Annotated in this window: 46 protein-coding genes and 7 pseudogenes (2 of these 53 only partly in view); 33 read left to right on the top strand and 20 right to left on the bottom strand. The window is 69.4% G+C overall.

Annotated elements, in window-relative coordinates:
- The 3 genes and pseudogenes from SRB17_RS40095 to SRB17_RS40085 all read right to left on the bottom strand — a co-directional run.
- Window positions 1-948: pseudogene (locus tag SRB17_RS40095) on the bottom strand (thiolase family protein); it reaches 294 nt to the left of the window's first position.
- Window positions 945-1,589 (bottom strand): CoA transferase subunit B, encoded by a 645-nt coding sequence (locus SRB17_RS40090; RefSeq protein WP_153546349.1) that lies wholly within the window; start codon window positions 1,587-1,589, stop codon window positions 945-947. Before SRB17_RS40090 ends, SRB17_RS40095 begins: the two are co-directional and overlap by 4 nt.
- Window positions 1,589-2,372: pseudogene (locus SRB17_RS40085) on the bottom strand (CoA transferase subunit A). The gene SRB17_RS40090 and the pseudogene SRB17_RS40085 overlap by 1 nt, the downstream one beginning before the upstream one ends.
- A gap of 210 nt (window positions 2,373-2,582) precedes the next feature.
- Here SRB17_RS40085 and SRB17_RS40080 point away from each other — a divergent pair.
- Both SRB17_RS40080 and SRB17_RS40075 read left to right on the top strand, forming a co-directional pair.
- The gene (locus SRB17_RS40080) at window positions 2,583-3,464 is read left to right on the top strand and encodes an iron-containing alcohol dehydrogenase (RefSeq protein WP_153546347.1); all 882 of its coding nucleotides are present in this window, start codon (window positions 2,583-2,585) and stop codon (window positions 3,462-3,464) included.
- Window positions 3,465-3,686: 222 nt separating this feature from the next.
- Window positions 3,687-3,950, top strand: coding sequence for a hypothetical protein (locus SRB17_RS40075; protein ID WP_153546345.1), 264 nt, complete (start codon window positions 3,687-3,689; stop codon window positions 3,948-3,950).
- A gap of 90 nt (window positions 3,951-4,040) precedes the next feature.
- On the opposite strand, the gene SRB17_RS40070 is transcribed toward SRB17_RS40075, so the two are convergent.
- Window positions 4,041-4,652, bottom strand: a complete 612-nt coding sequence (locus tag SRB17_RS40070) for a TetR/AcrR family transcriptional regulator (RefSeq protein ID WP_153546343.1) — start codon at window positions 4,650-4,652, stop codon at window positions 4,041-4,043.
- A gap of 161 nt (window positions 4,653-4,813) precedes the next feature.
- Here SRB17_RS40070 and SRB17_RS40065 point away from each other — a divergent pair, with 161 nt between their 5' ends.
- The 5 genes from SRB17_RS40065 to SRB17_RS40045 all read left to right on the top strand — a co-directional run bounded on the left by SRB17_RS40065 (window position 4,814) and on the right by SRB17_RS40045 (window position 9,642).
- Complete coding sequence (locus SRB17_RS40065) at window positions 4,814-5,395, top strand: ester cyclase (RefSeq protein ID WP_228396544.1); 582 nt, start codon at window positions 4,814-4,816, stop codon at window positions 5,393-5,395.
- 326 nt (window positions 5,396-5,721) lie between these two features.
- Window positions 5,722-6,315, top strand: a complete 594-nt coding sequence (locus SRB17_RS40060) for a TetR/AcrR family transcriptional regulator (protein WP_153546455.1) — start codon at window positions 5,722-5,724, stop codon at window positions 6,313-6,315.
- 863 nt (window positions 6,316-7,178) lie between these two features.
- The gene (locus SRB17_RS40055; RefSeq protein ID WP_228396543.1) at window positions 7,179-7,868 is read left to right on the top strand and encodes a TetR/AcrR family transcriptional regulator; all 690 of its coding nucleotides are present in this window, start codon (window positions 7,179-7,181) and stop codon (window positions 7,866-7,868) included.
- Entirely contained in the window at window positions 7,865-8,623 is a 759-nt protein-coding gene (locus SRB17_RS40050) for an SDR family NAD(P)-dependent oxidoreductase (protein WP_153546339.1), read from the top strand. Before SRB17_RS40055 ends, SRB17_RS40050 begins: the two co-directional genes overlap by 4 nt.
- A 122-nt stretch (window positions 8,624-8,745) precedes the next feature.
- Window positions 8,746-9,642: an ABC transporter substrate-binding protein gene (locus SRB17_RS40045; protein ID WP_153546337.1), complete on the top strand. Its 897-nt coding sequence runs from the start codon at window positions 8,746-8,748 to the stop codon at window positions 9,640-9,642.
- A 425-nt stretch (window positions 9,643-10,067) separates the two neighbouring features.
- On the opposite strand, the gene SRB17_RS48295 is transcribed toward SRB17_RS40045, so the two are convergent.
- From SRB17_RS48295 to SRB17_RS40030, 4 genes are all read right to left on the bottom strand, one after another.
- Entirely contained in the window at window positions 10,068-10,262 is a 195-nt protein-coding gene (locus SRB17_RS48295) for a helix-turn-helix domain-containing protein (RefSeq protein ID WP_323377365.1), read from the bottom strand.
- A gap of 154 nt (window positions 10,263-10,416) precedes the next feature.
- A complete protein-coding gene (locus SRB17_RS40040) occupies window positions 10,417-13,071 on the bottom strand; it encodes a fibronectin type III domain-containing protein (protein ID WP_153546336.1) in 2,655 nt (884 codons plus the stop codon).
- 101 nt (window positions 13,072-13,172) lie between these two features.
- Complete coding sequence (locus SRB17_RS48690; RefSeq protein WP_416237125.1) at window positions 13,173-13,421, bottom strand: 2OG-Fe(II) oxygenase; 249 nt, start codon at window positions 13,419-13,421, stop codon at window positions 13,173-13,175.
- A gap of 189 nt (window positions 13,422-13,610) precedes the next feature.
- Complete coding sequence (locus SRB17_RS40030; RefSeq protein WP_153546334.1) at window positions 13,611-15,917, bottom strand: NEW3 domain-containing protein; 2,307 nt, start codon at window positions 15,915-15,917, stop codon at window positions 13,611-13,613.
- A 336-nt stretch (window positions 15,918-16,253) separates the two neighbouring features.
- On the opposite strand from SRB17_RS40030, the pseudogene SRB17_RS48685 reads away from it, so the two are divergent.
- The 5 genes and pseudogenes from SRB17_RS48685 to SRB17_RS48290 form a co-directional block, all read left to right on the top strand.
- Window positions 16,254-17,894 (top strand): annotated as a pseudogene (locus SRB17_RS48685) (glycosyl hydrolase family 95 catalytic domain-containing protein); the annotation flags it as partial.
- A 622-nt stretch (window positions 17,895-18,516) separates the two neighbouring features.
- Window positions 18,517-19,383, top strand: a pseudogene (locus SRB17_RS40025) (IS256 family transposase); the annotation flags it as partial.
- A gap of 291 nt (window positions 19,384-19,674) precedes the next feature.
- Window positions 19,675-19,866, top strand: a complete 192-nt coding sequence (locus SRB17_RS40020) for a ferredoxin (protein WP_153546330.1) — start codon at window positions 19,675-19,677, stop codon at window positions 19,864-19,866.
- On the top strand, window positions 19,863-20,987 hold the full coding sequence (locus SRB17_RS40015; RefSeq protein ID WP_153546328.1) for an NAD(P)/FAD-dependent oxidoreductase: 1,125 nt from the start codon (window positions 19,863-19,865) through the stop codon (window positions 20,985-20,987). The genes SRB17_RS40020 and SRB17_RS40015 overlap by 4 nt, the downstream gene beginning before the upstream one ends.
- Window positions 20,988-21,062: 75 nt before the next feature.
- Window positions 21,063-22,259 carry a cytochrome P450 gene (locus SRB17_RS48290; protein ID WP_323377361.1) on the top strand — a complete coding sequence of 399 codons (1,197 nt, stop codon included), beginning with the start codon at window positions 21,063-21,065 and terminating at the stop codon, window positions 22,257-22,259.
- A 471-nt stretch (window positions 22,260-22,730) separates the two neighbouring features.
- Here SRB17_RS48290 and SRB17_RS40005 read toward each other — a convergent pair whose 3' ends face one another.
- A complete protein-coding gene (locus SRB17_RS40005; protein WP_153546324.1) occupies window positions 22,731-23,699 on the bottom strand; it encodes a LysR family transcriptional regulator in 969 nt (322 codons plus the stop codon).
- 169 nt (window positions 23,700-23,868) lie between these two features.
- Window positions 23,869-24,097: pseudogene (locus SRB17_RS47045) on the bottom strand (IS5/IS1182 family transposase); the annotation flags it as partial.
- A gap of 14 nt (window positions 24,098-24,111) precedes the next feature.
- Here SRB17_RS47045 and SRB17_RS39995 point away from each other — a divergent pair.
- On the top strand, window positions 24,112-24,591 hold the full coding sequence (locus SRB17_RS39995) for an iron-containing alcohol dehydrogenase (RefSeq protein WP_228396561.1): 480 nt from the start codon (window positions 24,112-24,114) through the stop codon (window positions 24,589-24,591).
- Here the strand turns inward: SRB17_RS39995 and SRB17_RS39990 are convergent.
- The gene (locus tag SRB17_RS39990; protein ID WP_323377359.1) at window positions 24,585-25,214 is read right to left on the bottom strand and encodes an MBL fold metallo-hydrolase; all 630 of its coding nucleotides are present in this window, start codon (window positions 25,212-25,214) and stop codon (window positions 24,585-24,587) included. The genes SRB17_RS39995 and SRB17_RS39990 overlap by 7 nt on opposite strands.
- On the bottom strand, window positions 25,211-26,296 hold the full coding sequence (locus tag SRB17_RS39985) for an S-(hydroxymethyl)mycothiol dehydrogenase (protein ID WP_153546320.1): 1,086 nt from the start codon (window positions 26,294-26,296) through the stop codon (window positions 25,211-25,213). Before SRB17_RS39985 ends, SRB17_RS39990 begins: the two co-directional genes overlap by 4 nt.
- Window positions 26,297-26,447: 151 nt before the next feature.
- Between SRB17_RS39985 and SRB17_RS39980 the strand changes: the two genes are divergently transcribed.
- Window positions 26,448-27,698: a helix-turn-helix transcriptional regulator gene (locus SRB17_RS39980; RefSeq protein WP_153546318.1), complete on the top strand. Its 1,251-nt coding sequence runs from the start codon at window positions 26,448-26,450 to the stop codon at window positions 27,696-27,698.
- Between the two features lie 439 nt (window positions 27,699-28,137).
- Here the strand turns inward: SRB17_RS39980 and SRB17_RS39975 are convergent, their stop codons facing one another.
- Both SRB17_RS39975 and SRB17_RS39970 read right to left on the bottom strand, forming a co-directional pair.
- Window positions 28,138-29,073, bottom strand: coding sequence for an NADP-dependent oxidoreductase (locus SRB17_RS39975; protein ID WP_153546316.1), 936 nt, complete (start codon window positions 29,071-29,073; stop codon window positions 28,138-28,140).
- Window positions 29,074-29,163: 90 nt separating this feature from the next.
- Window positions 29,164-29,913 (bottom strand): DODA-type extradiol aromatic ring-opening family dioxygenase, encoded by a 750-nt coding sequence (locus SRB17_RS39970; RefSeq protein ID WP_416237129.1) that lies wholly within the window; start codon window positions 29,911-29,913, stop codon window positions 29,164-29,166.
- 332 nt (window positions 29,914-30,245) lie between these two features.
- Between SRB17_RS39970 and SRB17_RS39965 the strand changes: the two genes are divergently transcribed.
- Together SRB17_RS39965 and SRB17_RS39960 are read left to right on the top strand one after the other, a co-directional pair.
- Window positions 30,246-30,719, top strand: a complete 474-nt coding sequence (locus SRB17_RS39965) for a MarR family winged helix-turn-helix transcriptional regulator (RefSeq protein ID WP_153546314.1) — start codon at window positions 30,246-30,248, stop codon at window positions 30,717-30,719.
- A gap of 203 nt (window positions 30,720-30,922) precedes the next feature.
- A complete protein-coding gene (locus tag SRB17_RS39960; RefSeq protein WP_323377357.1) occupies window positions 30,923-32,101 on the top strand; it encodes an ISAs1 family transposase in 1,179 nt (392 codons plus the stop codon).
- Window positions 32,102-32,372: 271 nt separating this feature from the next.
- Here the strand turns inward: SRB17_RS39960 and SRB17_RS39955 are convergent, their stop codons facing one another.
- On the bottom strand, window positions 32,373-32,756 hold the full coding sequence (locus tag SRB17_RS39955; RefSeq protein ID WP_153546312.1) for a hypothetical protein: 384 nt from the start codon (window positions 32,754-32,756) through the stop codon (window positions 32,373-32,375).
- Window positions 32,757-33,068: 312 nt separating this feature from the next.
- Between SRB17_RS39955 and SRB17_RS39950 the strand changes: the two genes are divergently transcribed.
- Window positions 33,069-34,226, top strand: a complete 1,158-nt coding sequence (locus tag SRB17_RS39950) for an aromatic acid exporter family protein (RefSeq protein ID WP_153546310.1) — start codon at window positions 33,069-33,071, stop codon at window positions 34,224-34,226.
- Window positions 34,227-34,632: 406 nt separating this feature from the next.
- Here the strand turns inward: SRB17_RS39950 and SRB17_RS39945 are convergent, their stop codons facing one another.
- A complete protein-coding gene (locus SRB17_RS39945) occupies window positions 34,633-35,706 on the bottom strand; it encodes an alkene reductase (RefSeq protein ID WP_323377355.1) in 1,074 nt (357 codons plus the stop codon).
- Window positions 35,707-35,822: 116 nt separating this feature from the next.
- Here SRB17_RS39945 and SRB17_RS39940 point away from each other — a divergent pair, with 116 nt between their 5' ends.
- Window positions 35,823-36,191 (top strand): MerR family transcriptional regulator, encoded by a 369-nt coding sequence (locus SRB17_RS39940; RefSeq protein ID WP_323377353.1) that lies wholly within the window; start codon window positions 35,823-35,825, stop codon window positions 36,189-36,191.
- Window positions 36,192-36,206: 15 nt separating this feature from the next.
- On the opposite strand, the gene SRB17_RS47040 is transcribed toward SRB17_RS39940, so the two are convergent.
- Window positions 36,207-36,596, bottom strand: a complete 390-nt coding sequence (locus SRB17_RS47040; protein ID WP_228396541.1) for an AQJ64_40280 family protein — start codon at window positions 36,594-36,596, stop codon at window positions 36,207-36,209.
- Between the two features lie 329 nt (window positions 36,597-36,925).
- Between SRB17_RS47040 and SRB17_RS39935 the strand changes: the two are divergent.
- The 3 genes and pseudogenes from SRB17_RS39935 to SRB17_RS47030 all read left to right on the top strand — a co-directional run.
- Window positions 36,926-37,153: pseudogene (locus SRB17_RS39935) on the top strand (dihydrofolate reductase family protein); the annotation flags it as partial.
- A 203-nt stretch (window positions 37,154-37,356) separates the two neighbouring features.
- Complete coding sequence (locus tag SRB17_RS48680) at window positions 37,357-37,713, top strand: hypothetical protein (protein ID WP_153546308.1); 357 nt, start codon at window positions 37,357-37,359, stop codon at window positions 37,711-37,713.
- Window positions 37,714-37,774: 61 nt separating this feature from the next.
- A pseudogene (locus SRB17_RS47030) lies at window positions 37,775-37,960 on the top strand (acetyl-/propionyl-CoA carboxylase subunit alpha); the annotation flags it as partial.
- Window positions 37,961-38,474: 514 nt separating this feature from the next.
- On the opposite strand, the gene SRB17_RS39920 reads toward SRB17_RS47030, so the two are convergent.
- The 3 genes from SRB17_RS39920 to SRB17_RS39910 all read right to left on the bottom strand — a co-directional run bounded on the left by SRB17_RS39920 (window position 38,475) and on the right by SRB17_RS39910 (window position 41,276).
- Window positions 38,475-39,260, bottom strand: coding sequence for a TIM barrel protein (locus SRB17_RS39920; RefSeq protein ID WP_153546305.1), 786 nt, complete (start codon window positions 39,258-39,260; stop codon window positions 38,475-38,477).
- Window positions 39,261-39,348: 88 nt separating this feature from the next.
- Window positions 39,349-40,341 (bottom strand): sugar phosphate isomerase/epimerase family protein, encoded by a 993-nt coding sequence (locus SRB17_RS39915; RefSeq protein ID WP_153546303.1) that lies wholly within the window; start codon window positions 40,339-40,341, stop codon window positions 39,349-39,351.
- On the bottom strand, window positions 40,338-41,276 hold the full coding sequence (locus tag SRB17_RS39910; protein ID WP_153546301.1) for a sugar phosphate isomerase/epimerase family protein: 939 nt from the start codon (window positions 41,274-41,276) through the stop codon (window positions 40,338-40,340). The genes SRB17_RS39915 and SRB17_RS39910 overlap by 4 nt, the downstream gene beginning before the upstream one ends.
- A 265-nt stretch (window positions 41,277-41,541) precedes the next feature.
- Between SRB17_RS39910 and SRB17_RS39905 the strand changes: the two genes are divergently transcribed.
- From SRB17_RS39905 to SRB17_RS39850, 12 genes are all read left to right on the top strand, one after another.
- Window positions 41,542-42,924, top strand: coding sequence for an MFS transporter (locus SRB17_RS39905; RefSeq protein ID WP_194294279.1), 1,383 nt, complete (start codon window positions 41,542-41,544; stop codon window positions 42,922-42,924).
- A gap of 131 nt (window positions 42,925-43,055) precedes the next feature.
- Window positions 43,056-44,072 (top strand): sugar phosphate isomerase/epimerase family protein, encoded by a 1,017-nt coding sequence (locus SRB17_RS39900; RefSeq protein ID WP_153546298.1) that lies wholly within the window; start codon window positions 43,056-43,058, stop codon window positions 44,070-44,072.
- A 29-nt stretch (window positions 44,073-44,101) separates the two neighbouring features.
- A complete protein-coding gene (locus SRB17_RS39895) occupies window positions 44,102-44,509 on the top strand; it encodes a C-glycoside deglycosidase beta subunit domain-containing protein (protein ID WP_323377351.1) in 408 nt (135 codons plus the stop codon).
- 139 nt (window positions 44,510-44,648) lie between these two features.
- A complete protein-coding gene (locus SRB17_RS39890) occupies window positions 44,649-46,205 on the top strand; it encodes a carboxylesterase/lipase family protein (RefSeq protein WP_194294278.1) in 1,557 nt (518 codons plus the stop codon).
- Window positions 46,206-46,358: 153 nt separating this feature from the next.
- On the top strand, window positions 46,359-47,456 hold the full coding sequence (locus SRB17_RS39885) for an LLM class flavin-dependent oxidoreductase (protein ID WP_323377349.1): 1,098 nt from the start codon (window positions 46,359-46,361) through the stop codon (window positions 47,454-47,456).
- Window positions 47,453-49,999 carry a glycoside hydrolase family 3 protein gene (locus tag SRB17_RS39880; RefSeq protein ID WP_153546292.1) on the top strand — a complete coding sequence of 849 codons (2,547 nt, stop codon included), beginning with the start codon at window positions 47,453-47,455 and terminating at the stop codon, window positions 49,997-49,999. The genes SRB17_RS39885 and SRB17_RS39880 overlap by 4 nt, the downstream gene beginning before the upstream one ends.
- Window positions 49,996-51,486: an MFS transporter gene (locus SRB17_RS39875; RefSeq protein WP_323377348.1), complete on the top strand. Its 1,491-nt coding sequence runs from the start codon at window positions 49,996-49,998 to the stop codon at window positions 51,484-51,486. Before SRB17_RS39880 ends, SRB17_RS39875 begins: the two co-directional genes overlap by 4 nt.
- Window positions 51,487-51,747: 261 nt before the next feature.
- Window positions 51,748-53,052: an ABC transporter substrate-binding protein gene (locus SRB17_RS39870; RefSeq protein ID WP_153546290.1), complete on the top strand. Its 1,305-nt coding sequence runs from the start codon at window positions 51,748-51,750 to the stop codon at window positions 53,050-53,052.
- Window positions 53,053-53,145: 93 nt separating this feature from the next.
- Window positions 53,146-54,084 carry a sugar ABC transporter permease gene (locus tag SRB17_RS39865; protein ID WP_323377346.1) on the top strand — a complete coding sequence of 313 codons (939 nt, stop codon included), beginning with the start codon at window positions 53,146-53,148 and terminating at the stop codon, window positions 54,082-54,084.
- Complete coding sequence (locus tag SRB17_RS39860; RefSeq protein ID WP_153546288.1) at window positions 54,081-54,917, top strand: carbohydrate ABC transporter permease; 837 nt, start codon at window positions 54,081-54,083, stop codon at window positions 54,915-54,917. The genes SRB17_RS39865 and SRB17_RS39860 overlap by 4 nt, the downstream gene beginning before the upstream one ends.
- 299 nt (window positions 54,918-55,216) lie before the next feature.
- A complete protein-coding gene (locus SRB17_RS39855; RefSeq protein WP_153546286.1) occupies window positions 55,217-56,764 on the top strand; it encodes a GMC oxidoreductase in 1,548 nt (515 codons plus the stop codon).
- A 62-nt stretch (window positions 56,765-56,826) separates the two neighbouring features.
- A protein-coding gene (locus tag SRB17_RS39850) for a Gfo/Idh/MocA family protein (RefSeq protein ID WP_153546433.1) crosses the window boundary here: on the top strand, window positions 56,827-57,671 show its 5' portion. The gene runs 328 nt beyond the window's last position; the window shows 845 of its 1,173 coding nt (coding positions 1-845); its start codon is at window positions 56,827-56,829; its stop codon lies beyond the right edge, outside the window.

The raw sequence follows: 57,671 nt of genomic DNA, 5'->3' as shown, positions 1-57,671 counted from the left end.
GGCCTCGACGGGGGCGAGGCCGAAGTAGTCCGGGTCGACCGCGGACACCGCACTAGCGCCGACACGCGCCGGCGGTTCGCGGCCGACGGCCTCCAGACCGTCCTCGTCGGCCAGGTAGCAGGGAGGCGGCGCCGTCGCTGAGCGGGGAGGCGTTGCCCGCGGTCACGGTGCCTCCACCGGACGTCGGCCGGGAGGACCCCCGCCGCGCTTCGCTCGCGGTGCGGAAGGCGGGCTGAGCCCGGCCATCGCGTCCAGCGAGGCGTCCGGGCGTACGGACTCGTCGGTGGCGAACAGGTGGGGCCCGCCCGTGCGCCGAGGGACCGGCACGGGCGCCAGTTCGGCGTCGAACAGGCCCTGCGACTGTGCACGCGCGGCCTTCCGATGGGAGGAGAAGGCGAACTCGTCCTGCTGTTCCCGGCCGATCCCGTGTTTGTCCGCGATGAGTTCGGCCGACTCGCCCAGCTGGATCGTCCACCGCGGTTCCGTCCTCGGGTTGACCAGACGCCGGCCCAGGGTCGTGGAGTACAACTTGGCGTGACCGGCCGGGAAGGGCCGGTCGCTCTTGGGCAGCACGTAAGGGGCCCGGGTCATCGATTCCACGCCGCCGGCGACGGCGACGGAAGCGTCGCCGACGGCGATGGCCCGGGCGGCCTGGACGACGGCCTCCAGGCCTGAGCCGCACAGCCGGTTGACCGTCACACCCGGAACGCTGGTGGGCAGACCGGCCGGCAGCGCCGTCATGCGACCGACGTTGCGGTTCTCCTCGCCGGCGCCGTTCGCATTGCCGAAGTACACGTCCGCGATGCGCGTCGGATCCAACCGGGAGCTGCGGGCGAGGAGTTCGCGAATCGTGTGGGCGGCCAGGTCGTCAGGGCGTACCGCGGCCAGGCCGCCGTTGTGACGCCCGATCGGGGTCCGCACGGCGTCGACGATGTACACGTTCTTCACTTCAGGCCCTCCGCGACACTCAGCTCGGCGCCGGTCCTGGCGATGATCTCCTCGACGCCGACGCCCGGTGCGCACTCGGCCAGCACCAGGCCCTCGTCGGTGATGTCGAGGACGCCGAGGTCGGTGATGATCCGGTGCACACAACGCCTTCCGGTCAGCGGCAGCGTGCACTCGGCGAGAATCCTGGCCGAGCCGTCCCTGGCGGTGTGCGTCATCACGACGACGACCGTACGGGCACCGTGCACCAGGTCCATCGCCCCGCCGATCCCCGTGACCATCTTCCCGGGGATCGCCCAGTTCGCCAGGTCGCCGTGCTCGGACACCTGCATCGCCCCCAGCACGGCGACGTCGATGTGGCCGCCGCGGATCATCGAGAAGGACAACGCCGAGTCGAAGAAGGAGGCACCCGGCAGCACCGTCACGGTTTCCTTGCCCGCGTTGATCAGGTCGGGGTCGACCTGGTCCTCGGTGGGATAGGGACCGGTGCCCAGGATCCCGTTCTCCGACTCCAGCACCACCTCCACCCCCTCGGGCAGGTGGTTGGGTATCAGCGTCGGCAGTCCGATGCCGAGATTGACGTAACTGCCGTCCCTCAACTCCCGTGCGGGCCGGGCGGCCATCTCCTCACGACTCCAGGCCATCAGCCCCTCACCGGCCCTCGTGCGGCAGGCGCGGACACGGTGCGCTGCTCGATCCTCTTGTCCGTCGCCTGGTCCGGGGTGAGCGCCACCACCCGCTGCACGAAGATCCCGGGCACGTGCACCGCGTCCGGATCGAGCGCGCCCGGCTCCACCAGCTCCTCCACCTCGGCGACCGTCACCCGTCCCGCCATCGCGGCCAACGGGTTGAAGTTGCGGGCCGACCTGCTGAACACCAGGTTGCCGTGTCGGTCGCCCTCGGCGGCCCTGACCAGCGCGAAGTCGGTACGGATTCCGCGCTCCAGCACCACCTCGACGCTGTCGAAGGTCCGTACCGCCTTGGGCGGCGAGGCCAGCGCCACCCCGCCCGAGCCGTCGTACCGCCACGGCAGCCCGCCGTCGGCCACCTGCGTACCCACCCCGGCCGGGGCGTAGAAAGCGGGAATCCCCGCGCCTCCGGCCCGCAGCCGCCTCGGCCAGCGTGCCCTGCGGGATCAGCTCCACCTCCAGCTCCCCGGCCAGATACTGCCGCGCGAACTCCTTGTTCGCCCCGACGTACGAGCCCGTCACCCGCCCGATCCGCCCCGCCGCCAGCAGCACCGCCAGACCCGTCTCCAACGCGCCGCAGTTGTTGGAGACGACCGAAAGCCCCGACACCCCTCGGTCGAACAGCGCCTCGATCAACACGTTCGGCACACCGCTCAACCCGAACCCGCCCACCGCCAGCGATGCGCCCTCGGGCACGTCCGACACCGCCTCCAAGGCCGTGGCGACCACTTTGTCCATGTTTATTACTTTGCCTTTCACCAGTGCGGACCCGTCGAACCCGTTTCTGTAAGGCAATGAAAAAGAATTGGCCCGGATGCGTCCACGGTCCAACGCCCCGCTCTGCGCGGGCATCCCGCAGATGAGTGATATCGGAGGCGGCCCGCCGGTAGGTGCGGAGGCGCGCGTCGCGTGAACTGGGTATTCCGGCGCCGGTCCGCGTTATCCCCCATGGATTCCGTTGACCCACCTCGTCCCGGTGAGGCTTCCTTCCCTCATCAAAGGAGCCGCAGGACCGAGGAAATCATCATGAAGACATTCGTGCACCGGGGACAGATCACCAAGGTGGTCTTCGGTAGTGGTACCCGCAGCCGCATTCCCGAAGAGGCCGATGCTCTCGGATGCGGCCGTGTGCTCGTCCTGTGCACGCCCGACCAGGCGGACCAGGCCGCGCAGACCGGCGAACTGCTGGGTGCGGCAGCCGCGGGGACGTTCGCGGAGGCGGCCCCGCACACCCCGGTCGAGGTCACCGGGAAGGCGGTCGCGTACGCCCGGTCCGTGGGAGCCGACGCGGTGCTCGCCATCGGCGGCGGCTCGACCGTCGGCCTGGGCAAGGCGATCGCCGCACGTACCGGGCTTCCGACCGGCCTGCGGGACCGTGTCAAGATCGGCGTCAGCGGCAAGGTGGCCACGGGAGCCGACATCGTCAAGCGCCTCGTGCAGGGGGCGGACTTCACCAATGCGGCCCGCGCCATGATGTTCGCCATCGGATGTATTCAGGCGCAGAGCTGCCACACCAACGCCTGCCCCGTCGGCGTCGCCACACGGGACCCGCGCCGCGCACGAGCGTTGAACGTCGACGACAAGTCGGGCCGGGTCCACCGGTTTCATTCCGCCACGGTGAAGAGCGCCCAGCAGATCATCGCCTCGCTGGGTGTGCGTGAACCCGCCGATCTGCGGCCGTACATGCTGCGCCGACGTGTGGACCCGGTCACTGTCCTGTCCTACGCGGAGCTCTACGACTGGCTGGTCCCGGGGCAGTTGCTGATCGACCTGCCCGAGACATGGGCGGCGGACCGGAAGGCCGCCGACCCCGACCGCTTCGACGCATGACAAGCTCGGGATTCCGGAGTGTCGGCGCGATGAGCGCTACCCCCACGGTTCCGGTCCCCACGCCGGATGAATCCGAGACCTCTCCCAAAAATGAAGCGACCCACGAGAAACCCGAGAACGGACTGGAGCCCTGGCTCTCGGCTTGGCTGGCGACCGGTCATGAGAATCATCGCGCCATGAAGTGAGAACTGACTCTCCATCCTTGAAGCCGAGGAACCGGCAATGAGTGACACCGCCCTTTGGCTGGTCGGATTCCGCTACCACGTTGCGCCCGACCGCACGGTCCACTGCTTCTACGTGGTCGACAACGCACGAGACCGACAACAGGCCCGGCGGATCGCCGCTGATCTGGCCGCGACGTCTGCCGAGCGCGGACGGCGCAACGACATCGTTCTTGACCAGGGGTGGGCCGAACTACGGTGCCTGCACCGTGACTTCCTCGGCAGATGGGACCTTGAGCCCGCGGAGGCTGTCCTGTCGTACTGACCGAGTCGCACCGCTGCCTGCGCGGCAGTGCCGAAGCGGGCGCGGAGTGGTGGCGGGAAGTCGGGCGACGGGGATTCCCTGATACGCGTGTCACCGGAGCGCGGCGAGCGCCGTGCGGTAGAGGACGTCCTCAGCGCGGTCCCAGGACCAGCCGCTCTCGACAACCAGGGTGCGCCAGCTGGTGGGACCGAACCAGTGCCAGAGCAGGTCGCTTGTTTCCTTCACCGGGTAGGGGGGCGAGGTGCCCAGGGCGTGCAGATGGCGCGCTGCCTTGTGCAGTGCCTCGCGGTAGTCCGCGGTGGCGCGCTCCCACAGGGCCTGGCCGTCCTCGTGGACGGGCAGGGCCTTTCGGATCGCCTCGTGCACGGTCGACTGACCCTCGTTGCCCATCCGTGTGCCGTGAGCCAACGTCCTCAGCACCGACTCCGGTGTCCGCTCTGCGAGCAACGCACTCATCGCCTGCTCGTAACCGGAGGAGCTGACGCCCTGGTCGACGATCCGGTTCAGGATGTCGCTCTTGCTCCCGACGCTCGCGAAGACGGTCTTCGACGCCACACCCGCGGCCGTGGCGATGTCGGCGACGGTCACCCGCCCGTAGCCGCGCTCGGCGAACAGTCGGGTGGCCTGCTCGATGATCAGCTCGCGCGTCCGTGCCGCCGCCTGCTCGCGCAGCGGGGAGACGTAGGAACGCTTCGACGACATGATCACATGCTATCGCAATGAATTCATTAGGCGTGCTATAACCTCAATGGCGAGGCGGTCGGCCGCAGCCCGGTGCGGAGCACGTACGTGCCGCCGGCCCATCGGTCCGGCTGGCTCATGACCGCGACACACAGCCGACGAGAGGCGCCCACACCATGGGAATGGACACCACAGAACTGGCTCGCGGACTCTTCCGGGTCCTCGAAACAGGTGATCCGGCACTGGCCGCCGATGTCGTCCACGAGGACTTCCGCAACCGTGAGGCGACGGTGGCCCCCCAGGCCTGTGTCCAGCCGGGCCCGGCCGGGGTCCTCGCCTCGGGCGCGTGGATGCGCTCCGCCTTCAGCGACCTCCGTTTCCCGGTGCTCGGCAGCGCGCTCGACGACGGCGAGATCTGGGTGCGGCTGCGTATGCAAGGCCGTCACACCGGTGCCTTCGTCCGCTTCCGCGACGGCGCACTGGACCAGGCCATACCCCCTACCGGCCGGGACATCGACTTCGAACAAATCCATGTGCTCGGCCTCCGTGACGGCAAGGTGGTGCGACATGAAGCCGTACGCGACGACATCGCCATGCTCGGCCAGCTCGGCGTCTTTCCGCCGACCCCGTCCACGGCACTCCGCATGGTCGCCTGGCGCGTGACCGGACGGGCCGCCCGCGCCGCTGCCAGGGTGACCGCCGAAGCCACCGAGGCGGCCGCACTGCTTCGGCACGGGCAGAGCATGCCGGGACACCGCGGCTGAGCCCACGTACTTCCACGCCGGAGACGCCCGAACTCCGCGGACCGTGATGGTCCGCGGAGGGATCGATCGCTGCCTGAGAGACGGTGGTCCGGGAACCGGCTCCAGGCGCCGGGCGGGGGGCGACGGGCTCAGGACGGCTCCCGGTGGTGGCCGTCAACCCGATCCTGCACGCCCCCGGCCCCGCCTCACTTCGGCACCCGATCGCGAACGGCTTCGGCGCTTGGTCGTCTGTTCCCCCTTGCCCACCCGAGTGATCTTCTCTCCGGTCGTGTGACCGGCATCCGGCCCCGGGTGCCGGAAGTGCCGCCGCTAGTATCTCAACGGTGATGAATTCGTGCGGTTCCCGGGGGCGCAGGCCCGGCAAGCCCGACACCCGGGCGCAGATCCTCGAAGTCGCCTGTCGGCGCTTTTTCGAGGGCGGATATCAGGCCGTCACCCTGCGCTCGATTGCAGCTGAGGCAGGTGTGGACCTTGCTCTGGTCAGCTACTACTTCGGCTCCAAGCGAGGCCTGCTGACCGCGGCACTCGACCTCGGCGTCAACCCGTTCGCTGTCCTCGGGCGCGCAACCGACGGGGATGTGGCCGCATTTCCCGAGCGTGCTCTGCGCGCTCTCCTGTCGCTGTGGGAAGACCCCGAAACCGGTGCGCCCCTGCGTGCGCTGGTGGCCGGCGCCGTACGGGAGCCGGCCGTCGCCGATCTGGTCAAGGAGATGATGGGCAGGGAACTGATCGACAAAATCGCGGCAAGGATCGGCGGCTGGGACGCCAGGGAGCGCGCTGTGGCGTTCTGCGGTCAGCTCATCGGCCTGATCGTGACCCGCTACATCCTCCGCATCGATCCGATCGCTTCCATGGCGGCTGATGACATGGTGCGGACCTACAGTCCTCCCCTGCGTGTCGCTCTCGGCGCAGCCTCCTAGAGTCGGGGCCGCGGCAGGCTCCGTTCGCCCTGGTGGAACGACCGACGCATTCCCCCACTAGAGGCATGGGAGGTCCTGTCATTCGCCGCGCCGGCCGGGAGGCCGAGAGCGCGTTCCGCAGGGGGACTTCCGGTCGGCGCACCAGGAGCACGCATCGGACCCCGCTCCTCGACGGGCGAACGCCACCGGCCGCAGCGCTGGGACTGACCTGACCGGCTGGCTTGGCCTTGGCAGGAAGCGATGCCTCCGGCCGAACGGAATGCCTGTGATTGTCCGTCCTCGCTCAGACGCCGAGGCCGAGGCCGAGGCCGAGGCGGTCTGGGCCCACCCGCTCGGCGCGGCGAAAGCGAGGTCGACCTGGGCTGTATGCCTCCGACCGGATGCCGAGTTCGTGGATGGAGCGCCGGCCCGGACTCCTGGAGGTGCCCGGTCGGATGCGGGAGGCCTGTGCCGACTCCTGGGGGTCGGTCTCTCTGAAATCTGGTCGGACGACTCTGCCTCGCCGGGTGCCGCAGCTTCCTGCGCCCGCACATGCCCCCGCAGGTTGCCGCCCGTTTCCCGAACAGGTCCAGTACGGCCGGCAGGGCTCGGCCGGACGTAACAGCTGCGGGCATCGCCGCACCACCCGACGTCTACCGGAAGTCGGCAGGTCGGTGGCGAGCGACTGCATCGTCGCAGTGGCTACCGCCCCGGCAAGCAGGACATGAGGGCAACAGGTGTGCCGTCACTTTTGGTGTTCACGATTCCATTTTTCCGCGATCAGCCTGGTCTGCGGTCCCGTGCGCGCAGCGCCCGGTCGCGCCGCGCAGGCGTTGACCAGGTGTGACGGTGCGCCTTGACAGCGACTGGGTGAGGAGAACAGCATGGGGCCTATGGAAACTAATGTAGTTTCCCGGGTTTCCTTGCGTGAGGAACAACGTGCCGACGCGATCATTGCGGCGGCCGGCCGGGTGTTCCTCGCGCCAGGTTTCACCGGGGTGAGAATGAGCGATCTCGCTCGTGAGCTCGGGATGAGCAAGAAGACGATCTACCGGCATTTCCCGGACAAGCGCAGCCTGCTGGCCGCGGTCCTGGACCGGCAGCTCACGGCGGTGGAGCAGACGCTGCTGGAGGCGGTCGAGGACGCGGAAGGGCAGCCGTTCGACGTGCGGATCCAGCGGTTCCTGATCGCGGCGGGCAGTGAGCTCGGCCGGATCGGCGCGGCCCAGCTCGCGGCGGGGCAGGGCGATGTGATGCTGCGCGAGTACGTCGAGCAACGCGTGGAAACGGCGGTCTACCGGCGGCTCGACGAGCTGTTCCGGGACGGGCACCGACAGGGACTGGTGCCGGTACCGCCCGAGTTGATCAGTGAGATCACCCGCGGTGCGTTGGAGCGGCTGATCGCTTCGCGGCTGCCGCACGAACTCGGCTGGACCGCGGCTGATCTATTGCGGGCAACCGTCGAGACCGTGCTCTACGGGGCCGTCCGCCCATCACGCGCCGGCACTGACGACGGACAACGACGGGCGGCCTCGTCGACGCCCAACGAGGGCGAACAGGAGAGCCTCGCATGACGGCAGCGACCGGTGGGGTGGCATTGGTGACAGGGTCCAGCAGCGGGATCGGTGCGGCCACCGTGCGCCTGCTGGCCGCTCAGGGCATGCGAGTGGTGGTCAACTACCTGAGCAGTGCTGAGGCGGCCGGGGAGGTCGTGGCCGGCATCGAGGCCGCGGGCGGCCGGGCCATGGCCGTGCAGGCCGACGTGCGCGAGCCGGCGGCGGTCGAGCGGATGGTCGAGCAGGTCCAGGCGGCCTGGGGCGGCATCGACGTGCTCGTGCACAACGCGCTCATCCCGTACGTGGTCAAGCCGTTCGAGGACATCACTTGGGACGAACTGGGCGGCAAGCTCGAAGCCGAGATGCATGCGGCGTTCGCGGTCACCAAGGCCGTGCTGCCCGCCATGACCCGGCAGGGTCGGGGGCGCATCATCTACCTCGGCACCGTTCTCAGCCGCCAGCCCCGGCAGGGCATGATCGCCCTGGGCACGTCCAAGGCCGCACTGGCGCAGTTCGCCCGCTACCTCGCCCAGGAACTGGGCCCGCGGGGCATCACCGTCAACGTCGTCGAGTCCGGCGCGGTGGAGGGCACCCGCGTAGGGGCGAACGTGGTCGACGACGAGATGAAGCAGCGACGGCTGGCCGCGACCCCGATGGGCCGACTCGCGCGCCCTGAAGACGTCGCTCAGGCGGTCGCCTTCTATGCCGGCGAGGACAACACCTTCATGACCGGGACCACGGCCGCCGTCAACGGCGGGCTGCTCATGTACTGACGTCCTGGTCCGGCCGGCTGCCGGACTGCACCTGCCCCGTCACCTCGGTGCCGCGGGGCCGAGGCAACAGGGCCCACCGCCCGCGCGGACGCAAGGACGGTGACACGATCAAGGGAACATCCATGCACACGATCGATCTCGCCTACGTCGGGCGGGGACTGCACGAGGAACTGGTCGCGTACATCGCCGACCAGCAGGACTTCTACGCCGAGGAGGGGGTCCACGTCTCGCTGCGCGACGGCATCCCCTGGGTCGCCCCCGGCGGTGACGCCGAGCGGCTGCGCCGCTGCATCTCCATCGGGGTCGGCGGGACACTGCTGTCCCGGCTGACCCGTGGCATCCCGTGGGTCGCGCTGACTGTCAACACCCAGCGCCCGCTGTTCTGGTTCCTGGCCCGCCCCGGCCTGACCTCCCTGGCCGACCTGGTCGGCCGGCGGCTGGCGGTACACGCGCCCCACACTCCACCGGGGTGCTTCGCCCGGATCGTCCTGCGCAAGGCCGGCCTCGACCCGGACCGCGATGTCCAGTGCGTCGTGCGCCGTCCCGGCGACTACGGCATGGACTTGCGCTGGCTGCAGGAAGGCAAGGTCGATGCCGCCTACGTCGGCAGCACCATGGCGCCCGAGGCGATAGCCGCCGAGTACGGCTGGCAGGTACTGGCCTGGGTCGGCGACCATTTCCAGATCCCCACCGTCGGCCTTGTCGTCGACCCCACCTACATCGATCCGGACGGCCCCGCGGTCCAGGCCGTCGTACGGGCTCACCGGCGCGCCCTGCAGGTGATCCACAACGATCCCGACACCACGGTGCGCCATATGCAGGAGTTCTTCGGCCGGCATACCGAAGACGAGGCCCGGGCTCACTACGAGGCGTTCATCGCGCCGTATTACACCACCGACGGCCAGGCGGATCTCGCTGTCGGCGATGCCGCGATCACCGCGGTCGCCGCTGAGCTCGGCGTCCCCGCCACCGTCACCGCAGCCGAGTTCTACCGCACGGCAGCCGCCCTCCACGGGTAGGACCGTGCCAGTGACCTGGGCCGGAAATCCGGTGGCGGTCGCGCGTATCGCGGCCGACCAGGAGGTCTTCGCCGAGCCCTCACCGTGGCAGGGACCGGCGCCCGACGAGCTGATCACCGCGGCCGTCCACGAACTCACCGGCCTCTTCCGCCGTCACACCGCGTTCCTCAAGCCGGTCCCGCTCCTGTCCCGCGCGCACCCAGAGGCCCAGCGCAGAGGCGGCGTCCACGCGGGAGTCGCCGCAGCCACGCTCTCCGGGGCGCCGCAGCCCGGGCGGCAACCCGTGGCCGCAGACCCGCAGTGCGCGACGTCCTACTCGTGCACGGCGCCTATGCGGACGGCTCTTCCTGGGCGAAGGTCATCCCGTTGCTTCCGCGCCCGCGCGGCGCACAGCAAGCACGGGGTCCCGGTCGGCGCCTGCTGGCTCAACCTCCAAGAAACACCGTCTTCTGACTGCACCTCACCGCGTCAGCGATCTGCGGGACCAGCCAGCCGTCCCAGCTCAGCTCGACCATCCGGCACCGCTCCACCAGAACCTTCGGCGCCTTCCTGGCAGCCGCCGGGCAGGGGACCACCGCTTGCTCGCCCTCGTCAAGTCCCGGCCGTGCCCTTAGCACCATGACCCAGCACCCGCCCTCGAGCACCCGCAACCACCGCAGACGGAATGCTCGCCCCCACCCACGGCCTAATGCTCGATTCCTGAGACGGTGCATTGCAAGGCGGCGCGGGGCACGCGGGACCCGTGTCGCTGCCGGGTCCCGCGTGCCGCGCGGTCTACTCGGCGGGGGTGGTGCCCGTCGCGGTGGCGGCGGGCCCGGTCCCGGTGCCGGTGACCGCGGCGACGGTCACCGTGTAGGACGTGCCGGACCTCAGGCCGCCGACGACCCGGAACATGCCCTTCGCCGAGGGCTGCGTCACCAGGGCGTCCCGCCCGGTGACCTGGACCGTCCGGGCCGTTCCCGCCGGGTCGGTCAGCACGATCCGGTAGCCGGTGACGTGCGAGTCGCCGGTGGCGGTCGGCGGGGTCCACGACACCGTGGCCGCGGTCGCCTGGGCGTGCAGCTTGACCCCGGTGGGTGCCGACGGAAGAACGCTGCCGGCGGCGGGGGCGAGAGGAGCGGAGGGAAGCGATGGTGCGCTGCTGCCAAGGGAGTTGAGCGCGGTGACGGTAACCCGGTACGGAGTGCCGTCGGTCAGCCCGGTGAGCGTGATGAGCGCCGAGGTGCCGAACTCGGCGGCCGGCACCGTGGTGGTCGCCGCGATGTGCCCGGCGGCGTCCACGGCGGTGGCCCGGTACCCGGTGACGGGCGAACCGCCGTCCGTCCAGACCGGATTGAAGGTGATCAGCAGGGTTCCGTCGGCGCCGGTCGAGGTGCCGACGCGGGTCGGCGCCGCGGGCACGGACACCGCGCCGAACTGCTTGCCGAGCAGCCAGCGGTAGGCCGGCTCGAGCCCGGCGTTCGCCACGATGTCGGCCGGGGCGTCGGCCGGCGAGGCGATGATGTGGTTGCCCTGCGTGACCAGGCCTTTGTTGGAGCTGTCGGCGTCGCCCTGCTCCCACCAGTTGCCGGACACCAGCGTCGGGTCGTTGTTGCCGAGGGCGTCCCGGTAGTCGGTGTGGCGGCTTGCGACGTTGGCGTACGACGCCCCGTACAGGACGTTGCCGGAGACCGTCTCGTAGGTGCAGCCGTTGTCGGTGTAGACGCTCTTGCCCAGGCCGAACTGGGTGTGGATGACGTTCCCGGTGACCTTCTCCCCGTCGGCCATCGAGGTGCCCGTCATGCCCTGGGTGTAGATGCCGCCGCCGTCGTCCAGACCCTGCATGTAGTCGGTGATGAGGTTGTCGGAGACCGTGTTGTCGTGGCTGTCGTTCGGGGTGGCCGGAGAGCCGATCTTGTCCGGCCAGCCGCCCCAGCCCATCGAGATGCCGGAGTAGCCGACGTGGTCGATCTGGTTGTGGGAGATGAGGTCGTGCTGGGTGTAGCCGTTGACGATGGGGACGCCTCCGGTGAACTCCCGTGGCAGGGCGTAGAGATGGTTGTCCCTCACCTCCACGTTGCGGGTGACGTCGCCGCCATCGGCGGGCAGCGCGTTGCCGACGCCGCCGATCTCCACGCCGTTGCCGGAGATGTCGGTGAAGACGCTGCCGCGGACCTGGGAGTCCTGGGTGCCGTCGGCCAGCTCCAGTCCGGCCGCGCCGAGATGGACGAAGGCGTCGCTTGAGAAGTCGATGTTGCGCCCGTGGGAGACCCTGACGTTGCCGGGTTCCTTCGTCCATGCGCCGAACGGGCAGGCGCCGCCCTGGACGAAGCCGCACAGGCCCTCGGTGGCGTAGCCGGTGGGGCCGGAGATGGTGTAGCCCGCCTGGATCTCCGAGAAGCCCTCGGGTGAGGACGGCGTGAGCCAGGTCGCGTAGCTGAACTGCAGCCCGCGGAAGGCGATGTCGTGCATCGGTGCGGTCGTGGTGCCGCGGCCGTCGACGAGCTTGTCCAGCAGCGGCGCCTCCACGTCGGCGCGGTGCAGGTTCTCGCCCTTGCGCGGCATGTAGTAGACGGTGTGCGCGCCCCGGTCCAGGTACCACTCGCCTGGAGTGTCCAGCAGTTCGCGGGCGTTCTCGATGTACGTGGCGTGGGCGCCGTTGGTGAGCGAGCCGGGGCCGACCATGCTGACCGTGCGGCCGGGGATGTCAGGGAACTCCACCCGCTTGTTGGAGTTGTTCCAGCACGGCTGCACCATGGTGATCGTCGTGGCGGAGGCCGAGGCGATGTCGCAGCGGGGCTGGGTCCACTGCCCGAGGCCGTCGCGCTGGATGTTCCACAGCGCCTCGCCGCTGGTGTAGACGAACTCGGCGCCAGCGATGTCGGGCCAGCGGGCCAGGGTGTCGCTGGAGGCGGTGTACCCGGTGTCGGTCCTGGTCAGGGTGACCGGGACCTCGCCCGCGGCGCGGTCGGCGCGCACGCCGTCGACGTACAGCTGCCGCGTGTCCGTGAGCCCTCGGGGTGCGGGCGCGGACCACAGGCCGGGATGGCCGGGGACCTCGTGCCAGCCGGTTACCTGGCGGCCGCCGCTGATCACGGACGCGCCGCTGCCCTGCCACACCACCTGGTGGCCGCCGGAACCGGAGTCGCGGGCGTCGAGGGTGAGCGGCGCGGACAGCCGGTAAGTGCCGGAGGCCAGATGCACGGTGAGATCGCCGGAAAGGTGGCCGTCACGCGCCCGTACCAGTTGCTGGGCCTGCTGCAGCGTGCGCACCGGATGCCTGGCGTCACCGCTCGCGTGGTCGTCGCCGTTCGGTGCTACGTAAACGTCGGACGCCGCGCCCGCGTCCGCCCGCGGTGCGGCGTCCGCGGGTGCGGCCGCGACCAGGGCACCCGCGGCGAGGGCGAGCGCCGCCAGGGCCGGTACCAGTGGATGTCGGGACACGGCCATCCTCCTCCAGAGAGTCGGGGAATCGCGGGAAACATACGACCTATGTCATGTACGGTCAACGAAATGCGCAGGAACTGCGCTGCGAAAAAGGGATTTGAGCATCATTCATCGGAGGAGTGGCATCGGGCGACCCACGTCGCGTCGTTGAAGACCCGTCCGAGGGTGCGCCGGCGGCCGGGCCGCACGGTGCTGACGCCATGCTGCATCGGCGCACCCGACCAGCCGCGGCGGGAGAGGACCCGGGCTCGCTGCAGCGACAGATGCGGATGCCGTGGCGATGACTGCCAGCGCCGGCGACCGCAGCCCTGTGTTGGAACTGCACACCCTCGACTCCCAGCAACGAATGCCACGTGGGAGTGCAGTCAGCCGTCACCACTGGGGATGGCGGTGAGCGTGCTCGGCGGGAGCATCTGCAGGTGGCCGACGAGGAGTCGCGAGGGATCAGTATGTGTCGCCGCCGAAGCGACCGGGTGATGTTGCGGGCGGCGCCACCACGCGGGTGGGGTGGCGTCACTCCGCAACATCACGCGCAGGGATGGTCAGTTCGCGCTGGTGGAGAAATCGGCGAAGTCGTCCTGGCTCGGGTAGCCGGGGTTGTGGGCGGTACCGAAGAGGCCAACGTCCTGGGTGGCAGCGGCGGATGGGACGTTCGCGGTGCTCAGCTGGGTCCAGGTGGTGCCGTCGGTGGAGTAGTAGCCGGTGTAGGTGGTGCCGGAGCGGACCAGCCGGATCCAGCTGGGCAGCACGGGCTTGCCAACGCCGGAGCCGTTGGCGGCGATGCCGGTGTCGAGCCGGCCGTCGCCGTCGGCGTCCCACTGCATGAAGTAGCCCTTTTTGGCGCTGACTCCGACGGTTACGTAGCCGGGCGAGGTGGCCGCGCCGGTGATGTCGTTGCGCACCATGATGCCGGTCTTGGCCCCGGAGTTCGCGTACTGCTGCCAGCTGACGCGAACCGTGGTGGTGGAGCCGTCGTGTTCCGCCCCGGGGACGTAGATCGCGCCGTACTCGTTCTTCGATCCGTAGACGTCGGCGCCGGCCGCGCGGATGCTCACAGCGGCGCCGACCTGCGAGAAGTTCGCCGGGTCCGGTGTGGAGTTGAAGGTGCGGAACGGGGCTTGGACCGGGGCGTCGAGCAGGACGGACGTGTGCCCTGCGGCGGATCCGGCGGTCTTGCCGCCCTTGCCGCGGTTCCAGAGGAAGCCGGCGGTGGCGTCGAGCCGAGCCGTCGGGAAGGGCTGATCGATGGACGCGGGTGCGGTGACGCGGTAGGTGGTGCGGACGGTCTCTCCGGGCGCGACGGAGGCGAACGACCTGGGTGACAAGGGGGTGGCGGTCCAGCCCTTCGGGACCGCCAGGGCGACGTGGACGTGGGTCGCGGCCGTGGTGCCCCAGTTGGTGAAGTCCGTGGTGAGGGTCGCCTCCTGACCGGTGGCCAGGCTGTCGGGCGTGGTCACCGTGAGGCCCGTCTGTGGGCGGGCCGCGTCCGTGCCGACCGTCCACGGGCGCACCCGGAAGAGGGCCGCGCCATGGGCGGGGACGGAGGCGGCGAGGGTGTCGCCGGAGGAGTGGGTGACCTCGTGCGTCCACAGGTTGTCGAGGCGGTAGGAGGAGGAAGCCGGCAGCCCGGCGGTGGCCGGGGCGACCGAGACGGTCTGCGCGGCAGACCCGGTGTTGAACAGCCCGACGATCACGTCCCCGCCCGGCTCCGTCTTGGCGAAGACCTGCGCGGTCGCGCTCTTGCTCACCCGGGTTGCGTTGACGGCGTCCTGGTCGACTGCGATGACGTCACGGTTCGCCAGCAGTGCGAGGTCGGCCGGGTCGAGCTTGGTCAGGTCCGTGCCGAGGAGCAGCGGGGAGGCGGCCATCGACCACAGGCTCAGCTGGGTCTGCCGCTCGTCGGGCGTCAGCCCGTCGTCGCTGCCGTTGCCGACCTCGATCGAGTCGTAGTCGTTGAACGCGCCTGCGTCACCGTACGGTTGCCAGGCCGCGACCTGGTCGAACCTGCCCGACACCTTCTGCCAGCTGGTGAGCGGAGTGCTCGATCCGTTGACGCCGCAGTAGCACTCGATGTCGCCGCCGGTGCGCCAGCCGTTGCTGGTGGCCTCCCAGGTGGCGACGTCGGCGATGCTGAGCGAGTTCGACAGTTCCAGGTGCATCGGGCGGCCGGTGGCGACGATGGCCTGGTGCCACGCCTGCATGTCCGGGCGGTTGTCGCCGGGGACGACGCCGCCGCCGGGACCGACGAAGTCCATCTTGATGTAGTCGACGCCCCAGGAGGCGAACATGTCGGCGTAGCTCTGCACGTACTCCTGTGCGCCCGGTTTGCTGAAGTCGATGCGGTAGCCCTCGTTGTTCGTGTTGCCGGGCTGGGTCGGATCCGCGATGTCCTGTATGTGGTAAGGGGTTCCGTAGATCGGGAGGTTCTGCTGGTAGGCCTCGACCGGAACGCCCGGCGTCAGGTAGATGCCCAGCTTGAGGCCCAGGCCGTGCAGATACGTGGCGAGCGCGGGGATGCCGTGGGGGAAGCGGGTGGTGTCCCAGGTGTCCCGCCCGTACGCGTCCAGGTGGTCGGACCATCCGGCGTCGATGTTGACGTACTGGTACCCGTACCGCTGCAGCTTGTCGTGCATGACCCGTGCCTGGGCCTTGATCCCGTCCTCGGTCAAGGTGCTGCCTTCGCGCAGCGCGCTCCAACTGCTCCAGCCCATGGGTGGCGTGGAGGAGGCAGTGGCGGTGGCGTCCGGCGGGGCCTCGGGCGGGGGCGAGGCCACAGCGGGTGACACCCCCGTGCTCAACCCGAGGGTCAGCAGTAGCGGCAGCAGACATCTGGTCAATTTCGCATGCACGAGCGGCTCCTCAGCACGGTCTACGGCAACGCGCCTCGTCTTCGGGGTCTTCAACGTTGGAACGCACACGTTCTACGGGTGAACCACCGTCGCGTCAACAGATTCATCCGATGAATCGGGGGAGCGGGTCGGCCGCTGCGTGCCGCCCGGCGTCGCAGGAGTGCCCGGCGGTGCCCCGGCGGCGGACACCGCAGCCACAATCGTGAAAGCCCCGATCTATCTACGGCGAACCGCCTGATGACTCGGCCCAGTAGGCCCGTCCCTGGTTGACTCATCCGATGTCTGGTGCTTCCCTTTTGCCGTCGCCGTCCTGTGACCAGTGAGCGGAGCCCTCGCATGCCCCACAGTGGCAGAAACCGCCGGTCGTTGTCGGTGGTGTTGCTCGCCTACGGCATGGCCGTGGCGCTGGTCGGGCAGGCCCCGGCAGCGAGCGGGTCCACCTCGGCGACCACCGCGTGGCGAAACGGCTCGTTCCACGTCGATGTTCCCGGCATGGTGCACAGCTCCGATGTGGTCCTCGGCCGGCCCAATACCGCGTCAGCCCAGTCCATGCCCTTGGGCAATGGCGACCTCGGCGTCGGTGTGTGGGACGAGAACGGCCTGACTGTGCAGTTGAACAGGGCGGACACCATGCCCGACCGGCTGTCGCCCGGCCAGGTCGTCGTGCCGGGACTGGCGAAGCTGACGAGCGCCCCGGACTACCAGGGCCGGCTCGACCTGTACGACGGCACGTTCACCCAGAGCGGCGGCGGCATGACGGCCACCACTTACGTGCGCGCCGACACCGACCAGCTCGTCATCGACGTGACCGGAGCTGACCCGGCGGCCGACCAGACGGCGCAGTTGCACCTGTGGCAGCCGCGCACCCCGACCGCGTCGGCCGGCTCCACCATCGGCACCCTCGCGCAGACCTGGCAGGACGACACCCAACCGGGCGCGAGCGGCCGGACGTTCGGGGCACTCGCTGCCATCACCGCCGCCGGCCGTGACGTCAGTGCCGGCGTCGTCGACCCGCTCACGGTGCAGTTGAGCGTCAGACCCAAGCCGAACGGCTCGTTCCGCATCGTCGTGGCGTCGCCGCAGTGGACCGGCGGTGACGCGACGGCCACCGCTCAGCGGCTGCTGGCCGGTAGCGGCGACTCCGACACGTTCGGCCGGACCGCGGCCTGGTGGCACCACTACTGGGACGGCGTCGGGATGATCAAGCTGTCCTCGCCGGATGGTTCGGCACAGTACTTGGCGAACCTGCGGACGATCAGCCTGTTCGCCGAAGCTGCGGAGCGCGGCTCCGTACGCCCGGGCTCGCAGGCGGGCGTTGCCGACCTGTTCGACTCCGCCGGCGACACGCATTCCTGGGATCCGGCGTCGTACTGGGGCTGGAACCTGCGGATGCTGGTCACGGCGAACATGGGTGCCGGCGCGTACGCGAACAACGACGGCTACTTCGTCCTCTACCGTGACACCCTGCCGAACACCGTGGCCTGGACAGCCGGCCAGTTCGCCGGCTCGGCCGGCGCGTGCACGCCGGAGACCATGTGGTTCAACGGTGTCGGCGTCCAGGTGCACCTGGCCAACGGCCAGTGGGGCGCCAACCCGTACCTGAACTGCAGCTCGCAAGGGCCGGCCAACTACAACGCCAGGACGCTGAGTACCGGCGCGGAGGTCGCGCTGTTCGTCTGGCAGACCTACCAGGCAACCGACGACCTGGCATTCCTGCGGCAGAACTACCCGGTCATGGCCGACTGGGCCAGGTTCATGCTGTCGTACGCCAAGACCGGCACGGACGGATTCCTGCACACCAGCCCGTCCAACGCGCATGAGACCCAGTGGGATGTCGGCGATCCGACCACCGACATCACGGCGATGACCGCGATTTTCCCCGACGTGATCCAGGCCGCGCGGCTGTTGCACCGCGACCAGGACCTCGTGGCCGCGCTGACCGCGGCGCTGCCCAAGGTCCTGCCGTATCCGCGCACGGACGCCGCGACCATGACCCAGCAGCTCAGCCCGGCCGACGACAGCACCGGGCAGGATGTGATCGGCCAATCGGGACAGCAGGCCGCGAAGACCCACAACGCGGAGAACCTGGGCCTCGAACCGGTGTGGCCCTACGGGCTGATCGGCGACAGTGGCCAGCTGTCGGATCTGGCCAAGCGCACCTTCACCGACCGCCCCTACGTGGAGCACAACGACTGGAGCTTCGACCCGATCGACGCGGCGCGGCTCGGCCTCGGCGACGACATGGCGAAGGCACTGGTCGACCTCACCGAGACGTACCAGCAGCGCCCGTCCGGCCTCGCGTCCTTCGGCGCCACCTACAAGGAGCCCTATGCCGAGCAGGGCGCCGTCGTGACAACGGCATTGCAGGACGCGCTCGTCCAGGACTACGACGGCCTGCTGCGCATCGCCCCGGCGTTGCCCACCGGCTGGAATGCGGACGCCACGGTGTCCATCCAGCACAAGAGCAAGGTCGACGTGCAGGTCCGCGACGGCGTGCCGGTAACGGTCGCCATCGAGGCTGGCGCGAACACCGCCCAACAGGTCCGCAACCCCTGGCCCGGCCAGAAGGTCAAGGTCGTCGCGAACGGCCACACGGTGGCAGGCTCATCGCGCGGAGATCTACGACGTGGATGTCTCCCGCGATCTGATCTCCCGCGCGACCGACAAGATCACCGAGGAACTCGACGCCTGGCGCAACCGGCCCCTCGACCGTGTCTACGCCGTGGTGATGATCGACGCGATCGTGCTGAAGATCCGCGACGGAGCGGTCGCCAACCGCCCCGTCTACATCGCTGTCGGGATCAACCTGGAAGGCGAGCGTGACGTGCTGGGCATGTGGGTAGGCTCCGGCGGCGAGGGCGCCAAGACCTGGATGGCATGGCTCGCGGAGCTGAAGAACCGCGGCATCGAGGACGTACTGATCGCCTGCTGTGACGGCCTGAAGGGCCTCCCGGACTCCGATTCAGAACATCTGGCCGCTCGCCGACATCCAGCTCTGCGTGGTCCACATGGTCAGAAACAGCCTCAAGTAGGCCTCGACCAAGCACTGGTCGCAGATCGCCAAGGAACTCCGCCAGGTCTACACCGCCGCCACGGTGGACGCCGCCGAGCAGCGGTTCGCCGAGTTCGAGGAGATCTGGGGAGCCCGCTACCCGGCCCTGATCGGCTGATCGGCGTCTGGCGCCGCAGCTGGGAACACTTCGTGATGTTCCTCCGCTTCCCGCCCGAGATCCGCAAGATCGTCTACACCACGAACATGATCGAGTCCCTCAACTCCCGCTTCCGGCAGGCCACCCGCCGCCGCGGACACTTCCCGAACGAGGAAGCCGCCCTGAAAGTCCTCTACCTCGTCATCCGGGACCGCCAGCCCAACCGGCGCAACCCCACCGGCCGCACCTACAACTGGAAGGAAGCGATCAACACCCTCGCCGGCTTCTACGGCGACCGCGTCATCGACAACCAATAACGCCCGAATCAAACCCCAAGAAACGTCAGCATCAGGGCTTACACGAAAAACAAGACACTCCCGAAGCCGGCGACTGAGCAAGATCGTGTTACGACCTCTTAGGGTCCGGGTAGCGGGGGCTTCGACGGCTTATTCATTGGTTTGGCCGATGCCACATATCGCAGCTACCTGTTGGACCTTTTGCCGTAGGTCGCCATAGCGTTCACAACCACCATCTCAATTCGTTCCGACGGCGGGTTACCGCTGTCGATCACAGGCTGCGTTCGCCGAAGAACTATGGAGGTGAAAGCAATGGAGCTGTCACTCCAGCAGGGCCGATGCGAAGGGTACGGGCTCTGCGAGGAAGCTGCGCCCACCGTCTACCGGCTGCCGGACGACTCCGACGTCGAACTGCTCTACACCACGGTGCCCGAGGAGCTCGCCACCGAGGCAGCTGCCGGCGCGCGGGCGTGTCCCGTCGCGGCGATCAAGCTGAGTCGGTGACCGCCACGAACGTGGTTGTGGTCGGCGCCTCCGCCGCGGGTACGGCCGCAGCCGAGGCGATCCGGAACGCCGGCCACGACGGACCGATCACCGTGATCGGGCAGGAGAGTGACCCGCCCTACACCCGCCCCGCCCTATCGAAGGCTTTGCTCCACGGCACGAGCACCGCGGAAGACGTGTCCTTGCCATCGCCTCGGGAGGACATTGCGCTCCACCTGGGCGTGCGCGCGCTCGGGCTGGACCGGTCGAGGCGCGAGGTCCACCTGTCGGGTGGGGAGACTGTGTGCTACGACAAGCTCGTCATTGCCACCGGAGCCCGCGCCCGAACATTCAGGCCCGACGGACGGGGCGAGACCGTGCTGCGGTCGCTGTCCGACGCCCTGGTTCTACGAGAAACGCTCCATCGGATCAACTCCGTGGTGATCGTCGGGGGAGGCTTCATAGGGCTCGAGTTGGCCTCGGCGTGCGTGGCGGCCGGACTTAGTACGACCGTTCTCGCGCGCGGAAACGGTCTCGCGTCGGGCCTGGGCCCCGAGATGTCGGCGTTCCTGACCCGCGCCGCGAGAACGCATGGCGTCGATGTGCGGTGCTGCGTCGGTGAGGTCACGCTCGAGGGAGACCCGGTGCATGCAGTCCGCACGGCGGACGGTATTACGCTCGAGGCGGACCTGGTAGTCACCGCGATCGGGTGCCGCCCGAACACCGACTGGCTCACTGACTCGGGAATCCCTGTCGACGGGGGCGTCCTCGTCGATGGCCGATGCCGGGTGGATGCCGACATCTCGGCTGCCGGTGACGTTGTCCGCATGGGTGGCGGAGCCCGCACACCGTTCTGGACCGCCGCGTTGGACCAGGCCCGAGTTGCTGGCGCCGCGCTGATCCGGGGTGATGAGGTGGCGCCCTACACGTCGTCGGAGTTCGTTTGGACCGAGGCGTTTGGGATGACCGTCAATATCCTTGGCCCCCTCCCGGTGTACGGCACGGCCGAGGCCCTGGCCGGGGAGTTGGGGCAGCGCTCTGCGCTGCTGCGGTGGCGTCGAGGTGACCTGTGCACCGTCGCCGCGATTAATCATCGGATTTCGCGTCGCAAGCTGCGGAGCCTGATCGGCCAGGACGCGTAGCAACGGGCTAACAGCAAGCGTCCAAAGAAACGCATCCACCGAAGAGCAAGACCCATTTCGTTTCTGGAGTCGAGCGTGACAATCAACGACGAGAAGACCAGACCCGTACCCGAGAGCGACGTCGATCTCTTCGCCGACGACGCCCTCGCTGATCCGTATCCCTTGCTGAGGGTTCTGCGTGATATCGGTCCGGTGGTGAAGCTGGCACGGTACGGGTTTGCCGCGCTTACTCGCTACGACGCGGTCCGCGCGGCACTCGAGGACTGGGAGACCTTCTCCTCCGCGTCCGGTGTCGCGCTCAATCCGGCGATCAATGCCGCGATGGCGGGGACCATCATCAACTCCGATCCACCACACCACACCACGTTGCGCTCAGTGCTTAGCTCGCGGCTCGCTCCACGGGCGCTGGCGGAGCTACGGCCTGCGATCGCCGAGAAGGCCGACCGATTCGTCGGTGAGCTTGTCGCTCGGGGTAGGTTCGACGCCGTCACAGACCTGGCGCGAACCTTTCCCGTGTCAATTGTCCTCGATCTGCTTGGCTTCCCCGAGGAGGGACGCGAGCAGCTCCTGCGGTGGGGTTCCTCTACCTTCGACGCGATGGGCCCCGAGAACGCCCGCAGTGCGCGGGCTCTGCCGGTTGCCGGTGAGATGTTCGCCTGGCTTGCTGAGTCGTGTACCCCCGATCGCATGCGTGCCGGCGGTTTTGCCACCGCGATCCATGATGCGGCGGCGCGCGGTGACATCCCTCGGGAGGCTGTGACCCCCTTGATGGCGGGGTACTCCATTCCCGCCTTCGATACCACGATCAGCACGCTCGCGAGCGCAGTCTGGCTCTTTGCCCGCTTTCCCGATCAATGGGAGGCGGTGCGCCGCGACCGTAGCCTGATCCAGTCCGCGATCAACGAGGTCCTGCGCGTGGAGGCGCCCATCCCGTTGTTCGCCCGCGTGCTCACGAGGCCGTATGTCCGTGATGGTTACAGGCTCGAGGAGGGCGAGCGGGTACTGCTGCTGTTTGGGTCAGCCAACCACGACGAACGGCAGTACCCAGATCCAGACCGCTTCGATGTCCGGCGCTACGCGGCTGATCACCTGAGCTTCGGCTACGGCATCCACGCGTGTGCGGGGCAGGGTCTGGCGAAGCTGGAGATTCACGCGGTCCTCGACGCCCTGGCCCGCCGCGTCAAGCACATCGAGCTTCAGGGCCCGCCTCGACGCGACGAGCTCAACAACATGACGCGGTCGCTTTCCTCATTGCCGGTCGCCGTGTCCTGATGCGCGTTCCCTGAGTAGGGCCGGGGGCCGGCGCGCGGTGCCCGTGAGGGCTCCGTCTCCAGCCCCCGACCCTACTCAGGGCCCAGCGGTTCGGTGATGTGCGCTTCCAGCGCGCGGCGTTGCTCATGGACGGCGGCCAGGTCCACAGCGATCAGCCCCGGCTGCTTTCTCGGGGTACTCCGCGACGTATTCAGGGGCAGAAACTGGCTGCCATCCGCAGCCCTGGCCTGACACCCCGTCGGCTGGCGACCGCGCGGTCACCGGACACCCACAACCACTACTCGCTCCAACTACGCTGAATGCTTACGTCGCGATGATCGATCTCATAAGTCGACGCCTCGCACGTGAATCCACCCCGAACTGACGGTGCACCTAACCCTGGAACCAAACACGACCGGCGGGAGAAAACGCTCTTTAGCCGCTCCTTCCGAAAGCGCCGGGACAACCACCGAAGATCACGCAGCGCGGCGATCAGGCCGTGGCCGGCCGTAGGCCAGGACTTCCCACGATTGCTTCGGACGACGTGGCTGAGAGCTCCGCAGCCGCGCTGAGCAGCTTGTCGCGCAACCAGGTATGGCCCGGGTCACCGGTATGCCGCGGGTTCCAGTACATCGCTTCGTTGATGTCGGGGACTGGAACCGGCGGCTCGACGAGCAACAGCCCCTCAAGAGAGTGAAGCCGAGCCGACCGTTCGAGTACCAAGCTGACCAGTTCGGTCCCCCGTATCAGCAGCGGCACCAGCAGGAAGCTCTCGAGCGTGACCTCGACTCGCCGGCTGAGCCCCTGGTTGACGAGGTGCCGGTCGGCGTGGTTGAGCTGCAGGCCCGGTCCGATCGAGTACAAGATGTGTGGTAGCGCAAGGAAGCTTGCGACGTCGATCGGCATATCCGGATCTGGCCGAACCGAGGCGTCCATGATGCACATCCAGCGGTCCTGAAACAGCACAGCGTTCGGGAGCGCGGTCTCCGCCATCAGCTCACGGGGCTCGATGGCAAGGTCGACGCGATCATCGTGCAGCAGCGTGCGGACGTCGTCCGACCGCGGCCGCACGTTGATCGTTATGTGTGGAGCCTCCGTCGACAAAGTGCGCAGCATCGGCGCGAGCAAGACGGCGGTGGCGTAGTCCGAGGCGCTGATCGAGAACGTGCGATGGGCCGTCGCTGGATCAAACGCCTCGGGATCGGTAAGCACGTCCCGCACCTGGCTCAAGATCTCGCGGATCGGTTCGGCGAGGGCTTCCGCCCTCGTTGTGGGGGTGAGCTTCCGACCGTTGCGGACCAGCAACGGGTCGTCGAAGAGCTTGCGGAGTCGGGCGAGCGATCCGCTCATCGCGGACTGGCTCAAGTTCAGCTGACGCGCGGCGCTAGTGACGTTCCGCGTGGTGAGCAACGCATTGAGGTCGACCAGCAGGTTGAGGTCGATGGCGCGAAGGTCAGGCATTGAGACTCCTATCGGCGACGCCGATGGCTCGCGCCGTCGGCAACTGGAGGACCGTATCCCGGAGCCGGCTTCGCTGTGTGGCACCCCGAAAACGACCCGGGCCCACTGGCCGATGGGGGCAGGTAGACGACAGCCGCGGCAAGGTCCGATGGGCCCTGGGCCACTGCCCTTAGACCGTGCCCCATGTGGTGAGGCGGACGAGTCGTCTGTAGTAGCAGATGGCTGGGGCGAGACCGAGAAAGGCCAGGTAGTTGCGGGGATTTCGTTCGTAGCGGGGGCTGAGACGACGGTAGCCCGACAGCCATGACATGGTCCCTTCGATCACCAACTGTGGCGGCCCAGCCGTCGCTGGACTCGATGCCTTTGCGGGCGATGTGCACTCCGATCCGCCGGTAGTGGCTCGGCAGTCGGGCTGGGAAAGGCCCTCGCGCTCGAGCACGGGCTGCCGATCGTCGCCGTGCCGACGACCTACGCCGCCTCGGAGATGACGCCCATGTGTGGACCTGACCGAGGGAGCCGCAAACGTACCGGGCGTGACCCGCCTGTGTTGCCGGTGAGCGTGCTCTACGGCCCGGAGCTCACCACCGGCCTGCCGATCGGCATGTCGGTGACAAGCGGGCTCAACGCCGTCGAATCACGGGAAGGAGCTGCTCGGCACCGGCGATGCGCGCAGCCGCACCCGCACCGCGGTCGAGCGCACCGTCCCCTTCCAACTTGCCTGCCAGAGCGTGTTCGTACTGTGACTCGGAGAAATGATCACCGCGTTCCGGCGGGCCTGGATAACCGAGTGCGCCGTAGCTCACGCCGCACCCCGGCTATTCGTCCCCAACACAACGACCAGCGAAGCCACCGCCGCATAACGGTGAAACTTCAGGTCTGTGGGCGTCAGTAGCCCCGCTCGATCCATTCGGCCAGATGTGGGGCCTCACTGCTGATCATGGTGCCGTCGCCGTGTCCGGTGTAGACACGGGTGTCCTCGGGCAGGGTAAATAGTCTCTCGCGAATGGACTCGATGATCGTCGGGAAGTCGGAGAACGATCGGCCGGTGGCGCCGGGACCGCCCGCGAACAGAGTGTCTCCGGAGAACAGCGCCTTGGCCTCGGGTAGATGCAGGCAGACAGAGCCGGGTGAATGTCCAGGCGTGTGGAACACCTCGAGCACCGTCCCCGCGACGGCGATCCGCTCGGCGTCGGCCACCCGCTGGAACGGCTCGCCGGGGTGGGTCATCTCCCACAGCTCCTGGTCGCCGGGGTGCAGGAGCACCGGCGCGTGCATGTGCTTGCCGAGCTGTGGTGCGAAGGTGACGTGATCGTTGTGCCCGTGGGTGCATACGATGGCCACCACGTTCCGGTCCCCCACCGCCTCGACGATCGGTTTGTCGTCGTGGGCCGCGTCGGTGATCACGACCTCGTTGTCGTCACCAATGAGCCAGACGTTGTTGTCCACGTCCCATGTACCGCCGTCGAGTTCGAAGACACCGCTGGCGACGACGCGCTCGATGCGTAGGCCGCTCACAGGACCACCACCGAGCGCAGTACCTCGCCGGCGTGCATGGTGTGGAAGGCCTTCTCGACCGCGTCGAGCGTGATGCGCTCGGAGACGAACTTCTCCAGCGGCAGCCTGCCCTGCTGGAACAGGTCGATGAGCATGGGGAAGTCACGCTCGGGCAAGCAGTCGCCGTACCAGGAGGATTTCACCGCGCCACCGCGGGAGAAGAAGTCAAGCAACGGCATCTCCAGGCGCATGTCGGGGGTAGGTACGCCGACCAGCACGACAGTCCCTGCGAGATCCCGCGCGTAGAAGGCCTGCTTCCAGGTCTCGGGACGCCCCACCGCGTCAATCACGACATCCGCACCGAATCCGCCGGTCAGGTCGGTGATCGCGGTGACGACATCGGCCTCGGCTGCGTTCACCGTGTGAGTGGCGCCCAGCTCGATAGCCCACGTCAGCTTCCGCTTGTCGCGGTCCACCGCGATGATCGTGGACGCCCCGGCCAGTCGCGCCCCGGCGATCGCGGCATCGCCGACGCCGCCGCAGCCGATGACGGCCACCGAGTCCCCCCGGCTTACCGCGCCGGTGTTCACCGCCGCGCCGAGTCCGGCCATGACACCGCAGCCAAGTAGGCCGGCGACCGCAGGATCCGCGGCCGCGTCGACCTTGGTGCACTGTCCGGCGTGGACCAGCGTCTTGTCTGCGAACGCGCCGATGCCCAGTGCCGGGGTGAGCTCGGTGCCATCCACCAACGTCATCTTCTGGGCGGCGTTGAACGTGTCGAAACAGTACTGCGGACGTCCTCGCTTGCAGGCACGGCACTGCCCGCACACGGCCCGCCAGTTCAGGACAACGAAGTCGCCGGGTTTCACCGACTCGACGCCCTCCCCGACGCTCTCGACGGTGCCGGCGGCCTCGTGACCGAGCAGGAACGGGAACTCGTCGGTGATGCCGCCTTCCCGGTAGGTCAGGTCGGTGTGACACACACCGCAGGCGGCCACCGCGACGACGACCTCGCCTGGTCCCGGATCTGGAATCACGATGTCGGTGAGCTCGGCCGGAGCTCCCTTCGAACGGGCGATCACACCGCGGACCTGCTGTGGCATCAGGGACGTTCCTTCATCACTCGGCGAAAAGCATGCACTTGGAGGCAACTCTCGGCGACAGTAACTCCGTCCGACGGCCCCACGACCTGGTCGTCGGGCTAGTAAGACCTAGTCGTTCCACCAGGAGCAAGCCTCCTCTAAAGTGACCGGAATGACCGACGCTCAGGCTCATGAACCGACAATCGATCTACAAGGCCTGCAAGAGGTCATCGACGGTCCGCTGCACGAGATCGCTGCCCGCCTGTCGCGGTTCTTGTCCGAGACGTGGCCGCACACCGCCCTCGTCATCTTCACCCGTGAGTGCGCCGGGCGGCCGCGCAAAGTCGCTGGGGCAACCGAGATGATCAAGAAGGTCACCATCGACGAACTCGAAACACTCAAGTCGACCGTCGAACCCGGCCAGGCCATGCGGACAACCACACCCATCAGCGGCACGCAACGCACGGTGTGGGCGGTGCGGGACCCGGCCGACACGCTCCTCGTGCTCATTCCCCGCCGATCCCAGGAGCAGTTCCCCGAGGCCCGCCTCCTTGCCGCGATCTTCGGCATCATCGCAACCTCGATCCGGCAACAGGTCGCCCAGGCCAGCCCGGACTACCTCGCCGAATCCCGCGCGGCTTCGGCCGAGCGTGCCCGCACCATCGCAGAGATGGCAGCCGCGCACGAAGCAGCGCTCGTCGCCATCCTGACCACGCTCCGCTCAAGCCTCGACGACCACCGCGCCCGGCTCACCGCAGCTGACACCGCTTCGGCCGCACTGGTCGCGCTGCGCTCGGCACCGATGTCCGACCAGGCACTGTCCGAAGAGGCCGCACTGGCCGCGTTCGCCAAGATCCGCAAGGAAATACGGCACACGCTTCGCCATCACGGGGCACGGACCGAGTTCGTGGCGCCGTCCGCATCCGGCCGGCCGCTGCCGGGCGAGGTCGCGTACGCAGCACGAGCAATGACCCGAGCCGCCGCGCTGGCCTTCACCGCACAACCCGGACTGACCCGCCTGCGGATCGCCTGGACCTGCGACGGTGCATCCCTACGCATCGATATCCGCGACCAGCATTCCGGCGACCTCGACACAGCATCCCTGCACCGCCAGCTCCAGGGCCGGGCACGCACCCTCGGCGCCACCATCGACATCGAAGCGGTATCTGACTGGGGCAGCCGCGCGACGATCACGCTCCCCCTCGACGCCCCGCCCGACCGATCCGACGAGACACGGCTGGCCCGGCTCAACCGCCGGGAACAGGAGGTAATGCGCCTAGTCACCCAGGGCAAACGCAACAAAACGATCGCCCAAATCCTCGGCATCACCGAAAGCACCGTCAAATTCCACGTCTCCGGAGCGCTCCGCAAACTCGAAGTCACCTCACGCGGCGAAGCCGCCGCACTCGCACTGAGCAGATGAGTGCTCTGCTGGGGTCGGGCAGCCACCAGCTGCCTGATCGTCAGGCATCGGGCCTCCTCGGGGTCTCGGTAGCAATCGCCGAATTTCCAACGGATATGCGGGTCAGCGGCCTGGTGGCAGGGCCGATGCGTTCTCGGTGGGCGAGATGAGTCGGCGTGCCTCGCCTGGTGTCTGACGGGCTACTTGCCCGGCTGGGAGCAAGAGACGCGACATCAGATGATCAAGGTTGCTGAGACCGAAGATCGACCTGAAGTCGCGTCCGCGTGCCGTCCTCCCTGATCAACGTCCTCGCGCGCCACTGCGAAGACGCCGATGCATCCTGGCCGCCCGTCGTAGCGGCAGAGCGGATCTCCCTTCTCGCCAGTAGGACGAGAAAGGAGATCCGGTTGTGCCACCGGCGGGTCGGACGGGGCGGCCCGGCGGGACCGTGGGGGTGGGGTCAGGGGGCGAGGATGATCGTCTTGCCGGGCAGCCGCCCGGCGGCGGCGTCCTGATGGACGGCGGGGAGCTCGGTCACCGGCCGGCGGTCGGCCACGTGGATGCGGAGCTTGCCGGCGTCCACCTTGGCGGCCAGCTCGGTCAGCTGGGCGCCGTCGGGGCGGACCCACAGGTTCGCGTTGCGCACCCCGCGGGCGGGGTCCTCGGGAATCGCGCCACCGCTGCTGGCGGCGGTACCGCCGTCGGCGACGTAGTGCGTCAGTCGCGCGAGGTCTTCCGGGGAGTGGCGCACGTGGTTCACCACGACCTGGAACGGACCGCCCACGGCGGCCGGTCCCGCGACGAGGTCGAGGGGGCCGACGACCCGCTGTGCGCCGTAGCCGCGGAGGCGGTCGGCGTGCTGCTCGCCGTCCACCGCGGTCACGTGCGCTCCCGCGTCGACGGCGAGCTGCACGACGATGCTGCCCACCGCGCCTCCGGCCCCGTTGACCAGGACGGTCTGACCGGGCTTCAGCTCGGCCAGTTCGAACACCGTCTGCCAGGCCGCGAGGCCGGTCAGCGGCAGCGCGGCGCCGTCGGCCAGGTCGAGGGTCTTCGGCGCCGGCGCGATGGAATCGGCCGGGACGACGGCGTACTCGGCGGCGCCGCCGGCGGTGTCCAGGGGCAGCATGGCCACGACCGGATCGCCGACCGCCGGGCCCGTCACGCCCGCGCCGAGTTCGGTGATGGTGCCCGCGAGGTCGATCCCGGTCACGTAGGGGAGAGGGGTCGGCATCAGCTCGGCCAGGTGGCCGGCGCGGATGTGGTCGTCGACCGGGTTGAACGAGGTGGCCGCCACCCGGACCAGCACCTGCCCGGGGCCGGGGACCGGCCGGTCCACGTCCTCGTAACGCAGGACCTCGGTGCCGCCGAACTCGTGGAAACGCATGGCCTTCATGAGAGTTTTCTCCAGGGTGTGTTGATGCCGTCGCCACGGGATGTGGCGATCGACGGATGGGTGGAGCACGTCGACGAGCTGTCGAGGGGCTCAGGTCAGCTGTAGCGAGCGAGTCGAGTTGCCCATCACCATGCGGTCGATGGCGCTCACCGCGCTGCCGGGGTCGTCGGCGGCGCCGACGGTGGCCAGCAGTGGGACGAAGTGGTCGGCCGTGGGATGGGCGACGGCGGCGCCGGGCGCCTTGCGGCGGTAGTCGATGAGGGCGTCGACGTCGCCCCGGGCGAGGGCGTCGACGGCCCACGCGTCGAAGGCGGTGGTGGCGGCGGCGAGTTCCGGTCGGTGGAAGGCGGCGAAGCTGTGGGTCATGAAGCCCGAGCCGAGAACGAGGACGCCTTCCTCGCGCAGGGGCCGCAGCTGTGCCCCGAGGGCGAGCAGGGCGCCGGGGTCGAGGCTGGGCATGGACAGCTGCACCACGGGGACGTCGGCCGCGGGGTACATGGCCATGAGCGGGATGAAGGCGCCGTGGTCCAGGCCGCGGCGTGCGAACTCGTGCACCGGGGTGGGGCCCAGCAGGCCCGTGAGGCGCCGGGCCAGGTCGGTGGCGTCCGGGGTCGCGTAGGGGAGGGTCTTGTAGCGGGGGTGGAAGCCGCTGAAGTCGTAGTACAGCGGGGTGCCGGCTGCGGCCCCGGAGATCGCGACCGGTGCCTGTTCCCAGTGGGCCGAGACGACGACGATGGCCCGCGGTTTGGGCAACGATCTGCCCCAGTCGAAGAGGGCGTCGAGCCACCGCGGATCGTCGAGGGTGAACGGGGCCCCGTGGCTGACGAAGAGGCTGGGCAGGGGTCCGTCCGAGGGCTCCCACATCCGCTGCTCGCGCGCCTGCGGCAGGACCCGGGCGAGCAGGTCGTCGTATGCCGCGGCGGGTCCGCGTGATGCGAAGGGTGAGGTCAGACTGGTCGCTGGGGGCACAGATATCAGCTCCTTGACTTGCCTGGACAAGTAAGTTTCCTTGCCGAGGCAAGTGACAAGGTATCCCGCAATGACTTGCTTGGGCAAGTGAGAAGTTACCTGAGATTAGTTGCCTAGGCGAGTCATGTCACTTGACTGGACAAGTGATCCCGGAGTTGTCGAGGCAAGTGACGTGAGTTGCCAGGGCAAGTACGATGGGGCTCATGGACATGCAGTCACCCTGGCTCGACGACGAACAGCAGGACCTGTGGCAGGCGCTGCTGACAGTCGTCATCGCCCTCCCCGCGACCCTCGACCGCCAGCTCCAGCGAGACGCGGGTATCTCCAACTTCGAGTACGGGGTGCTGGCCCGGCTGTCCATGGCGGATGAGGCCACGATGCGGCTCAGCGAGCTGGCCCGGGTCTGCGACAGCACTCAGCCGCGCCTGTCGAAGGTCATGGATCGCTTCGAGACCCGCGACTGGGTTACCCGCCGCCCCGACCCCGGCGACGGCCGGTACACCCTCGCCACCCTGACCGACGCCGGCCGGCAGAAACTCGTCGAGAGCGCGCCGGAACACGTCGCCCAGGTCAAACGGCTCGTGTTCGACCCGCTCACCGCCGCCCAGCGACGCCACCTCACCACCGCGCTCACCCGCGTCGCCGCCACGCTGCGCCAGGAACTCGACAGGGGGTGAGCGGCGCCTCGGACGGAATCCTCCCACCGGGTTCGAATCTTCACTGATCCGCTGAGGAAGGGCTGATGCGTTCGAGGCGGGCAAGACGAGTCGGCGTGCCCCGCCTGGTGTCTGACGGGCTACTTGCCCGGCTGGGAGCAAGAGACGCGACATCAGATGATCAAGGTTGCTGAGACCGAAGATCGACCTGAAGTCGCGTCCGCGTGCCGTCCTCCCTGATCAACGTCCTCGCGCGCCACTGCGAAGACGCCGATGCATCCTGGCCGCCCGTCGTACCTGCCGACCTGGCCTCGCTGGCCCAGGTCCTGGCCGCGGTTCCCGACCCGCGCAGAGTGCGAGGTCGCCGCTACCGGCTCGGGGCGCTGCTGGGCCTGTGCCTGGTGGCGGTACTGGGCGGAGCGCGCTCGCTCGCGCGGATCGCCCGGTACGCCGCCGAGGCCGGCCCCGAGGTCCGCGCCGAGCTGGGCCTGTCCCGCGCGGCCCCCAACGCCTCCACGCTGGGACGGCTGCTGGCCCGCATGGACGGCGACGCGCTCGATGATGCCGTCGGTACCTGGATCACCCACCACGCCACCGACCCCGTCGTGGACGAGAACGCACTGGTCGGACTGGCCGTGGACGGCAAGGCGGTGCCCGGTTCACGCACCTCGGATACCGCCGCGGTCCACCTTCTGTCCGCCGCCCTGCACGGCAGCCAGACAGTCATCGCCCAGCGCCAGGTGGCCGCCAAGAGCAATGAGATCCCGGCCCTGGCTCCGCTGCTGGCCCGCTTCGACCTGCGCGGCGTGGTCGTCACCGCCGACGCGATGCACACCCAGCGCACGACCGCGAAGAAGATCGTCGCGGCCGGTGGGCACTACTTTCTGGTCGTCAAGGGCAACCAAAAGAACCTGCACAAGCAACTGCGCCGCCTGCCCTGGCGGCAGATCCCGCTGCTGGTTCGCACCCGCACCACCAACCACGGCCGGCGCGAGGTGAGGAACCTGAAGGTGTGCACCGTCCAGGCCGGCCTACTCTTCCCGCATGCCGTCCATGCCGTCGAGATCAAGCGGCGCCGCGTCAGCAGGAAGACCGGCAAGATCCAGACGAAGACCGTCTACGCCGTCACCAGCCTCACCCCCGACCAGGCTTCCCCTGCCCGCATGGCCCAACTGGTCCAAGGGCACTGGTCGGTAGAGGCACTGCACCACATCGGAGACGTGACCTTCACCGAGGACGCCTCCCGCGTGCGCACCGGCAACGCACCCCGCGTCATGGCCACCCTGCGCAACCTCGCCATCGGCCTGATGCGCCAGGCCGGCTGGGCCAACATCGCCGCCACAGCCGAGCACTACGGGTCACGCCCCGACCACGCCACCGCGCTCCTCAAGATCACCCACTGAGAACGCATCAGCCCTGTGGAGGGAAGGGGTCGAGTTCGTCACACTCGACCTCGACCACCCGGAGAAAATACCCGTGTCACCACGCACCATCGTCGACGACAATATCGGCTTCCGGCGAGGGGCATGAGCGTTACCCATATAGCCGCGAGGCGGCGGGTGCAGACGGAGCGAAGAGGGCGCAGGGGTGACACACCTGCACGTGCTTCCGGGCGCGCACTCGGTGGCGGGGGCCCTCACCCGATCGGTCCGAGGGTTTGTGGATACTGCGGAGTCAGTCGTTCACGAAGTGCCGATGGTCGAGGCCGCCGGGGTGCACGAATATCGCCAGCTGACCCTCGATCCAGGGTTCGAACATCGCCAACTGATCCGCGATCCAGGGTTCGAACACCAGCAGTTGGTCGGCTACCCAGGGGTCGAAGCGGTCGCTCGCGCCCCGGTGCGTGCCGGTATGCGCGTGGTCGCCACGGTCCTGGTGTACGCCGTGGAGGCCGATGGTCTTCGTGTCCTCGATCACGACGACCCGGGTGGGGGCGGGGGCGGGCCTGTGGTCCCGGGGAGTGGCAGCAGTCGCGGAGCCGCCAGTGGCGAGGAGAACGCCTCCGGCGAGTGCCGCGGAAACGCTCACGGTCGCGATACGCCGCATGAACTTCTTCATGGTCTTTCCCTCCTTGTACTGTCCGCCGCTCCGTGGTGGCCGACGGCGGACGTCCCGTTGTCTTGGCCCTGTTCAAGCTACGCACCCACATGTAGTTGAACAATAAACTAGTGCGGTGAAACAGATCACCCGAATGGCCTGGAATAGGCGGGCAACGTCGCAGGAAAGCTCAAGCCCCTCTGGCTTTCACTTGTGGTCGTTGACGTATTCGAAAAATTGGTACCGGCGCATCTCTGCGGCGTGCGCCATTCCATAGGGGCTGTGAGGCACGCCATGCCGCCGAAACGGACAAAACGTGCCAGCATCTAATTCATGCAAGTTTCAACCACCCGGCCGCTGCGTACGTTCTCGACCGCAACGGGGGCGGTGGGTGCTCGTCTTGCCGTCCGTGTCGGCCTCGGGCGAGCCGGCCACGTGGTGCACGGCGTGAAGAGTCTGATGGCGGCGCTGCTCGCCTGGGCTGTCGTGGCTCCGTGGGCCCCCGGAGGCCGCCCGTATCTGGCAGTCGCCACAGCGTTGATCATGGCCAATGCCACCACGGTGTACCGATCCGTGACAAAGGCAGTACAAAGCGTGGTCGCCCGGTTGGCTGGACTGATCCTCGCCCTCGTGGCCGCCTGGCTGATGGGATCGACCGCGGGCAGTGTTGCGGCCATTGCCGTGATCGCGGTGGTGGTTGGACCTCGCCGCGCTGTTGACGATCGTCTTCAGATCGCCTCGACTGCAGTCGTCGCCTTGGCCGCCACGACCGCGGCACCGGTGGGCAGTCTTGTATCCCCTGCGGTCCAGACGCTGACGGGTGCGGTGGTGGGCATCGTCGTGAACGCCCTCGTGCTTCCCCCGCTCTATCTTGATGAATCCGACTCTGCGGTGCGCGGCCTCGCCCGTGCCATGGGGACGCTGCTGCGCGAGATGGGCGCCGGACTGGCCGAGCAGCAGCTGGCCGCGAGGGCGCACACATGGCTGCACCAGGCGCGCGATCTGGAGAAACATCTGATGGACGCGGAGGAGCAGGTACGGCAGGCGGACGAGAGCCTGCGCTGGAACACCCGATGCATTGCGCATGCGCGACGCAAGGACGTGACCTACGGCCAGGCGTTCAGAGCTCTGCGCGGAGTGTTTCTCCAGGTGCGCGGAATCGCGCGGACGCTGGCCGACAACGCGCACGACGACCATGTCGATCACCATCTGGGCCAGCAGTTCCTGGACCGGTACGCCGAGACCCTGGAGTTGGCTGGAGTGGCCGTCGAAGGGTTTGTCGAACCGCGCCCGGCGACCGGCACCCCGGACACGGCTGCCCGGGAACGACTGCGCGGAGCGATCGACGGCGCCCTGACATGGCATGAGACCATGACCGACCTCATCGGTCGAGGCACCCTCACCAAGCCGGGTGCGTGGTACGTCTACGGCTCGTTGATGACGGACGTGGAAAGGCTACTGCTCGATCTGGACCACGCGGACACACACTGAGTTCCGCGGTGCTCACGCCTCCCTGGTCGTTGATCGCGCCGGGCGTGGTCCTGTCGAGGGACGCGGTCAGCGGAGCGTGAAGTCAGGCAGCGGACCGAGCCGACCCCCTCCCCAGTTCCACGGCCGGCCAGGCCCGCCAGTCGAGCTGCATCCGCGAGGGCCGCCCCGTGGGCACGGATTGGGAACGACCCCGCTTCATGAGTGGGAGCGAATCCTTGCCGGGGGTGCCGGACACCGCGGGCCTGGACTCAGCGACGGTCGGCGGATTCGAAGGAAAACAACACCGCCTGTGGCTACGCCCTCCCCGACCGGGTTCGGACGCGGGCGCGGCGCTGACTTGTTCCGCCGTCTGCGGTGGGGGCGCACGGCCGGCCGGGCCGTCGCTGCCGACCCGCCCGCACGGGCGTCAGGCCGTGTGCTGATAGGCCGGATAGGTGAGGTAGCCGGTGTCGCCGCCCTGGTAGTACGTGGTCTCGTCGACGGGGGCGATCGGCAGCCCGGTGCGGAGGCGTTCGACGAGATCGGGGTTGGCCAGGAAGCCGCGGCCGAAGCTGACCAGGTCGGCGCCGAGGCCCAGCCAGTGGTCGGCTTCCGCGCGGCCGGTCTGCTTGGGGCCCATCGGGAGGACCGGATTGACGATCAAGGCGCCGGGCCAGGCGCGGCGCAGGCCGATGAGTACGTCCTCGTCCGTGGTCACCTCCAGGTGGACATAGGCGAGTTGGAGCCGGGCCAGTTCGGTCAGCAGCGCGGTGTTGAGGGCAAGTGCGTCGGTCTCCTCGACGTCCCAGAAGCCGCCGCCCGGGGAGAGGCGGATGCCCGTCCTGGCCGCGCCGATCGCGTCCACGGTTGCGGCCACGGCCTCTACGGCGAACCGGATCCGGCCCGCGATCGTGCCGCCGTAGCGGTCCGTGCGCCGGTTGGCGTTGGAGGAGAGGAACTGGGAGATCAAGTAGCCGTTGGCGCCGTGGAGTTCGACTCCGTCGAAGCCCGCGTCGATCGCGCGGCGGGCCGCCTCGGCGTACGCGTGGGCGTGCTCCGGCACCTCGGCGGTGTCCAGTGCGCGGGGCGTGGGCGCGGGCTGCGGGCCGGTGGGGGTGAAGACGTCGCCCACGGCGGCGATCGCCGAGGGGCCGACGGGCTGGTGGCCGGTCGTGTCGGGGTGCGAGACCCGGCCGCCGTGCATGAGCTGGGCGAAGATCCGTCCGCCGTTGATGTGTACGGCGTCGGTCACGGCACGCCATGAGGCGACCTGCTCCTCGGTGTGCAGTCCGGGCGTGCCCGGGTTGGACTGCCCGATGAGGCTGGGCTGCACACCCTCGGACACGATCAGTCCGGCCGTCGCGCGTTGCGCGTAGTACGTCGCCATGGACGGCGTGGCGAGGCCGCCGGCCGCGGCCCTGACGCGGGTCATCGGGGCCATCACCATCCGGTTGGGCAGGGTCAGGTCGCCGAGTCGGTAGCTGCTGAACAAGGTCGTCACGTCGGGCTCCTCCGTCCGTACATCGCGTGCCCGGATGCCGGGCACAGCGCTACGCTAAAACCTGACATTGATGTCAGAGGCAAACGGTGTGGCGTGGTTCACCTTGGGAGGCGGTCGTGCGGATCGGCGAGCTCGCGGCGCGTACGGACGTCAGCGTCCGGTCGCTGCGCTACTACGAGGAGCAGGGACTGCTGATCAGCAGCCGTAGCGCAAGTGGACAGCGGCATTACACGGAGGCCGAGGTGGAGCGGGTGCGATTCATCCAGCGCCTGTACGCGGCGGGCCTGTCCAGCCGTACGATCGCCGAGCTGCTGCCCTGCGTCGACGCGCCCAGCGAGGGCAACTCCGACGCCGCTCTCGAGCGGATGGCGCAGGAGCGCAACCGGCTCTCCGAGCACATCGACGAACTCGTGCGGACCCGGGCCGCATTGGACGTCCTGATGGCCACGGCACGGGCCCATCGGGAGAGCGAGGCACTCGCATAAGGTGTCCGGTCTGGGTCAGGTGAGGGGGCGAGCGCCCCACGCGTTCTGGAGAGCCGACTGCACGTCTGCCCCAAGGACGAGGTGTGTCGTCCCGCTGGGCAGGGTGGGCAGCTCAGCCCAGTGAGTCACGGTTTCAGCGCTGGTGAGGCCGTAAGGCAAACGGACAACCCCGTCGGAATCGACGAAGCAGTCCCTGTGCTCCGCCCCGTCCTCACTCCAGTGCAGAGTCGTGAAGACCATCGGCCTCACCAGCCAGAATTCCTCACCCGACGCCGTATCGGACCCGGACTCACCGGCGCTGTCAGCTGGATACCGGCCCGTGATCGCCGCTGCCACCGGTGTACCGTCCCGAGGCAGCCTGTCGCGTGCGTCAACCCACGTCACCACGGTGTTCGGATTCGTCATCTCCACCCTCACTCGGGCACTCGGCGCTTCGTCTTCTGCCCATATGCCGGCGGCCGGCAAGGGCACTGCCCCGACCCCGGCGTCTGGCAAGACCGCGCGGCGCTCGCGAGGGTTGCTCGAGCCGGAGCGAGCACGGTCCAACGGGGCCTGGACGGATCGCTACATCACCTGGTGCCTGTGCCCGGTTCGGGCTGAGCAACGTCACCCACGTACGGAAACCGGGGCCACAGCCGCTGCACGGCCGGCCCTGGTTGTCGCTGGCCGCAGGCCCCGCCCGCTCTAGGTCTCCAGTTCCCCGATCCGCGCCACCGTCGTTCCCTCCTTCGGGGCGAGCCGAGCCGGGAGAGGGTGACATCGCGATCGGCGGTGCGACTCTCACCGCCGAGGCGGCCGCGTTGGGTCTGATCGACGAGTACCGCGCCAGGGTCTACCCGGTGCTGGTCGGCGGTGGCATTCCCTTCTTTCCCCAGCACGAGCGCCGAGTGGATCTCGAACTCCTCGAGACCCGCACCTTCAACTCGAGAGTCGTCTACCTTCGCTACCGCGTGGCGCGCTAGCCGCAAGGTGGCGACTTCGCCGTGCACCCTCGGAAGCCTCATGATGGGTTTCCCGCGTCCCCGGGCGTGGCACGGCGGGGAGCGGTCACGGAAACGGGCCTTCATGCTTGGCGATTGGAGTATTGTCCCCGCCCGTATGGAGGGGCGGGATCACGCCGTGGTGGTCGTGACTGGGTCACTGATGAGGGTGAAGCGGGCGGGGCGTGGTCGATCGGGAGATCCGGGCGCCAGGCTGTGAGGATCTGCGCACTGCACTCGAACAGGTTCGGCGGCAGGGCATCCAGCGGCCACCAGCGCCAGTCTCCGACACTCGCCAGGCTGGCCGGTCGGCTCGCCCGTACGCCCGCTACGACGTCGACCTCCCCTCCACGGACGTCGTCCCGCTGCTCCTGAAGGACGGCGTCGCCGTACGCGCCGGAAGCGAGTTCGGCCCCAGCGGCCACCGGCACCTCCGCCTCTCCTTCGCGGCCGACCTCGACACTCTCGACGAGGGCATCACACGGCTCACCGCCTCTCTGAACCGACTGCGCGCCGAACGGGGAACAGGATGCTGCCCCTGATAGCCGCAGCGGCGAAGGCCCGTGGACCAGGGGCCGGGCGGCGTCGTCCGCCTGCCCCTTCGGTGACGGCCGCGGCATGAATGTCGATCGGACGCTGGACGAGGCCCTCTTCGTCAAGCGCTACCTCGACAAGCCCCGCCACATGAAGTCCGGGTGCCTGGCCAAGCACGGCCACATCGTCATCTGCATGCATGACTGCTTCCTCCAGCATCGCCACCAGAAGCTGGTAGAGGAAGCCTCGTTCCCTTCCTCCGAAACATGCCGTGACGCCGTCCTCGGCGTGCACATCGTGCAGCACCCCAGAGGCCGGGGCCCCGCTAACCGACCCTGCCCACTCCAGCCCCGGGCAGGTCAGTGCTGTCGCCGTGTGAACGGTCGAAACACCCCCTGGGGGCGAGTTCACGTACACGCTGGCCCCGGGGCAGTTGCGACGACCATGAATGAGGCCCTGGACGACCGAGGGAGGGTCGGGGCAGTGGTCCAGGACGTGTTTGGGAACCGAGGCTCTCGTCGTTGCGGAAGCTGTCGGGGCCGAGCCAGGGGGTCCCTTGGCGGGCGGTTGGGCTTCTGGGCGATCCGTAGTGGGCCAGGCCTCGGTGGCCGAGCCACGGCGTGACCAGCATGTGGTCCGGAGTGTCCGCGTGGGCGTAGCGGCGTACCGTGCTGGCACTGCGACACAGCACGCCGCGGAGGCGTCCGACCGGGGGGCGACGGCGGGCGGACCGGACGATGAGGGGCCCCGGCCCGCCCCCAGTGCGGACTCAGAGTGCCGCCGCGATCGCCTCGATGGCGCGCAGGGACGTGCGGGAGTCCGTGGTCGGCTGGTATTCAAGACCGATCGGGCCGTCGTAGCCCAGGCTGCGCAGGGTGCGCAGTTGTGCGGCCCAGTCCACCGTGCCGGTGCCCGGCTCCGTGCGGTCCGGGAGGTCCGCGATCTGGACGTGTGAGACGTACTCCACCGACCCGGCGAGTTCCCGTTCGGGTGCCTCGCCCATCTGCAGCGAGTGGTAGACGTCGTAGAGCAGGGCGAGGCCGGGGGAGCCGACTGCGCGGACGGCGGCGAGGCACTCGGCGGTCGTGTCGAACAGCGTGCCGGGGTGGTCCACCCGGGTGTTGAGGTTCTCCAGCAGGATCGTCACGCCGTGCGCGGCGGCGATCTCGGCGCCGGCCTTGAGGGCGTCGACGACGACCGAGTGCTGGACGGCGCGCTTCATGTACGGCAGCCCGACGCCCGAGCCGGTGACGATGCGGGTGCAGCCGAGGCGGACGGCGGCCTCGGCCGCGGCGCGGACGTGGCCGAGGAACTCCTCACGGGTGCGGGCGTCCGCGAGCGTGAGACGGCCCTCGACGAGCAGGGTGCGCAGGGACGAACCGGTGGCGTCCAGGGCCTTGCGGATGCCGTCGAGGTCCTTGTCGCTGTGCGACCAGATCTCCACGGTGCCGATGCCGTGGTCGGCCGCCGCGCGGATGCGTTCGCCCAGGTCGTCGCCGGCTTCCCGGAACAGCAGTTCGACATTGACGGACAGCGGGGCGGTACGGGACATCATGACTCCTGCAAGAGTGGTGGAGCACCCGCGACGGTGACCGCGGGAGGGACCGGCACACCTCGGGGAACCCGGGTGCGGGACGGCGATCTCAGGCGCCTGCGGTGCCGGCCGCTGGGTGTCGGCGGGGTAGCAGCCGCTGGGCGTACCAGCCGTTGAGCATGGTGCTGCGGGAGGGGTTCGGGGTCTGCTCGCTCTCGAAGACGGCCCAGCCGGACCAGTCGTGGGCGCGCAGACGCTCGGCCAGGGCAGCGAAGTCGACCAGACCGCCGATGGTGCCGCACTCGTAGAACCAGCGCTCGATGCCGCGTGCGCCGCCCTCGGACAGCATGCTCGCCTCCGCATGCGGCAGGAGGCGTTCCCCTGTCTCGTCGACGTACCGGGTGTCCTTCAGGTGCAGGTGATCGATCCGGTCGTGATGCGCGTCGAACACCCGCACCGGGTCGAGGCCGGCCACGGTCAGCTCGGCGGTGTCGAGCGTGAGGCCCACCAGGGAGGGGTCGGTCTCGGCGAGCAGTGCGGCGAGCGTCTTCTCATCCGCCGCGGCGCTCAGGCAGTCCGCGTGCAGGGACAGCCGTACGCCGGTCGTGGCGACGGCCGCGCCGACGGCGTTCCAGCCGGCCGCGGCGTCGGCGATCAACGTGTGGGGGAGCGGGCGCTCCAGCGTCCAGGCCGCGGGCAGGGCGCGTACGACCAGTCGGGTGCCGCCCGCCGCGGCCAGGAACTCGGCGAAGGGCAGCAGGGCCCGGACGATCTCGCCGTGCTGCTCGCGGTCCAGGACGGACCGGCCGCGGCTGAGCTCTTCGTCGACCGGTTCGCCGGGGTCGACGTACCAACTGGACACGGTGAGCCCGATGCCGCGGACGAGGTCGAGGAAGGCGTCGGCGGAGCCGTAGGTCGCCGCGATCGAGGCGGGGCGTCCGAGGGGGTCCCAGCGGCCGGTGCCCGCGCGCAGTTCCACGCCGGTGAACCCGCAGGCCGCGATGACCTTGAGGGCACGTTCGTGCTGTTCGGGGCGGGTGAAGTCGTCGAAGTTGGGCTTCCACTGGTTGATCGCGTAGCCCAGGCGGATCGGGTTGTTCATGCGTAGATCCCCGACAGGACGTTGCGGGCGTACCACATGGACAGGGCGGTGGCCTCGGCGTAGTCGCCGCCGATGTTGGCCTTGTCGTGCTCGACGGTGATCCAGCCGGTGTAGCCGACCTCCCTGATGGCACGCATCAGCCGGGGGAAGTCGACCAGGCCGCCCTCGGCGCCCATCTCGTGGAACCACCGGTCGGTCTGCGGGGCCATCAGCTCGGCGTCGGGGGCGTGCCGGTAGGCCTCGGTGGTGTCGCGCTGGCGCGTGTCCTTGAAGTGGAAGCCCGAGCAGCGCTCGTGCAGCTCCATGAAGAGGGCCACCGGGTCGATGCCGGCGATGCAGTGCTGCGCGGTGTCACAGAAGAAGGACACATACCGGGGGTCGGTCCACTCGTAGAACTTGCGGATGTCGTCCTCGGTGCGGATGGCGCAGAAGAACTCGTGGTGGCAGGTGGTGCGGACACCGAACTCGGTCAGGGTCATCTCGCCGACCCGGTTCCAGCAGTCGGCCGCAGCCTTGATCTTGTCGTCGGTGACCGGTGCGGTCTGCGTGTAGAGGCTGGCCGGCATCACGATGAGGCTCTCGATGTCGAGGGCGTCCCACATGCCCAGCATCCGGCGGGTGCTGCCGACGATCTCGTCGTGCGTCTCGCGGACGTGGGCGTCGGCGACGCGCGGGTCGTACATGATGCCGCGGAACAGGTTGGCGATCTTCTCGATGCCGTGGTCGGCGAGATAGCGCTGGTAGTTCTCGACGGAACCGAACATGCCGGACAGGGCGTAGACCTGGAAGTCGAACATGTCCAGGCCCTCGAATCCGACGGCGCTGATCTGCTTGACGAAGTCGTCCATGTGACGGCGGGCGGCGTACTGGGTCACCGGCCCGCGCGGGCTGTCCACCCGCCAGTGGTCCATGTAGCTCCACCGGAGCGCGGTCATGGGCAGTCAACTCCTGAGGGACGGGTGCGGCCGTTGCGGGTGGCCATTAGAACAGAATCGATGTGCTGATTCCAGAAGTAGCCCGCCACCTCTCGGACATGTGCCGGAGGAGTCGGCCGGGGCAGGCCGGGTATCCATGGCGTGGATAAGTAAAATCTGGATTCTGGATTCTCCTCCGTCTTGCGCCGGTGCACCGCGGTGGTGTGCCCTGTGGATCCCGCGCCGCCGAACAGGCGCTGTCCCGCAAAGAAGCGGAAGGCTGAACATGGCAAGCAGTACGGTCACGCCGCACCTGGCCGGGGAACATACGGTCCGTCTCGGCTGGCGGGAGAAGGCCGGTTACGGAGCCGGCGACCTCGCCTCCAACCTCTCGTGGAACCTCGTCGGTGGTTTCCTCCTGTACTACTACACCGATGTCGCCCTTATGCCGGCAGCGGCCCTGGGCACCCTCTTCCTCGTCGCCCGGCTGCTGGACGCCGTGGTCGACCCGGTCATCGGCATCCTGGTGGACCGTACGACGTCGCGGTGGGGCAAAGCGCGGCCCTATCTGGCGCTCGTCTCGGTGCCGTTCGGCGTCGTCGGGGTGCTCACCTTCACCGTCCCGCCACTGGGCGACAGCGGCAAGCTCGTCTACGCCTTCCTCACCTATCTGACGCTGGGCCTGCTGTTCTCGCTGGTCAATGTCCCCTACAGCGCGCTGCTGCCGATGATGACGCGCGATCCGCACGAGCGGATGCAGATGGGCGGCCTGCGCGCGATCGGCAGCTCCGTCGGGTCGATCGTCGTGACCGCGGCGACCACCCCGCTTGTGGCCTGGCTCGGCGCCGGCAATGAGCAGCGGGGCTGGACGATCGCGACAGCGATCTACAGTGTGCTGAGCGTCGGCTTCTTCGCGGTCACCTTCGTCACGTGCAGGGAGCGCCATGCGCTGCCAGCCGAGTCCGGGCACGTCCGCCCGGGTGCCGCGCTGCGGATGCTCTGGGGCAACCGGCCGTGGAAGGTCACGTTCATCTACGGCGTCCTCAACTTCGTACGGCTCTCCATGGTGCTCGGCGTCACCGTCTACTTCGCGCTGTCGGTGCTGCGCGCGCCGTGGGCGATCTCGGTGCTGATGCCCCTGGTGTCCGGGACGATGATCGTCGGCGGCATCGCGGCTCCCGCCCACTACCGTCGCTTCGGCAAACGGCGCGGCAACCTGATCGCGCTGGCCGTCGGTTTCGCCGGCTGGGCCGCGATGCTCCCGGCGGAGGGAAACATCCCGCTCTTCCTTACTCTCTACGTCATCGCCACGTTCGCCATCGGTCTGTCGATGGTGTCGATGTTCACGATGGTCGCCGACACCGTCGAGTACCAGCAGTGGCGGTACGGGACGCGCAACGAGGGCTTGCTGTCGTCGGGCATCAGCTTCGCGACCAAGTTCGGTTCCGCTCTCGGCATGGCCGCGGTCGCCTACGGCCTGAGTCTGTCCGGCTATCACCCCGGGGCGACGAGCGGGCCCGCGCTGACCGCGATCCGCTTCATGTTCTACGGAGTACCGCTGCTCCTGGTCGCCGCGCAGGCGGTGACGATGCTCTTCTGGGACCTCGACCAGCGCCAGGGGGAGATGCATTCCGAGCTCGACGGCGCCTCCCGCGCGGGCCGGGACTGACCCTCGCACCACGAGGCCGGCGGCATCCCGGGCTCTCTGCCAGGGAGATCTTTGCTCAGGCCGTACCAAAATCAACATTCTTAATCTAATATTTCCGTCAGACACACTACACAGAGGAGGGCGCCGCCCCCATGACGACCGAGACACCCATTCCCGACAACTCGCAGCACCGCGTCCGCCGCGGGGTCAGCCTCTACTCCTTCCAGGAGGAGTACTTCCTGCGGACCATGTCGGTGGAGGACTGCGTGGCCGCCTCGGCGGACATGGGAGCGATGGGAATCGAGATCATCCCGGAGCAGTCGATCCCCGGTTATCCCGAGCTGACCGAAGAGTTCGTCGAGCGCTGGCACGGCTGGATGCGCACCTACGGCACGACGCCCGTGGCCACCAACGCCTTCCTCGACACGAAGCTGCATCCGGGCCGGCTGCTGAGCCTCGACGAGCAGGCCGCCAGAGTCCGCCGCGACATCGACATCGCCGTCGGTCTCGGCGCCCCGATCGTGAAGGCCACCGTCAACTTCTCGCCCGAGGTGATGGCGGCCGTCGCCCCTTACGCCGAGGAGCGGGGGGTACGGCTGCTGCTCGAGGTCCACGCGCCGTTCCACTTCGAGCACCCGTGGATCGTGGAGCACCTCGAGGTCATGCACCGCTTCGGCGCCCATGTCCTCGGTCTGATGCCGGACATGGGCATCCATGTGCGCCGGTTCCCGCGCGTCGTGAGCGAGCGGGCGCTGCGCGACGGGGCGCGGCCCGACCTCGTGGACTACATCGTCCGCGCCTACGACGACCATGGCGACACCCACGCGCTGATGGACATCGTCAACTACCGCGGCGGCGGGCCCGTCGAGTTCGCGCTGGCCCGGCAGGCCACCCACTACATCTGGACCGAGCCGAAGGAGATGCTCGCGCACATGCCCTTCATCGGGCATGTCCAGGCGAAGTTCTACGAGATGACCGACGAGGGCGCCGAGTACAGCATCCCCTACGAGGAGATCGTCCCCGTGCTGGTCGACGGGGGATTTTCCGGCTTCCTCTCCAGCGAGTACGAGGGCAACCGGCACATCCAGGACGCCTTCCGCGTCGACAGCGTCGAGCAGGTGCGCAGGCAGCAGACGCTGCTCGCCCGCCTCCTGGGCGAGACGGCCTGACCACCCCCACCATCACGGGAGACAGCATCGTGTTCGACAAGTACATCATCTGCGAGGACGGGTTCCGCACCCGCGGCGACGGTCGCCCGGGCGGGGAACTGGACGTCAGAATGCCCTATTACCGAGGGCTGTTCCTGTCCATGGTCGAGGTCGTCGACCTCACTCTCGACGGCCGTCCGGTGCCCCCCGGGCGCACCGCTTTCACCGTGCACGGAACGACCTACACCTTCGCGGAGTTGCCGCACGTCACCGACGACCGCTGGGAGATGGGGGAACGAGCGGTGCTCTCCTTCGAGACCGACCAGCCGCTCGGCCCCGGCGAACACGACGTCGCGGTCTCGGTCCGGCTGCGGATCTCCTACATGCCGGTGCCCGGCGGAGGCCGCGACCACAAGCGGCTGCGCCTTGAGAGCTCCGGAGGCGGTACGGCGGCGTAAAGGTCCCTGATCGCCTGACCGTCGCCCAGCAATTTCCCCATGAAGGGAGTCAAGTGTGTCACCGTCAGCGTTTCATAGCAGAGGCTGGCGCGTCGGCATAGCGTCCCTGGCCGCCTGTCTCTTCGGGTTGCTTGCGCTCGTGGCACCGCCTGCGGTGTCCGCCTCGCCGGACATCAGCGCCGCGCCCCTGGCGAAGACCGAGGACGGCTGGGTTCGCGGGGCCCGCGAGGCAGGCTCGGACGCTTTCCTCGGGATCCCCTACGCGGCGCCGCCCACGGGTGACCGTCGCTGGCGCCCTCCGGCCACGGCCTCCGCCTGGCGGGGCGTGCGTGCCGCGACCACCGCCCCTCCGGACTGTGCTCAGTCCGTCGGCGGCCTGCTGCCCGGACAGGCAAGCACCACGGAGGACTGCCTGTACCTGAACGTCTACCGGCCCGCCCGAGCGGACGCGAAGCGGTTGCCGGTGCTGTTCTGGATCCACGGCGGCGGCTACGGCTCGGGGGCCGGCCGACTGTACGACGGCAGCCGGCTCGCCGCGAAGAACGAGGCGATCGTGGTGAGCATCAACTACCGGGTCAACGTGTTCGGCTTCCTGTCCCTGGCCTCCCTCGACCACGAGCAGGGCAACTCCGGGAACTACGGATTCCTCGACCAGTTGGCCGCCCTGCACTGGGTGAACAGGAACATCGCGGCGTTCGGCGGCGATCCCGGCCGCGTGACGATCGACGGTCAGTCCGCCGGGGCCTTCTCGGTGTGCAACATGCTCGCCGCGCCCGCGGCCAAGGGGCTGTTCAGCGCTGCCGTCCTGCAGAGCGGCGGCACCTGTCCGACCGTGCCGAAGGCGTCGTACGAGGCCGGCCTGCTGGCGGTCGTCAAGGCCGCGGGCTGCCCGGACATCGGTGCCACGGCCCAACTGGCCTGTCTGCGCGGCAAGTCCGGGGCCGAGCTGCTCGACGCGGCGGCCAAGATGCCCGGAGGCCTTGCCTGGAACGCGGCGGCCGGCGGGAACGCTCTGCCCGTCCAGCCCCTGGAGGCGGTCAGGTCCGGCACGTGGACCAAGGTGCCGGTCCTGCTGGGCACCACCCGTGACGAGGCCCGGGCGATGCTGCAGTACATCGGCACGCCCTTCCCCCAGACCGAGGACGGCTACCGCTCGGTGATGCGCACCTTCTTCGGGGACCAGGCCGACAAGATCCTCGCGGAGTACCCGGCCGCCGACTACACCGACCCCGCGTACGCCGAGGCCGCGGTCCTCACCGACAGCGGCGTTTCGGCCGGCCTGGGCGGCTGCGGCCAGCTGTCCACCGCGGACGTCTTCGCGGCGCACACGACCACCTACTACTACGAGCTGTACGACCCCAACGCGCCACCGCTCACAGTCCCCTCTCCGGTCCCGGCGGGCTATCAGATGGGCTCGGCCCACAGCGCGGACCTCGCCTACCTGTTCCAGGACGGCTTCGCCGAGCAGTCCGCGCCGTTCACCCCCGCGCAGCGGGCACTGTCCGATCGGATCATGCGGTACTGGACGAACTTCGCCGGGCGGGGCGACCCCGACGGCCACGGGCAGCCCCACTGGCCCGTGTACAAGGGCGGCGGCGACGGAGTCGTGCAGCTCAGCCCGGACAACGTCTCGGTGATGCCCGACTACCGGGCCGAACACCGGTGCTCCTTCTGGCACTCCCTCGGCCGGCCGTAGCCGGAGCCGTACCGGTGCGTCCGCGCCCATCGCCGTCCTGCGGCGGCTCCGCGGACGCGTCGTTGACACCCCTCTATGGGCAGCCACATACTCAAGTATCAGAACCAAAATTATGAATTTGATCGGTCGCGACGGGCCGGTCTGGAGGTCACTGTGCGCTTTTCCGCTTTCCTCACCACCCGCTCGGCGGGACCGCACGAGGACCGTGCCGTCATGGAGGCCATGGTCCAGCACGCCACCGACGTCGAGCGTCTGGGATTCGACGCCGTCTTCCTGCCGGATCACCACTTCACCGGGTACGCGCCTCCCGCCAGCGACCCCATGATGTTCGCGGCGTACCTCGCGGCACGCCTGCCCAGACTGCACTTCGGCTTCTCCGTGCAGACCATCCCGCTGCACCACCCCGTCCGGTTCGCCGAACGGCTGAACCTCCTCGACCAGCTCACCGACGGCAAGGTCCTCGTCGGCATCGGCAGCGGCACCACGCCGGAGGAGATGATCGGCCTCGGCATCAACTACAAGGACACCCCGCAGCTGTCCGTCTCCAACCTGGAGATCGTCCAGCGGCTGTGGGACAAGAAGACGGACGACGAGCCGGTCGTCTTCGACAACGGCCACTACCGGGGTTCGGTGGTCTCCCGCATCGTCCCCGCTCCGTACTCCGTCCAGGGACCGCAGCTCATGTCGGTGGCCCTGCGCCCGTCCAGCACCCAGCGCGCGGCTCAGCTCGCCCAGCCCGCCTTCATCCCCGCCTTCACTCCTCCCGCGCTCGACGACGGCGAGCCCCTCGTCCACCTGCGCAGGCACTTCGCCGCCTACCGGGACGCCCTGGAAGCCGCCGGGCACGGGCAGGAGGCCGTCGACCGGGCGCTGGGCTGGACCACCCACACCTACCAGCACGTCCACGTCGCCCCCACCGACGAGCAGGCCGAGGACGAGTTCCAGCAGATCATCGAGCTGTACCAGGCCGCCGTGGAGCGTGAGCACGGTGCCAACAAGGCGGCCGAGAAGCTCAGCGGCGTGGAGCTCGGGCCCGTGCACGACGCCCGCAAACCCGGCTGGCAGCGCACCTGGTGCCTGTGGGGAAGCCCGGACACGGTGGCGGAGCACCTGCGTGAGGTGGCCGGCGTGGGGATAGGCAACATCCTCGGTGGCTTCCTCGGCGGGACCCTGACCCCGCAGCGCACCGAGTGGGGCAGGCGCTCGCTGGAGCTCTTCGCGCGCGAGGTCATGCCGAGGTTCCGTTCATGACGGCCTCGCACTCCCCGTTCCCGGACGCGGCGGCGATCGCCTCGGTCAGCACCGGCGAAGCCCCGGGCGAGGCCCCGGAGGACCACGCGCTCCCTCCGGCCCGCCCCGAGGACGACCTGGCCGCCGCCCTGGCGGCGCTGGGGCCGCGGCAGCGCGCCACGCTGACCGCGGGCGCGAACGGCTGGAGCACCCTGCCCGCCCCGCAGGCCCACCTCCCTGCGTTGCTCATGGGCGACGGCCCTCTCGGCGTGGTCAGCCCGACCTTCGACGAGCGGGAGACCTCACTGCTGCTGCCCTGCGGCACCGCGCTGGGTGCCACCTGGGACCCCGAGGTGGTGCGGTCGGTCGCGCTGGCCCAGGGCTCCGAAGCGCTGCGCAGAGGCTTCGCCGCGGTGTACGCGCCGAACCTCAACCTGGCGCGCACGGGACTCTCGGGCCGTACCTTCGAGATGATCTCGGAGGACCCGTTCCTCACCGGGACCCTCGGTGCCGCGTTCGTGTCCGGGCTGCAGAGTCAGCGGGTCGCGTCCTGTCCCAAGCACCTGGTCTGCAACGACACCGAGACCGAGCGGCAGCGCATGAGCGTCACCGTCGACGAGACCACCCTGCGCGAGGTGTACCTGCGGCCCTTCGAGATGGCGATCGAGGCGGGCGCGTGGATGGTCATGGCCGCCTACAACCGTCTCAACGGCACACCGTGCACCTCCCACCGCGAGCTGATCGGGATCCTCAAGGACGAGTGGGGCTGGGACGGGCTGGTGGTCTCGGACTACTTCGCCCTCGCTGACACCGTGGCCCCGGCGCTCGCCCGGCTGGACCTGGAGATGCCCGGCCCGGCGATCCATCTCGGTGAGCGGCTCGCGGACGCGGTCGCGGGGGGCGAGGTGCCGCAGGAGGTCGTCGACGACGCGGCCCTGCGACTGCTCCGGCTCGCCGGTAGGGTCGGCGCCCTCGCCGGTGCCGGACCCCGGGCGGCTGTGCCCGCCGGGCACGTGAGCGCTGAGCGGGCCCCCGATGTGCTCGCCGCCGCGGCCGCCGCGTCGTTCACACTGCTGCGCAACCATGGCGAGGTGCTGCCGCTGTCGCCGCGGGCGGGGGAGCGGCTGGCGGTGCTCGGGCCGAACGCGCAGAAGCCCTGCTACCAGGGTGCGACGTTCGGACGCATACGCCCGGCCGGAGAGCCGGCCACCCCCTGGGAAGCACTCCGGGACCGCTTCGGGCCGCACTGCACGGTCGTACACGAATCCGGCGTCGGGCACACACGGCCCGAGCCGCTGGGCCGCTTCCCGGTCACCACGCCGGACGGCGAGCCGGGCATCCTGCTGGAGTACGCACGTCCCGGCACCGGGCCGGATCCCATGCTCCGTGAGGTGCGCGCCGACAGCACCTTCGTCTGGTTCGGGTCGATCCCCGGGGTGGGTGCCACGACCGAGCCCTGCCGGCTGCGGCTGACCGCGGTGTTCGTCCCGGAGGTCACCGGGCGGTACGTCTTCGCCGCCGGAGGGTCGGGCGACACGGTGCTCACGGTCGACGGCGAGGTGATCGCCCGGCGTCCGGCGCCTGCCCCGGGCGACGTGATGGGGCAGGTCGCCCGTGCCGAGACGACAGGGGGCGAGGTGGATCTCACGGCGGGCGTGCCGGCCACGATCGCCGTCCGGATGGACTCGCCGGGCGCCCGGGTCCAGGCCCTGACCGTGGGCTGTGTGCCGCCCCGCCCGGCGGACGCGCTGGAGCGCGCGGTCGCGGCGGCCGCGTCCGCCGACACGGCGGTGCTGGTCGTGGGCGACACCCTGGAGACGTCACGCGAGAGCCGGGACCTGGAGGACTCCAGGCTCCCCGCCGACCAGGTGGAGCTCATCCGCCGGGTCGCCGCGGTCAATCCGCGGACCGTCGTGGTGGTCAACGCCGGCCGTCCCATCGACGCGCCCTGGTCCGACGAGGTCGCCGCGGTGCTCTACGCATGGCTGCCCGGGCAGGAGTTCGGCAGTGCGTTGGCCTCGGTCCTCGCGGGCGACCTGGAGCCCTCCGGCCGCATGCCCGTCACCGTCACCCGCCGGGACGAGGACCGCTCCACCTGGGGCGAGCGCCTCGACCCGGACCTGGCCCTCGACTACACGGCCGCCGAACCGACCGGCTACCGCCACCTGCGCCGGTCGGGTGTCCCGCCGCGCTTCGCCTTCGGGTCCGGGCTGGGGTACACGCGGTGGGAATACCTCGACGCCCGTGCCGAAGCCACGGACGACGGTACGCCCGGACGCTTCGACGTCACGGTCACCGTCACCAACACCGGGCGGCGGGCCGGACGGGAGGTCGTTCAGGTGTACGTCCAGGGGCCGGCCGAGGAGGACATCCGGCTCGCGGGCTTCGCCGGCGTGCGCGCCGGGCCGGGAGAAACCGCCGTGGTCCGCATCGCGCTGGACGAGCGCGCCTTCGCCCGGTGGGACCCCACCGGGGCCGCCTGGTCCATCGCCCCGGGAACGCACCAAATTCTGGTGGGCCGGTCGTCGGTGGAGCTGCCCTACCGGCTGGAGGTCGACCTGTGACGGCCGCGTTGGACCGGCACGCGGGGGACGCCCAGCACGAGAAGCGTGCGGGACGTCCCCGCGCGGTCATGGCGATCGCGTGCGCGGCCACGTTCATCTGTGTGCTGGACGTCTCGATCGTCAACGTGGCGCTGCCCTCGATGCGGGCGCATCTCGCGCTGTCCCCCGCAGGCCTGCAGTGGGTGGTCAACGGCTACGCCCTGACCTTCGCAGGCTTCCTGCTGCTCGGCGGGCGTGCCGCCGACCTTCTGGGGGGCAGGCGTGTGTTCCTGGCCGGACTGGCGCTGTTCACCGCCGCGAGCATGGCGGGCGGACTGGCGCAGGCCGGGTGGCAGCTGGTGGCGGCACGGTTCGTCCAGGGGCTCGGGGGCGCTCTCCTCGTACCCACGACGCTGACCCTGGTCACGACCTCCTTCACCGGGTCCCGGGAAAGGCCACGCGCGCTGGCGCTGCTGACGGCGGCGGCAGGCTCCGGCAGCGCCCTGGGGGGCGTCTTCGGCGGACTGCTCACCGGGCTGCTCGGCTGGCGCTCGGTGCTGTTCGTGAACGTGCCCGCGGGGGCCGGGCTGCTGCTCGCCGCCGCCTGGGCACTGCGCGACGGGCCGCGCGAGCGGACGCCGGGTGGGCTGGATCTGCCCGGCTCGGTCGCCGTCACCCTCGGCACGGCGGGTCTGGTGGGAGCCATCGTCCTGTCGGAGCACAGAGGTTGGGCCTCCGGTTCCGTCCTGGGGCTTCTCGCGGCGGCGCTGGCGCTGCTGGCCGGCTTCGTGCTGTGGGAGCGCCGGGCCCGCGACCCGGTCGTCCCGCTGGACGTGTTCCGCAGCCGGCCGCTGACGCTGGCCGTCGTGCTGGCCGCGCTCACCGGGGGCGTGCTTCCGGCGACGATGTTCTTTCTGTCCCTGCACCTGCAGCAGGTGCAGAACATGAGCCCGTTGCCGGCCGGTGTCGCGCTTCTGCCGGGCGCGGCGGGTGTCGCTCTGGGCGCGGCCGGTGCTTCCCGGCTGGTCGGGCTGCTCGGCTCGCGTGCGACGTTCCTGGCGAGTTCGCTGCTGTCCGCCGCCGCCCTGGCGTGGCTGTCCGGTCTGACTCCCCAGGGAGGTTACGCCGGGCAGGTCGCAGTTGCGTTGTTCCTCTCGATGGTGGGCCTGGGGGCGGCCGGTCTGCCGCTGACGCTCGCGGCCGTCGCGGGCGCGGGACCGCACCGGACCGGTCTGGCGTCCGGGCTGCTCAACACGGCCAAGCAGATCGGTGGCGCCGTGGGCCTCGCCGCTCTGGTCACGCTCGCCGCGGCCCGCACCGCCTTCCTCACGGCCGAGGGGCGCGTGACGGCGGACACGGCCCTCACCCGGGGCTTCGGCCTGGCGTTTCTGGCCGCCGCGGGGATCGTGACCCTCGCGTGTTTCGTCGGGCTCGCCCTGCCGTCCCGTGCACGGCAGGAGGACGATCCTCCGTCGGGGCAGGGGCGCCCGCCGCGCGCTACCCAGTGACCTGCATCACAGTCACGTTTTTATAATCAGAATATTGAATTTGTTCGTAACGGCGCGCACACTCGCCCGTAACGCGACGCACCCAACACACCGAATCCGGTGTCCGTGGACGAGACCTCCCTGTCAGGCCCCCGCCACGGGACACCGCTCTCCCTCTCCTCACGGCCCAGCGAGGTCCGGAGCCCCCCACCGGTACGACGCACCGTCCACCGACGGTCCGACCAGCGGGCCGGGCCCGCGCCAACCGAAAGGCAGTCCTTCATGCGTGCTTCCCGTCTCACCCTCGCCCTCGCGTCCGGCACCGCCTGCGCACTGACCCTCGCCGGCTGCGGAGGGGGAGGCGGAACCGGCAGCCAGTCAGCCGGTGCGGCGGCCGTCGCCGATCCCGCGGACAGCGGGTCCTTCACCTTCATCGCCCAGGCGACCGGGAACAAGGACGAGCCCTTCGACGCGATCATTTCCGCCTTCGAGAAGAAGTACCCGAACATCAAGGTGAAGGCGGAGTACCTGCCGATCGGCACCTCCTACGCCGACTCCCTGCGCACCCGGCTGCGCGGTGGCAACCAGCCGGACGTCTACTACGCCGCGCCCGGCGGAGGAGGCCTCACCTCCCTGCTCAACCTGGCCGACGCCGGGCTCGCCGCCGACCTGACCAGGCAGTCCTGGACCAGCGGCCTGGTCGACAAGAACGCACACGGCCTCTTCTACCAGGGGGGCCGGCTCTGGGGCGTCCCGTTCGACCGGGTTGTCGTCGCGCAGGTGTACAACACCACCGCACTCAAGAAGAGCGGTATCCAAGTGCCCAGAACCATGGACGAACTCCTCGCTGCCTGCCGGACCGCGCGCAAACAGGGCAAGTCCATGATCTCCCTGGCCGGTGCCAGCACCGAGAACGCGGGACTGTTCGCCTCCGCCCTCGCCGCCAACTACGTGCTCGGTGACGACCCGGAGTTCAACACCCAGCGGGACCAGGGCAAGACGACGTTCGCCGGAAACGCGGGCTGGCAGGCGACCGCCAAGGCGATCATCGACATGAACAAGGCCGGTTGCTTCCAGAAGGGGGTCGAGGCCGCGGACATCCCCCAGGCGGCACCCGCGCTGGTGCAGGGCAAGGCGCTGTCCTTCGTCATCCCCACCGGCGCGTTCGGCGCCCTGCGCGGCATTTCGCCCAGCATCCAGCTGGAGGCCCATCCACTGCCGGGTGCGACGGCCGCGGGCACCAACATCTACTCCTCACAGTCCGACGCGCTGGCCATCTCGCCGAAGGGCGCCAAGAACGGCGCCGCCACGACCTTCCTGAAGTACGTCAGCACCGAGGGCGGGGACGCCGTCTACGCGAAGGCCACGGGCAACCTGCCCCTGAAGGGGACCTTGAACGACCCGGCGCTGAACAGCATTTCGGGCATCCTGACCGACCAGAAGCACGTGTACCCGATGGTCCAGCTTCCGTGGCCCAACCCGGAGGTCTACAACAACCTGGGCAAGGGGGTTCAGGGCCTGCTGACCGGCCAGCAGAGCGCCGACGCCGTCCTGAAGTCCATGGACGAGGCCTGGAAGACCAAGTAGCGCTCCCCACCAGCGGGCGGAGCATCCGCCTGCCCGTCTCCTCCCGCAGCCCCCGCCTCGCACGCCCTCCGGAGCCCACCTCAGGGAGATCCCGTGACCACCGTCCTTGACGCGCCTCCGGCCGCCGAGACCCCGCCCAAGACCCAGCGCCGCCGTCGGCGCCACCACACGGCCCCACCGCTGTTCTGGCTGGTTCCCGGGTTGCTGCTTCTGCTGGCCGCCCGTTACCTCCCCACGATCCTGGGGATCAACTACGCGTTCACCGACTGGAACGGGCTGAGCTCCGTCTACAACATCGTCGGGCTGGACAACTTCTCGAACATCGTCAGCAACGCGGACTCCCGCCAGGCCCTGGTGAACACCCTCGTCCTCGCGGTGGTCGTCGTGGTCGCCAGCAACGCAGTGGGACTGACTTTGGCCGTCGGGCTGGACTCGGCGGTCAGGACACGCAACATCCTGCGCGCCGTGTTCTTCGCCCCAGCGGTCCTGAGCCCCCTGGCCACCTCCTTCATCTGGCGCTACGTCTACCAGGTCGACGGACCCTTCAACCGCCTTCTCGGGGCCGTCGGACTCGGCTCCTGGCAGCGAAGCTGGCTGGCCGACCCGACCTGGGCGATGTGGGCCGTCGCGCTGGTCGTCGTGTGGCAGTACAGCGGACTCACCATGATCATCTATCTGACGGGGCTGCGGTCGGTCCCCGGCGAACTGGCCGAAGCGGCGGCCGTGGACGGCGCCGGCCCCTGGCTCCGCTTCCGCCGGATCACCCTCCCGCTGCTGGCCCCCGCCACGACGGTCGCGGTCACGCTGACCACCATCATGGCGCTCGGCATCTTCGACCAGGTCGTCGCACTCACCAACGGCGGCCCGGTCGGCAAGACGGAGACCTTGTCCACCCTCATGTACGAGCAGACCTTCAGCCTGGGCCGGTTCGGCTACGGCACGGCACTCGCCGTACTGCTCACCATGGTGATCACCTTGGCCTCGGTGACCCAGCTCCTCGTCCTGCGTGCCCAAGAGAGGCGGATGCGATGAACAGCGGCCTCCAGCGCTATACCTGGCGGACCTTCGCCCGCGAGATCACGCTGGTCCTCGGCGGACTGGCGTGGCTCTCCCCGCTGTATCTGCTGGTACTGACGTCGGTGAAGCCGGACAGCCAGATCTTCAGCTCGCCGACGTCCCTGCCCACCAGCCTCGCAGTCGGCAACTACTCCGAGGCGTGGAACGCCGCCGACCTGGGCCACGCCCTGTTCAACAGCCTGGTCATCACCGGCGGCAGCGTCGCCCTGCTGATCGCGGTGGGCTCACTGTGCGCCTACACCATCGCCCGCCGGCCCGGGCGCTGGAGCGGGCTGCTGTACCTGCTGTTCGTGGTGGGCATCATCGTGCCCTTCCAGCTCGGGCTCATCCCGCTGTACTCCGTGATGCGCTCCCTGGGCCTGGTGGGCAGCTACGTGGGGATCATCCTCCTCTACGGCGGCCTGTGGATCCCCATGGCGGTGTTCCTCTACACAGGGTTCATCAGGGCCATGCCCAAGGAGTACGAGGAAGCGGCCCTCATCGACGGGGCCACGCCCTTCCGGACCTTCTGGCGCGTCATCTTCCCCCAGCTACGACCAGTGACCGTCACCGTGGCCACACTGTGCGGGATCCTCGTGTGGAACGACTTCTTCACACCGCTGGTCTTCCTGTCCGGCACGGACAAGACCCCCCTGCCGCTCGCGATCTACGAGTTCGTGGGGTCGGTGGCCACCCGCTGGAACCTCGTGTTCGCCGGAATCCTCGTCGCGCTGCTGCCGGTCCTCGTTCTCTTCGTCCTGGCCCAGCGGCAGTTGATGCACAGCTTCTCCGGCGGCATCAAGAGCTGACCCGCCCCGGTCCCATCCGCCGTCTTGAGACGAGGAGCCATGAACCCGGTGCGCAATCGCCTCCCCGCACGGACTGTACGCCCCGCACCCCGCTGCCCCCGCCGAGCGGGCGAACGGCCCCGCCCACACGCCGCGGCCGTGGATCCCCGCCTCCGACCGCGGCTGCGGATCCGGCCCCGAGCCGCCCCGACCGCCGAGCCGGCGGACACCCGGTCCGACAGGGCCGCCTCCGCCGCAGGACCACAGCCCGACCCACAGTGCCTTTCCACCACGTACGACAAGAGGACTTCACGAGCGAGATGACGAGGACCCTTCCCCACCACGTCGACGTCGTCGTCGTCGGCAGCGGCCCCTGCGGTGCGGCCTACGTCCGGACCCTCAGCGAGCAGCGGCCCGATCTGACGCTGGCGACCTTCGAGGCAGGCCCGCTGCTCACTGAGCCCCCGGGCGGACACGTCAGGAACATCGCCGACCCCGCCGAACGCGAGCGCTGCCAGCGGCGCTCCGAGGGACCGCCCCGCGAGTCCGTGTCCTCGGCCCCCGCCGTGCAACGGCCGGACGCGGGGCCCGACAGAAGGCTTGCCAGGGCGGGCACCCACCTCCTGCCGAGCGGGTACCGTCAGCCGGGCGAGGACGGTCTGCCCCTTGCCGCCATGTCGAGCAACGTCGGCGGCATGGGTGCCCACTGGACCTGCGCCTGTCCCCGCCCGGGTGACAGCGAGCGCATCCCCTTCGTCTCCGGCCTCGACGAACTCCTGGACGAGGCGGAGCGGCTGCTCGGCGTGTCCGCGCACGCCTTCGACGACGCACCGTTCGCCGACGAGGTGCGCGGCCGTCTCGGCGCCGCCTTCGACGCCGGCCGGGCCAAGGACCGGCGGGTGGCGCCCATGCCCCTCGCCGTGCGCAAGCACGGCGACGGCCGGGTCACCTGGTCGGGCTCCGACACCGTCTACGGGGACGTCTCACGCGGCAACTCCCGTCACACGCTGTTCCCGGAGGCAATGGTCGTCCGGGTACTCGTCGAGCAGGGGCGCGTTCGGGGCGTACTGGTCAGGGACCTGCGCGAAGGAGGCGAGCACGAGGTGCGGGCCGCGCGTGTCGTCGTCGCCGCCGACAGCCTGCGCACCCCGCAGCTGCTGTGGGCGTCAGGAGTGCGTCCGGCCGCACTGGGCCGGTACCTCAACGACCAGCCGCAGGTCGTCTTCGCGGTGCGGCTGCGCGACGTCGACGCCGAACGAGCCTCGGTCGTTGCCGGGGACGAGGCGCCGGGGGTCGTACCGCAGAGCGGGGTCAGCTGGGTTCCGTTCACCGACCGTGAGCCCTTCCACGGCCAGGTGATGCAGCTCGACGCCTCGCCCGTACCGCTCACCGCCGGCGACGAGCCCGCGCCCGGTTCGATCGTCGGCCTGGGCTGGTTCTGCGCCAAGGAGCTGCGGGAGTCCGACCGCGTCGAGTTCGACGACACCGAGCGCGACGCCTTCGGCATGCCCGCGATGCGCATCCACTACCGGCTCACCGAGCGGGACCACGCCTCGCTCGCCGGAGCCCGCGCAGCCGTCCGGCGGGCCGCCGAAGCGCTGGGCGAACCGCTCGACGCCGATCCGCGCACCCTGGAACCGGGAGCCTCGCTCCACTACCAGGGCACGGTGCGGATGGGAGAGAGCGACGACGGGACGTCCGTGTGCGACCCGGACAGCCGCGTCTGGGGCGTCGACGGGCTGTACGTCGCCGGCAACGCCGTCATCCCGACCGCGACCGCATGCAACCCGACGCTCACCTCCGTGGCCCTGGCCGTCGCCGGCGCCCGCCACATCGCCCGCACCACCGGCACCGAGGAGCACACGTGACCTCCACCGCATCGCACGGCCGCACCGACGTGAGCAGCGGAACCCCGCGACTCGGCGTCGCCATGGTCGGCCACGCGTTCATGGGCAACGCCCACTCCCAGGCGTGGCGGACCGCACCGCGCTTCTTCGACCTGCTGCTGCGGCCCGACCTCGCGGTCCTCGTGGGCCGGGACCCGGACCGCTCCGCGCACGCCGCGGACCGCCTCGGCTGGGCGTCCGCCGAGACCGACTGGCGCCGGGTCGTCGAGCGCGACGACATCGGACTCGTCGACATCTGCACCCCGGGGGACACCCACGCCGAGATCGCCGTCGCCGCGCTGGAAGCGGGCAAGCACGTCCTGTGCGAGAAGCCGCTCGCCAACTCGGTCGTCGAGGCCGAGGCGATGGCCGAGGCCGCCTCCGCTGCCGCGTCCCGGGGTGTCAGGTCGATGGTCGGCTTCACCTACCGGCGGGTGCCGGCCGTGGGGCTGGCCCGCCGGCTGGTCGCGGAGGGCCGTATCGGGCGTATCCGGCACGTCCGCGCGCAGTACCTCCAGGACTGGCTGGCCGACCCCGCCGTACCGATGTCCTGGAGGCTGCGCAAGGACAAGGCCGGATCGGGCGCGCTCGGTGACATCGGCGCGCACATCATCGACCTGACGCAGTACATCACCGGGCGGCACATCACCGGGGTGAGCGCACTGCTCGAGACATTCGTCCACGAGCGCCCGCTCCCCGGGCAGAGCTCGCCGACGGCCACCGGCGGTGCGCTGTCCGGGGCGGGCGGAGAGGGCACGGGCGAGGTCACCGTCGACGACGCGGCCGTCTTCGTCGGCCGGTTCGACGGCGGCGCCCTGGCCACGTTCGAGGCCACACGCTTCGCCCTCGGCCGCAAGAACGCCATCAGGATCGAGATCAACGGCTCACA

This window comes from Streptomyces sp. RB17 (genome assembly GCF_009604455.1).
In the GTDB taxonomy this organism is placed as follows: domain Bacteria; phylum Actinomycetota; class Actinomycetes; order Streptomycetales; family Streptomycetaceae; genus Streptomyces.
The sequence above is the reverse complement of the archived record's forward strand: the minus strand, read 5'-3'. Positions and strand labels throughout refer to the sequence as shown.

Bases quoted from the DNA above. Each gene is read 5' to 3' on its own strand.
- SRB17_RS40090 (WP_153546349.1), bottom strand. From the start codon at position 1,589: ATGGCCTGGAGTCGTGAGGAGATGGCCGCCCGGCCCGCACGGGAGTTG.
- SRB17_RS40080 (WP_153546347.1), top strand. From the start codon at position 2,583: ATGGATTCCGTTGACCCACCTCGTCCCGGTGAGGCTTCCTTCCCTCAT.
- SRB17_RS40075 (WP_153546345.1), top strand. From the start codon at position 3,687: ATGAGTGACACCGCCCTTTGGCTGGTCGGATTCCGCTACCACGTTGCG.
- SRB17_RS40070 (WP_153546343.1), bottom strand. From the start codon at position 4,652: ATGTCGTCGAAGCGTTCCTACGTCTCCCCGCTGCGCGAGCAGGCGGCG.
- SRB17_RS40065 (WP_228396544.1), top strand. From the start codon at position 4,814: ATGGACACCACAGAACTGGCTCGCGGACTCTTCCGGGTCCTCGAAACA.
- SRB17_RS40060 (WP_153546455.1), top strand. From the start codon at position 5,722: ATGAATTCGTGCGGTTCCCGGGGGCGCAGGCCCGGCAAGCCCGACACC.
- SRB17_RS40055 (WP_228396543.1), top strand. From the start codon at position 7,179: ATGGGGCCTATGGAAACTAATGTAGTTTCCCGGGTTTCCTTGCGTGAG.
- SRB17_RS40050 (WP_153546339.1), top strand. From the start codon at position 7,865: ATGACGGCAGCGACCGGTGGGGTGGCATTGGTGACAGGGTCCAGCAGC.
- SRB17_RS40045 (WP_153546337.1), top strand. From the start codon at position 8,746: ATGCACACGATCGATCTCGCCTACGTCGGGCGGGGACTGCACGAGGAA.
- SRB17_RS48295 (WP_323377365.1), bottom strand. From the start codon at position 10,262: ATGGTGCTAAGGGCACGGCCGGGACTTGACGAGGGCGAGCAAGCGGTG.
- SRB17_RS40040 (WP_153546336.1), bottom strand. From the start codon at position 13,071: ATGGCCGTGTCCCGACATCCACTGGTACCGGCCCTGGCGGCGCTCGCC.
- SRB17_RS40020 (WP_153546330.1), top strand. From the start codon at position 19,675: ATGGAGCTGTCACTCCAGCAGGGCCGATGCGAAGGGTACGGGCTCTGC.
- SRB17_RS40005 (WP_153546324.1), bottom strand. From the start codon at position 23,699: ATGCCTGACCTTCGCGCCATCGACCTCAACCTGCTGGTCGACCTCAAT.
- SRB17_RS39985 (WP_153546320.1), bottom strand. From the start codon at position 26,296: ATGCCACAGCAGGTCCGCGGTGTGATCGCCCGTTCGAAGGGAGCTCCG.
- SRB17_RS39980 (WP_153546318.1), top strand. From the start codon at position 26,448: ATGACCGACGCTCAGGCTCATGAACCGACAATCGATCTACAAGGCCTG.
- SRB17_RS39975 (WP_153546316.1), bottom strand. From the start codon at position 29,073: ATGAAGGCCATGCGTTTCCACGAGTTCGGCGGCACCGAGGTCCTGCGT.
- SRB17_RS39965 (WP_153546314.1), top strand. From the start codon at position 30,246: ATGGACATGCAGTCACCCTGGCTCGACGACGAACAGCAGGACCTGTGG.
- SRB17_RS39955 (WP_153546312.1), bottom strand. From the start codon at position 32,756: ATGAAGAAGTTCATGCGGCGTATCGCGACCGTGAGCGTTTCCGCGGCA.
- SRB17_RS39950 (WP_153546310.1), top strand. From the start codon at position 33,069: ATGCAAGTTTCAACCACCCGGCCGCTGCGTACGTTCTCGACCGCAACG.
- SRB17_RS47040 (WP_228396541.1), bottom strand. From the start codon at position 36,596: ATGACGAATCCGAACACCGTGGTGACGTGGGTTGACGCACGCGACAGG.
- SRB17_RS39920 (WP_153546305.1), bottom strand. From the start codon at position 39,260: ATGATGTCCCGTACCGCCCCGCTGTCCGTCAATGTCGAACTGCTGTTC.
- SRB17_RS39915 (WP_153546303.1), bottom strand. From the start codon at position 40,341: ATGAACAACCCGATCCGCCTGGGCTACGCGATCAACCAGTGGAAGCCC.
- SRB17_RS39910 (WP_153546301.1), bottom strand. From the start codon at position 41,276: ATGACCGCGCTCCGGTGGAGCTACATGGACCACTGGCGGGTGGACAGC.
- SRB17_RS39905 (WP_194294279.1), top strand. From the start codon at position 41,542: ATGGCAAGCAGTACGGTCACGCCGCACCTGGCCGGGGAACATACGGTC.
- SRB17_RS39900 (WP_153546298.1), top strand. From the start codon at position 43,056: ATGACGACCGAGACACCCATTCCCGACAACTCGCAGCACCGCGTCCGC.
- SRB17_RS39880 (WP_153546292.1), top strand. From the start codon at position 47,453: ATGACGGCCTCGCACTCCCCGTTCCCGGACGCGGCGGCGATCGCCTCG.
- SRB17_RS39870 (WP_153546290.1), top strand. From the start codon at position 51,748: ATGCGTGCTTCCCGTCTCACCCTCGCCCTCGCGTCCGGCACCGCCTGC.
- SRB17_RS39860 (WP_153546288.1), top strand. From the start codon at position 54,081: ATGAACAGCGGCCTCCAGCGCTATACCTGGCGGACCTTCGCCCGCGAG.
- SRB17_RS39855 (WP_153546286.1), top strand. From the start codon at position 55,217: ATGACGAGGACCCTTCCCCACCACGTCGACGTCGTCGTCGTCGGCAGC.